Here is a 56,711-nt window from a genome sequence, read left to right on the forward strand (position 1 = left end):
AGTGAGGACCACGTCATGGAACCCCGTTTCAACCTGTTCGACAGCCCGACCTCCGCGAAGGTCGCCAAGCGCTTTTACAACACCTCGCTGGCCCTCGACGACTCGACGCTGCCCAAGTCCCTTCGGGAACTGGTGGAGTTGAGGGTCGGTCAGCTCAACGGGTGCGGCTTCTGCGTCGACATCCACACCAAGGAGGCCGCGGCCGCCGGCGAGACGGCGCTCCGCCTCAACCTGGTCTCCGCCTGGCGCCACACCACCGTGTTCACCGAGGCCGAGCGGGCCGCGCTGGCGCTCGCCGACGAGGGCACCCGGCTCGGCGACCACGGCGTGTCCGACGCGACGTGGGCCGCGGTGCGGGAGCACTTCGACGACGACGAGGTCGGTGCGCTGGTCTGCCTGGTCGCCCTCATCAACGCGGCCACCCGCATGAACGTGATCGTGCACAACCCGGGCGGTTCGTACGAGCCCGGCATGTTCGCCGCGTCCTCCAACTGATCGACAGGCACGCCGCGGGCCCTGCGTTCGGGGAGGTCAGTGCCGCAGTGGATACTGCCTCCCCGAACGCAGGCACGGATGAGGAGCACGGCAGTGACGGACGACAGGCGTGTGGGGCCGCCCCACTTCGGAAGCGAACGCGACATGCTGCGCGCCTTCCTCGACTACCACCGCGCGACCCTCGCCATGAAGTGCGAGGGACTCACCGACGAGGAGCTGAGGCAGCAGTCGATGCCGCCGTCCACGCTGTCGCTGCTCGGCCTGGTGCGGCACATGGCGGAGGTGGAACGCGCCTGGTTCCGCCGCGTGTTCGACGACAACGAGGCACCCATGGTCTGGTCCGACACGATCGATTTCCAGGCTGCCTACGACGCGAGCGCGTCGACGAGGGCCGAGGCGTTCGCGGCCTGGGAGGCCGAGGTGGAGAACTCACGCCGTGTCGAACGGGAGGCCGAGTCCCTGGACCTGTCCGGCATCCAGCCGCGGTGGGGCGAGGAGGTGTCGCTGCGGATGGCCCTGCTCCACGTACTCCTGGAGTACGGCCGCCACAACGGCCACGCGGACTTCCTGCGTGAGGGGGTCGACGGGACGGTGGGGGCCTGAGCGCGGGCGGCGACTCCGGGCCCTCGGGCCGGCTGTTCACATGAGCGGGCATCAGGTTGTTCATGCGGATGCCCTTGCCCGCGGCCTCCCTGTGCGGGGTGTCGCCGGCGAAGCTACCCGGCCCGCGAGCGGGGCACGGCTGTGCTGGTGTCGAAGTGGTGGGAGATCCGCCTCATGGCCTCGTTGATCGTGGCCGGGTCGGCCAGGGTGGAGAGCCTGATGTGGTCGCCGCTCGTGAGGTGGAAGTCGCTGCCAGGGGCGACGAGTACGCCATGGTCGCGCAGCAGGGTGTCGGCCCATGTGCCGCCGTGCGGCGGGGCCGCGGCGGAAGTGACGCGTGGGAAGAGGTAGAAGGCGCCTTCGGGGCGTGCGCAGGTGAGTTCAGGGATACGGGAGAGCGCTTCCCATGCCGTGTCCAGGCGTTGTCGGAGCGGGCCTGCGGGGCCGGTGAGGTCGCTCTGGGTCTGGTGGATGTGTGCGAGCGCGGGTGGAATGGCGTGCTGGGCGGGCACGTTCGGGCACAGGCGCAGGCTGGCGAGCTGGGTGATGGCCTCGGTGTAGGCCCGGGTCGCGGCACGCGGGCCGGAGACGGCCATCCACGCCGACCGGAAACCCGGGACGCAGCAGATCTTGGACAGCCCGCTGAAGGTGACGCAGGGGACGTCGGGGGCGAGGGTGGCCAAGACGGTGTGCTCGGCGTCGTAGGTGATGTGGGAGTAGATCTCGTCGGCCATGAGCAGGAGTTCACGGCTGCGGGCGATGTCGGCCAGGGTGCGGAGCGTGGCGGGGGTCCAGACGGCGCCGGTGGGATTGTGGGGCGTGTTGGTGACCAGTGCCACGGTCCTGGCGGTGATGTGGTCGCGCAGGTGGTCGGGGTCGGGCTGCCATCCCCGGCGCTCGTCACAGCGGTAGTACACGGGTACCGCGCCGGCGAGCTGCACGGAGGCGGCCCACAAGGGGTAGCCCGGCGAGGGAAGGAGGACCTCGTCGCCGGGGTTGAGGAGTGCCTGCAGGGCGAGGGGGACGAGTTCGGAGACGCCGTTGCCCAGGTGGATGTCCGAGGGGCGCAGGGCGAGGCCGTGGTGGTGGTAGTAGGCGGCGACGGCGTCGCGGGCGGCGGCCAGGCCTCGGGTGGCGGTGTAGGCACGGGAACGGTCCAGTGCGTGCGTGACGGCGTCCAGGACGTGTGCGGGTGCGGGCAGGCCGTGGGCGGCGGGGTCACCCAGGTGCAGGCGGATGATGGGACGGCCCTGTCGTTCGAGGGCGTCGGCGAGTTGGGGCAGGGGGCCGCGCAGACCGTAGGAAAGACCGGTCAGGCGTGCGGCGGGCTTGATCATTGGGAGTCCATCGGTGGGCGGGTGCGGGGCCTGCCCGGCGGGAGGGGCCGTCGTCGCCGGTGCCGCCGGGCAGGCGTGCGGAGGTGCGGAGCGGGGTCTATGCCGTGGTGAGGGACCGCAGGCGATCACTGTGGGGGGCGAGGGCGCGGACGGTGTCGAGGGCGGAGCGGACAGCTCCTTGCTGGCTGTCGGCGTCGTGCAGGAAGCTTCCGACGCAGTGGATGCCGTGGTGTCCTTGCTCGGCGGCGATGCGGGCGGCGGCCCTGCGGCCGGGGACGGTGGGCAGGAGTTGCTGGAAGTGGGCCACGGCGACGATGTCGTCGGGCGGGGTGCGGTGGGTGATCCAGCTCTTGAAGAGGTCGGTGCCGAGGTGGGGGCCGAGCCAGCTGGTCGTCTCGGCCCAGTGACCGTCGCTGGTGGTGTTCACACTGGACCAGTGGGCGCGCTCGGCGGGCATGTGCAGGGGATCGCGGTGGAGAGCCACGGTGGTGGGAACGTAGGTGAACTCGCTCAGACGGGCCGCGGTGCGGGCGAGCCGGGAGCACTGCTGCAGGAGCCGGGCCGCCGGGGAGGCGGGCAGGGCCAGGATCACGCTGTCGTAGGGGAGTTGCTGCCCGTCCGCGCCGTGCACGGTGGGCCGACCGGCACGCAGGGAGACGTGCCGGGCGGGAGTGTCGTAGCGGACAGGGGACGTGAGGGAGGCGGCCAGTCGGTGGGCCACCGCGCCGAGTCCTGAGGTGAGGGTGTGCCAGACCGGGGCCGCATCCGCGTGTTCGGGCGGGGTCCGGGTGGCCCAGGCGGCAGCGGCACGTGCGGGCATCCGGGACGCCTGCTCCAGGGTGCAGCCGACGAAGGAGGCGCACCAGGCCAGGACGGCGTGCCGGTACAGGTCGTCGGTCAGGTCGAGGGGTCCTGCGAGGTCGGCGACAGTGACGGTGTCCGGCCCGTCGTCGGCTTCGAGGCGGGCGGCCCGGGCCAGGAAGGCGCCGAGCGCCTCCCAGGCCGGCCCGGTGAGTGGCTTGCGTCCCGAGGTGGCGTCGCCAGGTGTGTGAGGGGTGACCAGGAGCGGTTCGTCCTGCCCGGTGTGCAGGAGAGTCGTGGTCAACGGGACGCGGGTGAGGTCGTCGGCCGTGATGCCCAGGGCGTGGCACAGGGCACTGTGGTCGGCGTAGGCCGTCGGGGAGAGGAACTGGGCGCCCACGTCGATGGGGACGGTGCCGTGTTCGGGGGTGGGAACCCGCACGGTGCGGATGTTGCCGCCCGGCCGGTCGGTGGCTTCGTAGACGGTGACGTCGTGGTCCTCGTCCAGGAGCCAGGCGGCCGTCAGGCCGGCGATGCCCGCCCCGATGATCGCGGTACGCATGGGGATGTGTTCCCTTTCGCTCAGGCCGGTCGGGGTGTGGCGGCGGCGGTGGGCGGCTGGAGGAAGCCGGAGTCGGTGAAGTAGTCGAGGTAGGGGTCGAGCATCGCGGCGTCGACGGGCGGGCAGGTCAGGCCGGAGCCGGCGATGGCGGCTTCGAAGGTGGTGCGCGTGAAGGAGGGGAAGGTGCCGGCGAAGTACATCTCCTTGACGGAGATGTCGGTGTGATGGGCCGGTTCGATGAACATCGGCATGAACGGGGCCATCGGCTGGCTGGGTTCCCTTGCGGTGAGGTCGGCCATGAAGGCGACCCACTCCGCGTAGGGCACGGTGCGCACCGGGTAGCCGCGGGCGCGCAGCCGCTCGGTGAGCAGGGACAGGCGGGCATCGTGCGGGTTGGTGATGTGGTGCACCTGTCCGTGGGCGGTCCGGTGGGCGAGGATGTGGGTGATGGCCTGGGCGGTGTAGTCCACGGGCACGAAGTCCAGGGGGAGTTCGATGTCGGGGGCCAGGCCGGTCTCGGCGATGCTGCGGAACAGCGCGCACATCATGGTGTCGGTGTTCCAGATACCGCCCTGCCGGGTGCCGGTGATCTCGTAGGGACGGTGGACGGCGGCGGCGAGGCCCTGTTGGGCGGCCTGGGCGACGAGACGTTCGGCGACCCACTTGGTCTCCGGGTAGCCCAGTGAGATCCGATCGGCGAAGCGCAGCGGGGTGTCCTCGTCGACATGGCGCACGCCGGCGACACCGAACCCGGCGATGACGGCGATGCTGGACACGTAGTGGAAGGCCTTGGCCGGGCCGGTGCGGGCGAGGTCGAGCATGGTGCGCGTGCCGCCCACGTTGATGGCTTCCAGGGCGGCGTACGGGTAGGCGAAGTTCACGCGTGAGCCGGCGTGCAGCAGTGTGTCGCTGTTCTGGCCCAAGGCGTCGAACGCTGCCGGGGAGAGGCCGAAGCGCGGTGCGCCCAGGTCGCCGGGCACGATGGTGACGTGCTCGTCGACGGCCTGGAGGTCGAGTCCGTAGCGGCGCATCCGGGCCGCGAGACGCTGCCTGCCCTCGGCTTCGCTGCGGGCCCGCACCAGGCAGTACACCTGCGTGGCCCGGTGGTCGCGGATCAGGGAGTCCAGCAGGTAGGTGCCCAGGAAGCCGGTGGCGCCGCTGAGGACCACGCGCCGTCCCGTGGGCGGCAGGTGGGCGGCGGTGGGAAAGACGAGGTCCGCGTCGAGGCGGGAGGCGGCCTCGAAGTCCACCGTCTGCTCCTCGGTGTCCTGGACGGTGGCGGTGGCCAGTTCCTCGATGCGGGCCGCGAAGGTCCTGACGGTGGGGTTGGCCAGCAGGGCGCGGATCAGGTAGCGGCTGTGTTCCGGGGGCAGGTCGAAGCGGGCCCGGCAGCGCGCGGCCAGCCTGGTGGCCTGCAGCGAGTGGCCGCCCAGGGCGAAGAAGTCCCTGTCCCGCCCGATGTGTTCGCCGATGCCCAGGATCTCGCCCCAGAGTTCGGCGACCGCCTTCTCCACCGGAGTCTCGGCCTGCGGCTCGCCGGTGACGGACGCCGTGCCGTGCCGGTCGGCCTCCCGGGCCAGCAGGCCTCGGTCGATCTTGCCGGACCGATTCAGTGGCAGCCGCTCCCGCACCAGGATCGGATTCGGAACCATGAAGACCGGCAGCCGGTCACGCAGGTACTCCCGCAGCCGCCAGCCCAGTTCTGCGGCGTCTGCGCCCGGTTGCGGCGTCACCCAGGCCACCAGCCGGTCGCGCTCGCCGCCCTGGGGTGTGATCACGGCTGCCTCGCGCACCTGTTCATGGGCGCTGAGGTGCACTTCGATCTCGTCCAGTTCGATGCGGTAGCCGCGCACCTTGACCTGCCGGTCCCGCCGTCCCAGGAACTCCAGTACCCCGTCGGGACGCCAGCGGGCCAGGTCCCCCGTCTTGTACAGGGTCTTGGAGGAATCGGGGCCCAGGTGATCGGGTACGAAGCGACGCGCGGTGAGCTCCTCGTCCTCCAGGTAGCCCAACGCCACGCCGTCACCGCCGACCCACAGCTCACCTGTCTGGCCCGGACCGGCCAGCGTGCCGTCCTCACGCACCACGTAGGCCGTGGAATTGGCCACGGGCGTGCCGATGGGCACCGTCTCCGCGTCGTCGGCCAGCTCGGTCATCACGTGCACGGTCGACAGCGAGGAGTTCTCGGTCGGACCGTATCCGTTGACCAGCATCCCGGGCCTGCCGTGGGCCAGTACCCGGCGCACCGCCTCCGGAGAGAGCGCGTCCCCGCCCGCGATCAGGCACCGCAGGTGGGCGAACATCTCCGGCCTGACCTTGGCCATCTGGTGGAACAGCCCCGCGCTGAGCCACATCACGCTCACGTGTTCGGCGCGCAGCACTTCTTCCAGGGCGTCGGCGGCCAGCAGGGTCTCCACCTCGGCCAGCACCAGGCGGGCCCCGTTCAGCAGTGCGGCGAACCACTCGAAGCACGAGACGTCGAAAGTCGGGTTGGTCGTGGCCAACAGGACGTCCTGCGCCGAGAGCAGCAGCCGCTCATCGCCGTGGCAGACCAGCCTCACCGGCCCCCGGTGCGGTACCACCGTCCCTTTGGGCACGCCGGTCGACCCGGACGTGAAGATCACGTATGCCGGATCGTCGGGGCCGACACGCACCTGGCCGGACGCTCCCGTGCGTACAGATCGGTCGGCGATGTCCACCGTCTGGACCTGGCTCTCCACCAACGGCCGGTGGGCGGCCCGGGTGATCACCTTGTGGACGTGGGCGTCCTGGAGGAGCCGCAGCAGATGCTGCGGCGGGTGGGCGGGGTCCAGGGGCAGGTAGGCCGCCCCCGCGCGCATCACCGCGAGTACCGCCGTCACACATTCCACCGAGCGTTCCAGCAGTACGCCGACCACGTCGCCCGGCCTGACCCCCTCGGCGACCAGACGGTCGGCCAACGCGGCCACCTGGTCCTGCAGTTCGCGGTAGGTCCGTTGTTCCGTGCCCTGGCGGACGGCCACCGCGTGGGGGCGCGTTTCGGCCTGACGGGCGAAGAGTTCCGGCACGGTCGCCGTGCGCGGGTAGTTGGTCGAGGTGTCGTTCCACCGGCGCACCCGGGCGCGGTGCTCGTCCGGATGGAGACGGACGTCGTTGACTGCGGTCACCATAGGGCTTGCTCCTTGCGTGTCTACGTGCGGGCGACGGTGTCGCCCGGGGGTGAGAGAGGGGTCGGGGCGTCGCGATGCGGAGGTGCCGGTGGCAGGGCCGCGGCCCAGAAGCCGGCCAGAGTGGGTTCGACCTGGCGCACGGCGTGCTCGATCACGGTCGGGCTCTCGCCGTGGGCCAGCCCGTGGGCGACGACCTCGCGCGCTCCGTCCACGAAGCGGGGCGGCGCCGCCCGGAAGAGGGCCACGTAGTCGAGGACGGGCGCGGGAAGTGCGGGCTCAACTCCGCCGAGGGCTTTGCCCAGTGCTTCGCAGGCCGCGCACCACAGCAGCAGATCCGCGCGGATCGCACAGGCCGCCTCGGCAGGACCCGCCCGCATCGCCAGCCATCCCATCAGCGAGCCGAACGCGCGCATCCCCTGCGGCGGACGCTCGTCCCGCAGTTCCTGCGCGCCGCGCCCGAGGGCCTGTGCGCAGGCCAGCAACGGGGCCTCGCAGTCGAGCACCAGCCGGGCCAGATCCAGGAAGTAGCCGGCCACTGGCTGGTGCGGATGACGAGCGGCCAGTGCGGCGAACGCCGCCACCTCAGCGGTATGAGCGTGAAACTCGCCCAACGTCACCCGCGCCATCTCGGCCGCGCCGGCTTCGCCCGAAGCCATCGCCGCCACCAACCGGTTGGCGCGTACATGCGCCTCGGTGTCAGGCGTCGTCTCTTCCAGAAGCAGATCCACGTCCCACGCCATGCCAACCTCCACGCGGCACTTCACAGCCGGCCCCAAGGCGGGGCTGAGCAGGTTCACTTCGCCGCTTCGGAACGTCTTCCTCGCATTCGCGGGGGCAGACGGGGCGTGCGGGAGCCCTCTGGAGACGCACGGATCACACAAGCCGTGAAAGATGCATGACGCCTTACACCTGCCATGCGAGGCGCCGGAAGCCGTGGCTCACGCGCCCGCGCACCGGCCCGGCCTCGTGCGCCGCACCCCTCGGCGCACGCCCGGCGTCCACACCGTCCGGTCCCGGCCACCGGGCCGTACGCGGCGACCCCGCGTACGTCGGCGCGGCCACGGGCGCGAGCCTGCGCCGCCCGCGGTCCGACAGCGGCCTCCCGTCAGCTCGTGTCCCGCTTCGCCGGCGACGACGCCAAGGCGCACGCGCGCCTGCTCGAACCCACGCGCGAGATCATGCGGGCGCGAGCGAAGAACCCTGTTGCTCCTGCCCCTCGCCCCTGACATGGTCGTCGCCATGCCGACCTTCTCCGCGTACGACGGAACCAAGCTGGCCCACCACGTGCTCGGGGACTCCTCGGGAGCCTCAGGAGCCGGGGGCGTGACTCCCCTGGTGTGCCTGCCCGGTGGGCCCATGCAGGCCTCCGCGTACCTGGGCGACCTCGGCGGCCTGGCCGCGCGGCGGCCTTCGGTCCTCCTCGACCTCCGCGGCACCGGTGAATCCGCGGTGCCCGACGACCCGTCGACGTACCGCTGCGACCGGCTCGTCGACGACGTGGAGGCCCTGCGCGAGCACCTCGGCGTCGGCGCGACGGACCTGCTCGCGCACTCCGGCGGCACGAACCTCGCGGTGCTGTACGCGGCCCGCCACCCGGAGCGCGTCCGCAGGCTCGTCCTCGTCACGCCGAGCACCATGGCCCTCGGTGTCCCCGTGCCCGGGGCCGTCCGCCGGGAGACCGCGCTGTTGCGCGAGGGCGAGCCGTGGTTCCCCGCCGCGTTCGCCGCTCTGGAGGAGATCGTGGCCGGACGGGCGACGGCCGACTCCTGGGCGGCCATGGCCCCCTTCGCGTACGGCCGTTGGGACGCGCGGGCGCGGGCTCATCGCGCCGCGGAGGACGGGCAGCGCAACGACGAGGCCGCCGCCGCGTACGGCACGGGAGGGGCCTACGACCCCGCCGCCACCCGTGCCGCGCTCGCCCGGCTCACGGCGCCGGTGCTGCTGCTCGCCGGCGAGGTCGACCTCAACTCGCCGCCGCCCGCGGTGGCCGAGCTCGCCGGGCTGTTCCCGAACGCCGAGTTCGTCGTGCAGCCCGGCGCGGCGCACTTCCCCTGGCTCGACGATCCGGAGTGGTTCACCGACGCCGTCGCGGCGTTCCTGACCGGCTGACGGGGCCCGGGTCAGGAACACCGGGGGATTCACCAGATCCGTACGCGCTCCGCCCGGTCCAGCCACAGACCGTCGCCCTCCACCGTGCCGAACGCCTCGTGGAACTCGTCGAGGTTGCGGACGATGTTGGCGCGGAACTCCGGCGGCGAGTGCGGGTCGATCGTGAGGTACTGCTGCTCCTGCTCCTTGCGGCGCTTGGTGCGCCAGCAGTACGCCCAGTTCATGAAGAGCCGCTGCGAGCCGGTCGTGCCGTCCTCGCTCACCGGCACCGGCGCGCCGTCGAGCGCGATGAGGTAGGCGGTGTGCCCGATGGTCAGGCCGCCGAGGTCGCCGATGTTCTCGCCGACCGTGAGCGAGCCGTTGACGAACTCGCCGGGGAGGTTGCGGGGCGAGAAGCCGTCGTACTGCTTGATCAGGGCCTTCGACTTGGCCTCGAACGCGGACTTGTCGTCGGCGGTCCACCAGTCGTTGAGGTTGCCCGCGCCGTCGTACTGCGCGCCCTGGTCGTCGAAGCCGTGGCCGATCTCGTGGCCGATGACGGCGCCGATGCCGCCGTAGTTCTCCGCCGGGTCGGCGTCGGGCGAGAAGAACGGCTTCTGCAGGATGCCCGCGGGGAAGCAGATCTCGTTGGTGCCCGGGTTGTAGTAGGCGTTGACGGTCTGCGGCAGCATGAACCACTCGTCGCGGTCGACCGGCGAACCGATCTTGGCGAGCTCCCGGTCGGTCTCGAACGCGGCCGACGCGTGCGCGTTGCCGAGCAGGTCGTCGGCACGGACCCGGAGCGCGGAGTAGTCGCGGAAGGTGTCGGGGTAGCCGATCTTGGGGCGGAACGTGGCGAGCTTGTCGTACGCCCGCTGCTTGGTCTCGTCGGTCATCCAGTCGAGCCGGGCGATCGACTGGCGGTAGGCCTCCAGGAGGTTGGCGACGAGATCGTCCATGATCGCCTTCGACGACGGCGGGAAGTGCCGCGCGACGTACTCCTTGCCGACGGCCTCGCCGATGGCGCCCTCCACGAACGCGACCGCGCGCTTCCAGCGGGCGCGCAGCTCCGGGGTGCCGTTGAGGGTACGGCCGTAGAACTCGAAGTTGTTCCGCACGAACGCGTCCGGGAGGTACGGCGAGCACGCGCGCAGCACGCGCGTCAGCGTCCAGTCCCGCCACTGCTCGATCGGCACCTCGGCGAGGACGGTGGAGAGGTGGGCGAGGTAGGACGGCTGGCGGACGCAGGTCTCCGCGATGGTCGCGTCCGAGCCGCCGAGGCCGGCCGCGTAGCCACGCCAGTCGAACTCCGGCGCCAGTGCGGTCAGTTCGTCCAGGGTGGTGAGGTTGTAGGTCTTCAGGACGTCCCGGGTCTCGGCCCGCTCCCAGTGGCCCGCGGCCAGCTTCGTCTCCAGGTCGAGCACGGTCCGCGCGGCGGCCGCCGGGTCGGCGTGCTCGCCGAGGGTGAGGAGCTCGGTGAGGTAACCGACGTACTTCTCGCGGACCTCGGCGAACTTCTCCTCGCGGTAGTACGACTCGTCGGGCAGGCCGAGGCCGCCCTGCAGCACGTTGAAGAGGTAGCGGTCGGAGTCACGATCGTCCGAGTCGATGTACGAACCGAAGAGCCCGGAGCCGCCGACGCGCTCGAAGCGGCCGAGGAAGGCCGCGAGCTGCTTGGTGTCCCGCAGGCCCGCGACCTCGTCGAGCAGGGGCCGGGCGGGGGCGAGCCCGCGCGCGGCGATGGTCTCCTCGTCCATGAAGGACGCGTACAGGGCGGCGATCTTCCGGTTGTCCTCGGAGCCCTCGCCCGCCTCGGCGGAGGCCTCCGAGGCCAGCTCCTGGATGATCGTCTTCACCTGCTGCTCGGCGGTGTCGGCCAGCTGCACGAAGGGGCCCCAGCTGGAGCGGTCCTCGGGGATCTTCTCGGTGTCCAGCCAGTGGCCGTTGACGTGTCCGAAGAGGTCGTCCTGCGGCCGGATCTCGGGGTTCATGCCCGGACGGGCGTCATCCAGAATGCTCATCCGCGCAGCCTATGCGAGCGATCTGCCCGGTACGACAGGGTATCGCTGGACGCCTCCGCTCCGCTCCCCCGGCGATCAGGCCACGGACGGGTGATGTGCGCGTCAACTCACGCACAAAACATCCCAATAGGAGCGATAAAGTAGCGCGTCAACCTTCGTACCCCTGTGACACCCAGGAGAACATCCGTGACCGTAGCCATCGCACCGTCCGAGGATGTCGCCGGCCCCCAGGACGCGCCCGCCGACGCTCCGGACGCCGACGCGGCGAGCCTGGTGGCCGAGGACGCCCGCGACTTCGGTGCCTACGCCCGCACCGGCGGCTGGGCCTTCGGCCTCAAGGTCGCCCGCAGCGTGCGCCCCGGCGGGCAGAGCGCCGGTGAGACGCCGAAGGTCTCGGCGAAGGAGTTCGCCGAGATGGCGGGCTGCTCGGCCGACCGCGTCATGCGCTACTACAAGGCCTGGGACAAGGCTGCCGACGACGGGATGGTGCCGCACTTCGAGGCGCTCCGGCCCGGCATGGACGTCGAACTCCCGGACGCCGACGTCTGGTTGTCGTACTACACCTCCCGCTCCAGCGCGCTCACCCAGCGCGGCGAGGCGATCACCGAGGCCGCCGAGGCCGAGGGCATCCGCCCCACCAAGGCCCTGGAGGTCGCGGAGAACCCCACCGCGCTGCGCGCCGCGATCCTCGCCGACCCCGGCACCGCCGAGGCCGCGCGCAAGGCGCTGATGGACCGCCTGGAGGAGGATCCGGCGCTGCGCACCGAGCTGGTCCGCGACATCGCCCGCGCCGACGACCTGAAGAAGGCCGTGGCCGCCGAGTCCAAGGCGGGCGACCGCGTCGACTACGTCCGCCAGATCGTGGAGAAGGGCCAGGTCAAGACGCCCGCGGGCCAGATGATCGACGCCCCGTCCGAGCTGCGCGAGGAGGCCGAGCGCCACCTCTCCCTCATCGACGAGCTGGACGACGGCGAGGAGTCCGGCGAGTGGGCGCGCGAGGCCTACGACACGGTGCGCGACATGGTGGCGCAGACCGTCCAGAGCAACCCGGAGCTGCGCGTGCAGGAGCGGCGCGCGAAGTTCTACAGCAGCCTGCAGAAGGCCACGAAGGTCTTCGAGGAGCTGACGTTCGACGACGTCGAGGACATCGACGACATCTACGAGGACGACATGGTGCGGCGCCTCGAAGATCTGCAGCAGGCGATCGGCGCGTGCATCACGACGCTCCGTGCGGCGACCGCCCAGGGCCCTGCCGAGGCCAAGGCCCCGGCTTCGGCCCCGGCTCCGGCTCCGGTTGCCTCTCCCGCTTCCGGTTCTGCCCCCGAGCCGAGCCCCGTCGGCGAGGCCGACGAGAACGAGTGGGACGCCTCCTGAGGGAGGCTTCCCCTTCGGTTCCCGTCCCGGCCCCCTGATCGTCCCGTACGACCCGAGGTTGATCATGGCCTTCGTCGTAGCACTCGAGTCGTACGCGATGACCCCTATCGGGACGGATTCGCGACCCCCTGCCCGGCTCGTAGCTTCTTGATCACGTCACTTCCATGACCGATCGAGAGGCCTCGGATCCATGTACGTCAAGGCATTCGCCCCGGAGTACCAGGGCGAGCTGGGCTCGGAGTTGACCGTGAACTCCTCCTACGAGGAAGTGCGCGCGACCGCGGGCCGCGCGCTCTCCCGGGCGGGCGGCGCGGCCGAGCGGGCCCGCGCCGCCCTCGCCCTCGCCGAGTCGTGCAGACGGCTCGGCCGGGTCGAGGACGCGGGCGCCGCCTGGCGGCAGAGCTACCGCAGCGCCCGTGCCGCGCAGGACGCCGGTGCGATGGCCTGGGCGCTGTGGAGCGGCGGCACCCTGGCCCGGCAGTGCGGGGCCCTGCCGCTCGCCCGGCGGCTGCTCGCCCACTCCGTCGACCTCGCCGCGGGCAGCGGCGACCGCCTCGCCCACGGCTACGCGCTCGCGGGCCTGGCCGAGACCGGCCGCATCCAGGGCGACTACGCCGCTGTCGCCGCGCTCCACGAGGAACTGCTCGAACAGGGGCGCAAGCACGGCGAGGCGCGGCACATGGTGTGGGCGATGACCGGCATAGCGCAGATGCACCGCAACCGCGGCGATCACGCCAAGGCCCTTGAACTGTTCGAGGAGTCGGTGCGCATCGCCACCGACGCGGACGACGCGCGGGGGCGCGCCTGGTCGCTGCGGGGCGTGGCCGACGTGCTGTCCCTGCGGGGCGATCCCGACCGGGCGCTCGCGCTGCTGTCGGAGGCGGAGGACGTCTGCCGGGCGATGGACCTCGCGAGCGCGCTCGCCTACAACCACAAGATGCGGGGCAACGTCCTGTACCGCGCGGGGCGTTACGCGGCGGCCAGCGAGACGTACGCCGTCGCGCTGGCGGAGTTCACCGCGATGAGCGAGCCGCGCGGCACCGCGCTCTCCCGGCTCGGCCTCGCCAAGTGCCGGGCGCGGCTCGGGTGCGACCGCGAGGCGACACTCGCCGAACTGGCCGTACTGGAGGCCGACTTCGACCGCATGGGGCTGCGGCACGCGCGCGACATGGTCGTCGCCTTCCGCGCGGAGACGATGCGCGCCCCGCAGCAGGCGGAGACAGCGGGGGCCGCGGCGCCGTCGGTCAGTCCGTGAGCGTGATGCGGATCCCGACCGTGCCCTTCAGGCCGCGGCGGAGCCTGCTGCCGAGCAACGTGAAGAAGCCGACCACGCGGTACTTGCGCAGGATGAGGCTGCGGTAGCGGGCGGTGACCTCGGGCGTGCAGATCTCGGCGGTGGCGGGCACCTGCTCGCCCGTCGGCCTGCCGCGCAGGTCGCACGGTCCGACCATGACGTCCGCGCGCCTGCGGATCCGCTTCACCTTCCACGAGTCGCCGGCCGTCCAGATGCCGAGCGCGTCGCCGTCCCGGACGACCCAGACGGGGCTCGGCACCGGGGTGCCGTCCTTCCGATAGCTGCTGACCAGCAGGTACTTTCCGTCGCCGAGCCGCTTCAGCGGGGTGTCGTCCATGAGGGGAGTCTAGGGCGCGCGGAGGTGCCGCCGGAGCCCCTCCCCGTAACCCCTTATGTTGGTTACATGGCATCGCCCAGGTCGTCTTCCCCTTCCCCTTCCCTCTCCCCCTCCCCCGGCATTCAGATGCGCTCCTACAGCGGGGCCACCTACCGGTTCGATCCCGGCGCGCTCTGTCTGGAGCTGCTCACGACCGGCGGCCCCGGCGAGTTCCGGCGGTACGAGGTGCTGCACGCCCCCGCCGACCTGGCCGCCTGGGCCGAGCGGTCCCGGCTGGCACCGACGCCGTCCCTGCGAGTGTCGGAGGCCGAGGTCGCGGACGCCCGGCGGCTGCGCGACGCGCTGTTCCGCGTCACGACCGCCCGCGCCCTGGCCGAGCCGCCCGACCCGGCCGACATCGCCACGGTCAACACTGCCGCCGCCCACCCGCCGCTGACCCCCGCCATCGGGCCGGACGGCGAGCGCGCCTGGGCCGACGGCGCGGACGGGACCGAGCTGCTCGCCACGGTCGCGCGCGACGCCGTCGACCTGCTGACCGGACCCTTCGCACACCGCATCCGCATGTGCGAGGCCGGCGACTGCTTCCTGATCTACGTCGACACCTCACGCCCCGGCCGTCGCCGCTGGTGCTCGATGGAGCACTGCGGAAACCGCCACAAGGTACGGACGCTGCGGGCGCGCCGCGCGGAGGAGGACTGACCGTCGGCGATCGACACGGATTCGCATGGCAGGACCGCGGATCACGGGGTACCCATGGAAGGGCAAGGTCCGACTCCCATCGGAATGAGGCGATCACCGTGCCCAGGGCACAGATCAAGGACGAGAAGACCTACCAGGCGCTGCGTCGCGAGGGAGCCAGCAAGGAGAAGGCGGCGCGCATCGCCAACGACTCCGGCGGATCCCGCTCGGCGACCGGCCGCAAGGGCGGCAAGGCGGGCGCGTACGAGGACCGCTCCAAGGAGGACCTCTACAGCGAGGCCAAGAAGGTCGGCATCGAGGGCCGCTCGAAGATGAGCAAGTCCCAGCTGATCGACGCGCTGCGCCACCACTGAGCGTCGAAAGCGCAGACCCTACACCCGCGCCGCCCGTCAGGGGAGTTGACAAGATCACAGCGTAGATCGTTTACGGTCCGGGCATCTTGGCAGTGAAGTTGATCAATGAACATGCCAAGCAGCGCGCACGGGCCGGGGGTTCTCGTGCGCACCTCACGAGGAGCGCCTCCATGCCTCAGGACGTCCGGTTCGACATCCCCTTCGACACCCCTGTCAGCGAGCATCTCGACTACGCCAGGAACCACCATCTGCGCTGGGTGCGGGAGATGGGGCTGGTCCGCAGCGAGGGCGGCTTCGAGGAGTACCGGAGCTGGGACCTGCCGCAGGCGGCGATACGCACGTATCCGCACGCCTCGGCACAGGACATGGTGGTCCTGATGAACTGGTTCTCGCTGGCCTTCCTCTTCGACGACCAGTTCGACGCGGCGCGGCCCGACCGCGCGGACCGCGTGGCCGAGGTCGCCCGCGAACTGGTCGCCACTCCCCTGCGCCCGGTCGGCACCACGCCGCGCGTCGTGTGCCCCATCACGGTCGCGTGGGCACAGGTCTGGGAGCAGCTGGCCGACGGCATGTCGCCGGCCTGGCGTACGCGGTTCGCCGCGTCCTGGGGGCGGTTCCTGGTCGCGCACTCCGAGGAGGTCGACCTGGCGGCGCGCGGCGAGCGGCTCGGGCTCGACGCGTACACGGCGTTCCGGCGGCGCACCGTCGGCATCCACCACAGCATCGACGCGGGTGAGCGCAGCCGCCGCTTCGAGGTGCCGGTGCAGGCCCAGGCGCATCCGCTGATGGTGGCGCTGCGCGACGCGGCCGCGGACACCATCGGGTTCATGAACGACATCCACTCCTTCGAACGCGAGAAGCGGCGCGGCGACGGGCACAACCTCATCACCGTCCTGCACCACGACGGCGGGTACGACTGGCAGGACGCCGCCACCGAGGCGATCCGGATGACCGAGGAGCGGCTCGGCGACTATCTGCGCCTGGAGTCCCAGGTGCCCGCCATGTGCGAGGAGTTGGGGCTCGGCGAGGACGAGCGTGCGCGGGTGGGGATGGGCGTGGAGGCCATCCGGCACTGGATCAACGGCAATTACGAGTGGGCCCTGGTCACCGGCCGCTACGCCGCGGTCAAGGACAGCCCCGCCGCGGTCGCCGAGGAGCAGGGGCGCGGATCGCTCGACGACCTGCTGACCGTCTGAGGCGCCGTCGGACCACCGGCCGCGAACGCCGCGTCGGCCGGACCGCGGGTGAGCGGTCCGGCCGACGGGTCGTGCCATCCGTCTGTCCGACGGATCTCTGCCACCCTCCGGTCGACGGGGTCTCAGACCGCCTGGGGCGTGAACCGGACCGGCAGCCGGTCCAGTCGGGTCTCCCAGGTGGAGGCCGTGGAGCTGAGCTCGTCCGGCGCGACGGCCAGGCGCAGCCCGTGCAGGCGGTGCAGCAGCACGTCGACGGCCGTCTCGATGATGGCCTGGCCGATGCCCTGCCCCGGGCACTCGTGCGCCCCGCCGCTGAAGGCGAGGTGCGCCTTGTTGCCGTGCAGGTCCGCCGTGGCGTCGGGGCGGACCTCCGGGTCCACGTTGCCCGCGGCGAGGCCGAGCACGAGCAGGTCGCCGGCCTTCACCTGCTGGCCGCCGAGCTCCAGGTCGGCCGTGGCGAAGCGGCCGGGACACACCGCGAGGGGCGGGGTGTTCCACATGACCTCCTCCACCACCGCCGAGATGTTCAGCTGCCCGCTGACCAGACCGGCCATGTGGGAGGGGTGCGTGAGCACCAGCTGGAGGACGCGGGCCAGCAGGTTGCTGGTGGTGGTGTGCGCGGTGATCAGGACCAGGCGCAGATGGCTGAGGATCTCCTCGTCGTCCAGATCGGCGTGGTGGTGCAGCAGGCCGGTCGTGAAGTCCGAGCCGGGCTCGGCGCGTTTGCGCTCCGCCAGCTCGTCGAGGATCTTCATGATGCGGTCGTTGTGCGCGACCGCGTCCTCGCCGCCCTTGATCACCTGGGCGCAGGACAGGGCCAGTTGGCGCCCTTCGCCCTCGGCCAGGCCGAAGAGCCGGGTGAGGACGAGCATCGGCAGGTGCTCGGCGTACTGGGCCACCAGGTCGGCGCCGCCCTCCGCCGCGAACGCGTCGATCTGCTTGTTCGCGAAGTGCGTGATGTGCCGTCTGATGCCCCGGCCCGCCGCGGCCTGCAGATTGTCGGTGACCGCCGCGCGCAGCCGCCGGTGCGGCTCGCCGTCCTGGGACACGCAGTCGGGGCGCCAGGCCAGCATCGGGACGAGCGGGGACGACTCCTCGATCCGCCCTTCCTTCCAGTCCCGCCAGATCCGTGAGTCACGGGCGAACTGGCGGGGGTTCTCCAGGACACGTCGGTTCTCCCGGTAGCCGAGGACCAGCCAGGCGGGCACGTCGCCTTCCAGCAGGACGGGCGCCACCGGGCCGTGCTTCTCGCGCAGACGCGCGTAGATTCCCTGCGCGTCGCTCGACGCCTGCGCGCCGTACAGCCGGGTCGGGGCGTCCGTCGCGCCGTGCCGTACCGGGCAGCCGCCCGCGGCTTCGATGGCGTCGCCCTGCGGGCCGGGCGGGGTCGGGGCGTTCATCGGGACTCCAAGGCGGCGGTGGAGCGTTCCTTGAGGTGGCGGATCAGGGCGATGAGCACATCGCGGCTCGACGCCTTGTCACGGGCGTCGCAGGCGACGATCGGGGTACTCGGCGGGATGTCCAGGGCCTCGCGTATCTCCTCGACCGGGTGCTCCTTGGAGTCGGGGAAGACGTTCAGGGCGATGACGAAGGGGACGTTCTGCCGCTCCATCTCCTCGATGGCGCGGAAGCTGGAGGCCAGGCGGCGGGTGTCGACGAGGACGACCGCGCCGAGGGCGCCCTTGAACAGCCCGTTCCACAGGAACCAGAAGCGTTCCTGTCCGGGGGTGCCGAACAGGTAGAGGACCAGCTGCTCGTTCAGCCCGATCCGGCCGAAGTCCAGGCTGACCGTGGTCTCCTGTTTGTCCGCGACACCGATCAGGTGGTCGACGTCGATGCTGGCCTGGGTCAGCGTCTCCTCGGTGGTGAGCGGTTTGATGTCGCTCACCGAGCGGACCATGGTCGTCTTTCCGGTGCCGAAGCCTCCGGCGATCATCACTTTGACCGAGCGGCTTTCGGCGGCCAGTGCGCCGGTCGACGGCTGGTCGGGTCGGTCAAAGCCTTTGAAGTCCACTGAGAACCTCCTCAAGGAGCTCGAGGTCCGGCCCGCGGCCGGAGGGGGAAGAAGCCGGGATGGGGTCACGGGCCTCCACCCGGCCCGCTTCCAGCAGGTCGGTCACCAGCACCGCGAGAATGTTGAACGGCAGTCCGAGATGGGCGCCCAGCTCGGCCACCGACAGCGGGTCGCGGCACCAGCGCACGATCTCCTCGTGCTCGTGCTGCATGCCCGGGACGGGCGCCGTGCGGGAGTCACAGGTGATGACGAGCGTCGCCACGTCGAGCCCGGCGGCGGGCCCGCCCGGTCCGCTGCGCCCGCCCGTGAGGACGTAGTAGCGCTCCAGACCGGACGGGTCCGTGGGCCGGTGGGGGCCACTCATCCAGGCTGCTCCTCCCGGCGCGGAGTGGTGCCGAGCAGCTCACCCATCCGCCGGGCCAGGTCTCTCATCTGGTGGCCGAGCAGCCCCTGGTCGAGCCCTTCCTTGGCGAGGACTCCGAGGTAGGTCTCCACACCCGCCCGCACCACGAAGAGGTGCCCGCCGTCGACCTCGATCATCGCGAGGCGCAACTGCCCGCCGTACTTGGGGAACTGCGCGGCGACCGGCTGGGCGAGCGCCTGCAGGCCCGCGACCACGGCGGCGAACCGGTCCACGTCGTCGGGGTCGTCCGCCCCGTACGACGTGATGGCCTTGCCGTCGCTGGACGCCACCAGGGCGAAGCGGATCTCCTGGATGGACTCGGTCAGGTCACGGAGCGCCCAGCTCACGTCGGTCTCGTGCTGCGTCATCGCTGGTCGCTCTCTTCGGTCCGGGGCTCATCGGTCTCTCTTCCGGCGGTGGCGAAGGCCGCCAGGCCGGTGAAGGACGTGTCCGGCGGCACGACGGACGGGGCCGGGGCCGCCGCCGGGGTGCCGGCCGCGTCCTGCGCGTCGGCGCGCGGCTTGCTCCTGCGCCGCTTCGGCAGACCACCGGGGGTGGTGTCCGCCTCGGGCGCGGCGACGGCCTCGGGGGCCGGTGCCTCGGCGGGGAGCGGTACGGCGTCCGTCTCGGCCCGGGGGGCGGGGACCGAGGGCTGGGCCGGGGCCGCGGTGGCCGGGAGCTGGCTGAAGTACTTGTGCGGGACGACCACGACGACGGAGGTGCCGAGCCAGGGGGAGTCCGCGAAGGTGACCCGGATCCCGTACTTGCGGCCGAGAGTTCCCACGACGCGCAGGCCGAGGTGGGCGTCCTCCGAGAGGCCGCCGAGGCCGGGGCCCGCGGCGACGCCTTCGAGGGAGTCGAGCGCCTGCTGCTTCTTCTCCTCGCTCAGGCCCTTGCCCGCGTCCTGGATCTCGATGCCCACGCCGTTGGGCACCTCCTTGCCCGACACGATCACGGGCTCGGTGGGCGGCGAGTAGCGGGCCGCGTTGTCCAGGAGGTGGGCGAAGATCAGCGTGAGGTGGTCCACCAGGCCGCCGTCCACGCCCAGTTCGGGCAGGTGGCGCACCTGCACGCGGTCGAAGTCCTTGATGCGGCCGATGCCGCCGCGGACCACGCTGAGCAGGCGCTGCGGTTCCTGCCACTGCCGTCCCGGCCGGTCGGTGCCGCCGAGGACGCCGATGCTGGCGGCGAGGCAGTCGGCGGGGCCGATCGCCTGGTCCAGCTCCATCAGGCCCTGGGCGACGGCGGGGGAACGGCCGTGCTCGCCCTGCATCTCGTGGAGTCGGCCACGGATCTTGCCGGTGAGGACGTGCAGTCGGCTGCCGATGCTGATGACGGCCTGTTCGGCGGCGGTGCTGCGGTTGAACTCCTCCTCGACCGCGATCAGTCCGGTCCGCAGGACCTTGCGGACCTCCTGCCGGAACTCGGGGGACACGTCGGTCTCCTGGGCGAGCGGCGGCAGGACGTCGTCGATGGCCTCGCCTGAGCGCAGGCCCTTCAGGCCGGTGGGGAGGAAGTCGTCGCCGAGGCGGGCGAGCAGTTCCTGCTGCCGGTCCACGCGCCACTGCCAGGCCGTGACCTCCTCGGTCAGGCGGGCTTCCAGGGCGGCGCGTTCGGCCGCGTACTCGTGCTCCAAAGAGGCGCGCTCGGTCGCGTACTTGTGCTCGAGGGAGGCCACGTGGTGCTGCCACTGCCGCGAGTGGCTGACCCGGTCGGCCTGGACCTGGTCGGCCAGGCGGCGCAGCTCGCTTCTCGTGCGCAACAGGATCCGTACGCAGAAGGTGGCCGCCGCGGTGGCGCCAAGTCCCGCGAGCACCAGGGATATTCGGGCCTCTTCGGGCCCGCCCACGGCGCCGACGACAGTGCCCGCGCCTAAGCCGAGCGGCAACAGCCACCAGGCGTGCCAGGCCCTTGGCTCTCGGGCCGCCGCCGGTGGCGGAGTGGCAAGTTCCATCTGCATCCTCAAACCAACGCGAACGAACATGGGGACAACCACTGACTCAAGGCCGCCCGGGGACGGCAGCACAGCAGGGTGCGACGGATCGCGATCACGTCAACACGGCGCGCCACCAGGGAGCTTATAGGGTTGAGGGGGATGTGGATCAACCCGGTCCGTTACCCAGTACGTGGCAGTAGCTATCTTTTCCGTCAAGATCATCCACTCTTTCGGCGAGCGACCGCTTCCGCGGGTAACCTTCGTGACCGGTGGCGGAACAGCGCCGCGGAAGAGGTCGCCGATGAACCGTCAGGACGCGCTGGAGGAAACGGGATCCGGGCCGCTCCGCCCGGTCGACCTGGCGCGTGCGGCCGGCGTGTCGACCCAGCAGATCCGCAACTACGCCGACGCCGGGATCCTGCCGCCCGCCCCGCGCTCCCCCGCCGGGTACCGCAGGTTCGACGCCGGGCACCGGCAGGCCCTGCTCACCTACCGCGCCCTGGTCCGCGGCCACGGCCCCGCCGCGGCCCAGCAGATCATGCGCGCCGTGCACGCGGGAGACGTGCCGCGTGCGCTCGCCCTGGTCGACGCCGGGCACGCCGCGCTGCACGAGCAGCGCGGCTCCTTGCGGACGACGGGCGAAGCGCTGGCGGCGCTCGCGGAGGAGGGGGACGACGCTCCGGCCCCGCCCCGTTCGCGTCTGCGCATCGGAGAGGTGGCCGCCCATCTGGGCGTGCGCACCTCGGCGCTGCGCGTCTGGGAGGCGGCCGGGCTCCTGACCCCGTCGCGCGACCCGGTCACGCACTACCGCTCCTACCTCCCCGCCGACGTCCGCGACGCGCGCATCGTCCAGATGCTCCGGCAGAGCCACTACCTCCTGCCGCAGATCCGTCCGGTCCTCGACGACCTGCGCCGCAGCGGTGGCGTCGGCGCGCTCCGTTCCGCCCTGGAACAGCGCGGAGCCTCGCTGGACCAGCGGGCGCGGGCCATGCTGGAGGGCGCGGCCCATCTGCAGGGCTACCTGGGACGGTACGGGGCCGAAGGTCACGCCCGGCCGTGAAACCGGGGGTTCCCGGCGGAGATCCGTGTACGCTCCACGGGCCGTTGACGCGGCCGGTCACGAGAGGAGCGGAACATGCGGTCCATGAGCGAGAGCGAGTGGCGGTCCTTCGTCCTGGAGGGGACACGGACGGGGAAACTGGCGACGAATCGTGCCGACGGGCGGCCGCACGTCACGCCGGTGTGGTTCCTGCTCGACGAGGACGTCCTGGTGTTCACCACCTGGCACGAGTCCCTCAAGTACAAGGCGCTGCGCCGCGAGCCCCGTTTCTCCCTCTGCGTGGACGACCAGCAACCGCCCTTCTCGTACGTGATGTTGGAGTGCACCGCCGACTTCACCGACGACCCCGACGTCCTGCGCGACTGGGCGACGCGGATCGGCGGCCGCTACATGGGGGCCGAGCAGGCGCAGGCGTACGGGAAGCGGAACTCCGTGCCAGGCGAGTACCTGGTACGGGCCCGCATCGACCGCGCCATCGCCTTCGGGGGCATCGCCGACTGACCGGCCGCCGGACGGCACAGGACGGTGTGCGGCGCGTGGACGGCCGGGGCGGGCCGTCCCTCCGGAGCGGACGAATCCCCCGGGACGGGCAGCGACCGCCCACCCGCGCGGCCGAACGCGCGACGTCAACGCGGGGAATCGGCCGGGCGGCGGCCTAGCCTGCGGCAACGGATCTCCCCACACCTCTGGAGGCGTCCTTTGCCGTCGAGCCGTGTCCTGCGCCGTCTCGCCCTCACCGCCCTGCTCACCGCGTCACTGGTCTCCGCGGCGCCGTCACCACCCGCGGCCCCCTCCGCCGCCCCGGGCCATGTCCGGGACCGGGACCGGGCCCCGGACCAGGCCCGTGCCCGGGGGACCAATCTCCTCGTCGTCGGCCTCGACCGCCGCACCGGCATGACGCGACGGGACATCCAGCGGCTGCACGTCGGCGGCAAGGAGTGCGACTGCACCGACGTGATGATGCTGGTCCACATCGCCCCCGGCGGGCGACGGGTCAGCGTCGTGTCCATCCCCCGCGACTCGTACGTGCCGTTCGCCGAGCACGGCCACCCCGCGCACAGCGGCAAGATCAACGGTGCCTTCGCGGAGGGCGGCGCGGACCTCGCGGTGCGCACGGTCGAACGGGCCACGGGCGTCCGCGTCGACCACTACCTGGAGGCCGACTTCCTCGGCTTCGTCGAGGCCGTGGACCGGCTCGGCGGCGCCGAGGTCTGCACCGACACCCCGCTCAGGGACCTCAACTCCGGCCTGAAGCTGGCCCCGGGCACGCACGCCATCAACGGTGCGCGGGCGCTGCGCTACGTGCGGGCCCGCAAGCTCTCCCCGCCCGGCGACCTCGGCCGGGTCCGCCGCCAGCAGCGCCTCCTCCTCGGCATGCTGGGCCGGCTCTCCGAAGCGGGCGCCTTCTCGAACCCGGCGGCCACGGCCCGCACCGCCTACGCGCTGGCGAAGACCCTGCGCACGGACGAGCACACGAGCTGGCGGACGCTCTACGACCTGGGCCGTTCCCTGAACGGGCTCGACCTGGCGCACACCGAGTTCGCGACCGTCCCGATGTCCGACTTCGACCACCGGGTGCCGGACTGGGGATCGACCCTGCTGTGGGACGCGCCGCGCGCCAAGGCACTGTTCGACGCGGTGCGCGAGGACCGGCCGCTGGTCGTCCGCCGCGCGGCGGACGCCGTCCCGGTGGACATGCGCCCGGAGACCGTACGCGTGCGGATCGACGACACCGCGACCGCCGAGGGTCTGCGTGCCAACGGCTTCGACGTGTCGGCCGTCGCGCGGACCGGTGCCCGGACCGCGGGCCCGACCGTCATCACCTACGACCCGCTCCAGGCCCGGTACGTCGACACCCTGGCGGCCGCGCTGCCCGGCGCGAAGCTGCGCGCCGTCGCCGGACACGGCCCGGTCTTCCACGTCAGCGTGGGCGCCGCGAAGCAGCGGGTGCAGGCCGTGACGTACGACCGGAGCAGCGTGGAGGGCGCGCCCGTGTCCGGGGACCGGCTGCGCTGCGGGTGATTCCCGGGTGATCCCCGGGTGAGGGGGCCCGGGATGGGGGGAACTGGGATGGGGGCCCGGGACGGGAGGGAGCTGGGATGGAGGGCCCGGGGCGGGAGGGACCCGGGGCGGGAGGGAGCCGGGGCGGGAGGGAGCCGGGGCGGGAGGGAGTTGAGGCGGGAGGGAGCTGGGATGAGGGGCCCGGGACGGGGGCCCGGGACCGGAGGGGCCCGGAACCAGAGGGGCCCGGAACCGGAGGGTGAGGACTCGGGCTCAGCCGCCCTGCGCCTCCTCCAGCGCTTCCGCCAACACGGCGTAGAACAGCGTGTGTTGGCGTGCGCTGGGCGGCAGCTCGGGGTTCCAGGGCAGGGTCGTGACGCCCTGCCCCAGGGCGTCGCCCAGCGCGGAGGCGTTGGACCGCACGTCCGTGAGGACGAGGTCGGGCTCCAGCGCCGCCGCCTCTTCCCAGGTCGTCGTGGACCAGTTGGCGCCCTGCCCCGGCGCGGGGTCCACGAGGCCCACGCCGAGCCCGGCGAGCGCGGCGAGGTCCGGCCACGCGTACGGCCGGGCCAGGTGGACGGAGTCGGGCCCCGCAGGCGAGAGGGCGAGCACGCGGGAGCGTGCGGTACCGGTGGCGGCTTCGGCCAACCGGCGCTCCGCCGCGGCGAGTCCGGCGTCCGCCGCGAGCCGCGCGGTGGCGCCGAGGCTGTGCGCGAGAGCGGTGAGACGGTCCCTGATCCCCGCGAGGTCGCGGCCGCCGCCGACGTCGAGCACCACGAGCGGGAGCTGCTGCTCCAGATGCTTGGCGGCCTCCGAATCGATGCCGTAGACCTGCCCGCCGCCGTAGGTGAGCGCGACGACGAGGTCGGGCCGCGCGGCGAGGAGGGCGTCCAGGTCGAGGGCCGATCCGGCGCCGAAGTAGGCGAGGTCCTCCAGGGGCAGGCCGCCCGACTTCGCCGGGTCGGGCACGGCCGGGTCGTCGTGCGCGGAGCCGAAGACACCGGCGGGGCGTATGCCGTGGTCGTGCAGCGCCGCGGCGGTCGGCACGTAGGCGACCACGCGCGACGGGCGGTGCGCGGCCCTCACCAGGTGCCCCCGGTCGTCGGTGAACTCCCAGTCCCTGTCCGTGTCTTGTGCCATGATCTCCGACTCCTCCCGCCGCCGCGCCGCGGCCTGCCCTGCCGTGGCCGTCCCGGTGCTACCTGCCCTCGTCCGCACCGGACTACACGAGGGTGTCCGCCCCGGGACACCGGGGCGGACACCCTGTGCGGCCTCAGACCCGCGTCGGCCGCCCCGCCGCCTGGACCTGCGGCTTCCCCCCGGTCGGCGCCTGCGTGCCCCGCGCCACCAGACGCCCGCCGAGCATCGCGAGGAGCCCGCCGACCTGCAGCACCGCGAGGACCACCACGCCGGTGCGGAAGCCCTTGGCCCCTCCCCCGCCGAGGCCGTACGCGAGCGACGCCACCGCGGGGCCGACCGTGAACGCCAGGGTGCGCACCGTCGCCCCCACGCCACCGCCCGTGCCGATCATGTCCGCCGGGGTGGCGGCCAGCATCGCCGTGTTGTTGGGGGCGCCGAACACGCCCTGCCCGAAGCCGATGAGCGCGAGCCGCCAGGCCAGGTCCGCGAGGCCCGCCCGCCCGTCCAGGGTCAGGGTGGAGAGCAGCCCGGCCAGGGTGAGGGCGCCGCCGAGCGCGGCGATGCGGTGCGGCGGGTGACGGTCCGTCAATCGTCCGCTGAGCGGCGAGCCGACGGCGACGCCGCCCACGAAGAACATCATGGCGAGGCCCATCATCTCGGCCCCCGCGTGCAGCACGTCCGCGACGAAGAACGGCAGCAGGAAGAGCGAGAGCCCGATGAACGTGCCCGTCAACTGCAGGGAGAGCAGCGGCAGTCCGAACGCGGGCCGCCGGACGAGCGCGACGATCGGCTTCGAGGAGCGCAGCCGCGTCCACACCACCGCGAGCCCGACCGCGGCGACGGCGAGGGCTCCGGCCACGTACGCCGAGCCGTTCTCGACCCGGTCGAAGGCGAGCAGCAGCGCGGTGACCGCGCCGCCGAGCACCAGCACATCGGCCAGCAGGGTGCGGTCGGGCAGCGGCAGCCCGCCACGGCCGCGCGGCAGCATCCGCGCGCCGAGCCACACCACCACGAGCAGCACCGGGATCTTGACGAGGAACACCGGCCGCCAGCCGTACGCGTCGGCGACGAAGCCGCCGAGCGAGGATCCGGCCATCGAGCCGAGCGGCATGATCGTGGCGACGTACCCGAGGGCCCGGCCGCGCAGCCGCGTGGGGACGCTCGACGCGACCACCGGGATGTAGACGGCGACGACCATCGCGCCCGTCGCGCCCTGCAGGACCCTCGCCACCAACAGGACCCAGAAGGTGGGCGCGAGGGCCGCGAGGACGCTGGTCAGACCGACGGCGGTGACCGCGCCCAGGAAGACGAGCCGGATGTCGGCGCGGTCCACCCAACGCCCCGCGGGGATCGCGAGCGCGGCGGTGGGCAGGGCGTAGGCGAGGATCACCCACTTCGCCGCGCCGCTCCCCACGTCCAGCTCCTGCCCGATGGACGGCAACGTGACCGCGGACAGGCTCATCTCCAGGGTGACCATCAGCATGGCGAGCGCCATCACGACGACGGGGCCCCAACGCGGGGTGTCGATTGCCTGCTCGGGACGCTTGGTTGCGGCTGTGTTCGTCATGAGGGCGACGGTACGGAGGGGGCACCCGTCACCGCCTCTGTCGGACGACTGGGGTGTCCTCCACCGGTCGGCCTAGTCCCTGCGCAGGTACCGAACCCGGTCGCGCGACAGAGGCGGAGACGGGGCAGGCGTTCGTAGCTTCGTCGGTATCGGAAGCCAACACCGAGCCGAGGAGGCAGACATGAGCAACGCCAAGGACACGACCGTCGGCGAGCGGGTCGCCGGGAGCCGTGCGGACGAGCCCCTGAAGGTGGCCGTCATCGTGGCGAGCACCCGGGAGGGCCGCTTCGCGCCGACCGTCGCCGACTGGTTCACCGCGCAGGCCACGCAGCGCGCCGACCTGGACGTCGACGTGATCGACCTGGCCGACGCGCGTCTGCCGGACGGCCTGACCGGGCAACCCGGCCCGGAAGTCGCCCGGATCACCCCGCGCATCGACGCCGCCGAGGCGTTCGTCGTCATCACGCCCGAGTACAACCACAGCTTTCCCGCCAGCCTGAAGACCGCGATCGACTGGCACTACGCCGAGTGGCGCGCCAAGCCGGTGGGCTTCGTCAGCTACGGCGGGATGGCGGGCGGCCTGCGCGCCGTCGAGCAGTTGCGGCAGGTCTTCGCCGAGCTGCACGCGGTGACGGTGCGCGACACGGTCAGCTTCCACGACGCGTGGGACCGCTTCGACGCGTCCGGCGCCCTGTCCGACCCGTCCGGCCCCACGGCGGCCGCCAAGACGATGCTCGACCAGCTCGCCTGGTGGGGCCACACGCTGCGCGACGGCAAGGCCGTCCGCCCCTACGCGGCCTGAGTCCGCCCACCGCCGCGATCCCCTTCCTCTCACAGGAGTTGACCACCATGACGGCCGCCGCGGGTGGCGTCGGCACGCTCCTCGTGCAGGCCGCCAAGAACGCCGGGGCGACGGTGGTGGGTGCCGCGGGCGGCACGGAGAAGGTCGAGCGGGTGCGGGCCCTGGGCGCGGACGTCGCGGTCGACTACGACGATCCCAAGTGGCCCGAGCTCGTGCGGGACGCCCTGCACGGTCGCGAGGTCACGGTGGCGCTCGACGGCGTGGGCGGCGCGCCGGGGCGCGCGGCGCTCGAACTGATCGGGTCCGGCGGGCGGTTGCTGCTCTTCGGCTGGTCCGCGGGCACGATCACGGAGCTGACCGCGCAGGACCTGTACGACCGGATGCTCCAGGTGACCGTCGCGCTCGGGCCGCGCCTGCTCCGGGTGCCCGGCGGGCTGCGGGGCGCGCAGGACCGGGCCATCGCGGAGGCGGCGGCGGGGCGTCTGGTGCCCGCGGTGACACGCTTCCCGCTGCGGGACGCGGCCGCGGCGCACCGGGCCCTGCAGAGCCGCGGGACGGTCGGCAAGGTCGTCCTGATCCCCTGATCCCGCGACGGTCGGCGGGGGTCGGCGGGGGCCGGACCCTCAACCCCGTGGCCCCGCCTGGCGTCACCCGTCGCAACGTACGAAGGAGTCGTCATGAAGATGATCGCCGCCGCGCTGTCCGCCTACGGTCCGCCCGAGGTGCTGCGGCCGACGGAGCTCGACGTCCCCGAGCCGGGGCCGGGCGAGGTGCTGGTGCGGGTCAGGGCCGCCGGGGTGCAGCCCTTCGACCTGGGGGTGCGGGAGGGCTGGGTGCCGCCGGGGGCCGAGCCGGGGTTCCCCGTCGTGCCCGGCAACGAGTTCGCGGGTGTCGTGGAGCGGATCGGCGTGCGGGTCGCCGACTTCGCGCCGGGCGACGAGGTGCTCGGGTACTCGCTGCTCGGCGGGTACGCGCAGTACGTCGCGGCCCCCGCCGAGCAGCTGGTGCACAAGCCCACCGCGATGCCGTGGACGGTCGCGGGCGGGTTCTCGGGCAACGGCCAGGGCGCCCATCTGGCGCTCTCCCAGCTGCGCGTGGGGCCCGGGGACACCGTCCTGATCGGCGCCGCGGCCGGTGCGCTCGGCACACTCTCCGTACAGCTGGCGCGGGCCTGGGGTGCCACGACCGTCATCGGCACGGCGAGCGAGGCGAACCACGACCACCTGCGGGCGCTCGGGGCGATCCCCGTGACGTACGGCGAGGGGCTCGTCGACCGGATCCGGGCCGTCGCGCCGGACGGCGTCGACGCGGCGCTCGACGCGGCGGGCCCGGAGGGGCTGCGCGCCGCCGTGGCCGTGACCGGGGACCGCAGCCGTGTCGTCACGATGGTCGCCACAGAGGAGGCGGCCCGGCTCGGCCTGCCCGACTGGGGCGGCACCCGGTCCGCGGCCCGCCTCGCCGAACTCACCGCGCTGTATGAGAAGGGGGCGCTGGACGTGCATCTGCGCGCGACGTTCCCGCTGGAGCGCGCGGCCGACGCGCACCGCCTGGTGGCCACCCGCCACGGCCGCGGCAAAGTGGTCCTCAGGGTGGACTGACCGGCTCTTGGGCGGCGCCGCAGATCACGTCGAGGGGGTGCCTGGGCTCGTGCCCGGGTTCGTACATGGGCTCGTGCGCGAGCAGGTGTTCGGCTGCACGTAGGGTCATGACCATGGGGTTGTACGGGAGGGAAGACGAACTCGGCGTCATCGACCGGGTGTTCGCGGGGGCCGGGGAGGGCCGCAGCGCGGCGCTCGTCGTGCGCGGCGAGGCGGGCATCGGCAAGTCCGAGCTCCTCGCGCACGCGGTCGAACGGGCGCGCGCCAAGGGCCTACGGGTACTGCGGGCCACCGGCACCGAATCGGAGAGCGAACTCCCCTTCGCCGGCCTGCACCTGCTGCTCGGCCGAGCATCGAACCGCATCGTCGACCTGCCGGCGCGACAGGCACGGGCGCTCGGGGGTGCGCTGGGGCTGACGGACGGGGTGGGTACGGCGGTTCGGGCTGACTCCGTAGGCTCAATCAGCTCGGCGGTTCGGACTGACTCCACGGGCTCAATCAGCTCGGCGGTCCCGAACGGCGACGCGGGCTCCGTCGACTCGGCGGGCGCCAGCAGCTGGACCGGTTCGAGCGGTTCGGCGAGCTCGACCGGTTCCATGAGCTCGGCGGTCGCCAAGAGTTCCACGGGCTCAACGAACTCGACCGGCTCGGCAGGCTCGACGGTCTCCCCCGGCCCGGCTGACTCCACAAGCCTGGTGCGCTCCCCCAGCACCCCCAGCACCACCGGTGAACCCCACGGCAGTGACCGGTTCCTGATCGGGCTCGGCCTGCTCACGCTCCTCGCCGATCTCGCCGAGGAGCAGCCGCTGTTGTGCGTCATCGACGACGCGCACTGGCTCGACAAGGCGTCCGCCGAGGCGCTGCTCTTTGCCGCGCGGCGGCTCGACGCCGAGGGTGTCGTGATGCTGTTCGCCGCCCGTGACACCTACGCGCCGCAGTTCCCCGCGCCGGGCCTGGACGAGTTGCGCGTCGCCGCGCTGTCCGAGGCGGCGGCGCGGGAGTTGCTCGCCGAGCACGCCGCCGATCTGCCGCAGCACGCGCGCGTGCAGATCCTCGACGAGGCGGCGGGCAACCCTCTGGAACTGCGTGAACTGCCCGTGGCGCAGCGGGAGGGACTGGCCCACGACGCGGCGCCGATCAGCGGGCACGCGCGCGTGCAGCAGACGTTCGCCGACCGCATCGCGGGCCTGCCCGATCCGATGGCGTCGACGGGCCTGACCAACCGCGACATCGGCGCCCAGCTGTTCCTGAGCCCGCGCACGGTGGGCTACCACCTCTACAACGCCTATCCGAAGCCGGGCGTGGCCTCGCGGGGTGAACTGGCGCGCCTGAGCGAGGAGTTGCCCGCCTGAGCGAGGAGCTCCCCGTCCAGGCGCGTTCCGCTTCCGTCGCACTCCGGCCGCCGACCCCCAGGCGCTGGACGACCCCCTTCACCCTGCACTTCGTGTTCCTCTGCACGACTCGGATCCCGCCGCCTTCGCCGACGCGGCCGCACGCGGCACCGACGTGGACGTGTCCCTGGGGCAGGGGCACTTGGCGGCGAGGCTCACCGGGGACGACCGGCCGGGGCTCAGTTGAAGCGGTCGTGGTCCGCCAGGACGGCGTCGACGACGCGGCGGTTGGCCTCCGCCCTCTCCTCGTCCGTGTCGATGTGCTCGGACAGGACGAGCAGCGCCTTCCACAGGGCCCAGCCCCGGGCGCGCGCCCAGGTGCCCGCGTCCTGGTCGACCGCCCGGCGGAACGCCTCGCGGCTCTCGCCGTCGAACATCCCCCACGTGGCCACCAGATCGCAGGCCGGGTCGCCGACGCCCGAGGTGCCGAAGTCGATGACCGCCGTGAGCTTGCCGCCCTCGACCAGCAGGTTGCCGGGCGCGATGTCGCCGTGGAACCACACCGGAGTGCCGTCCCATGCGGCGGCCAGCGCGGCGTCCCACACGGCCGCCGCCCGCCCGGTGTCGACGCGCCCGTCGAGTGCGGCCAGACAGCGACGGGTCTCGTCGTCGTAGTACGCCGGAGACGTTCCCCGGTACCAGCTGTGCTCGCCGGCGAGCGGGCCGCCCTCCGTGTCGCAGCGCTGCAGCGCGTGGAGGAACCCGGCCACCGACACCGCGAACTGCGCCATGTCGTCGATGTGCCCCCGCAAGGCCGTCTCTCCCGCCAGCCAGCCGCGCACGGACCACGGATAGGGGTACCCCTCCCCCGGCTCGCCCTTCGCGAGGACCGGCGGGACCGCGACGGGCAGCGAGGGCGCGAGGCGCGGCAGCCAGTCGTTCTCCTTGGCCACGGCAGGGACGTACCCGGCGGCGGTGGGGAGCCGGACCGTCTTGTCGTCGCCCAGGCGGTAGGTCCGGTTGTCCCAGCCGTCGACCTCCACCGGCGTCACGGACAGCTCGCTCCAGTGCGGGAACTGCGCGGCGAGCAGGCGCCTGACCAGAGCGGCGTCGATCCCGGCACGGCCGTCGGGGCCGCTCCGGCTCTCGGCGTCCGCACGGCTGCCGGGTGCGCTGGGGTCGCCAGCGGCGGAGGTCGAAACCATTCGGCGATCATCGCGCCGGAACCCCCGCCCCGGCAACGGGATTACGGACCTCCCGAGTTACTCGTGCCCGGAGCCGGAGTTGCCGGTACTCAGAGCCCGAGTTGCGCCCGCCCCCTCGCGTCGAGGTCCTCCAGCCGCGCACGCCCGGCCCACGACGCCTCGTAGTCCTCGCGGGCGAAGTCGCTCGGGCTCGCGCCCGCCAGGAAGCGCTCGCCGCACTCGCGGGCGTACGCGGCGTTCTTCTCGCAGTGCGGGCTCACCGGGATGTACATGACGTTGCCCCAGCGCTCCGGATTGCTGCCGTCGGCCACGGAGTGGATGAGGTCGCCGTGCCACCACACGGTGTCGCCGGGCTCCACCGCGGGGATCGCGGTCAGCGCGGGCAGCAGGACCGAGTGGTACTCCTCGGTGACCGGCAGCGCCTGGCCGTTGACCGCGCCGCACAGATCGTCGTCGGCGACGTCGTCCTGCAGGGCGCGCAGCAGCATGTACGCCATCGCCGAGGGGATGGGCACGACGTGCAGGACGCCGTCGGTGGGCCGCATCTCGGACAGCGCGGTCCAGCCCTGGAACGTACGGAAGGCCGAGCACATGACCGTCGAGGGGAACTCGTCGACGTCCGTGCGGTGGGCGCCGTCCCAGGGGTCGTACGCACTCCAGTCGCCGTCGAAGACGTGCCGGAAGACCCGCTGGTAGGCGGGGAGCAGCCAGCGCTCGACGGAGCCGGAGTCGGTGTGCGCGGACAGGCCGAGCGAGGCGGATCCGGGCTCGCGGCGCCGGATGCGGTCGGGGTAGCCGGTGTCACGGTCGGGGTCGAACCAGATCCGCCCCTCGGACTCGTGCTTCCAGAAGGAGTTGAGGAAGGAGCGCACCGCGCTCATGTTCTCGTCCTGGCGGGCCTGCATCTGCGGCCTGGACCAGTAGACGGGGTAGATCTGCGGCGTGCCGGAGGAGAGTCCCGCGAAGACGTCGTCGGCGGGGCCGCGGTAAGTGCGCGCGAAGCCGTTGTCGTCCAGGTAGGCGGCGAGTTCGGCGTCCCAGGCCTCGGCGCGGGCCCGCGGGAAGGTGCCCTTGACGACGGCGCAGCCCCGTCGGCGCACGGCCTCGACGGTCTCGGCGGGCACTGTCCCGGCCGCGACGTCCTCGAAGCGCACCACCGGGAAGACCTCACGGCCCGCCTCTCGGTCGGCGACGACGGAGGCGACCTCGGCGCGCATCGCGGCCTCGACCTCGGCGAGGGCCGCGGCCGGGTCGCCGATCCTGGCGCGCAGTTCGCGCTTGGTGGCGGCGATGGCGGCCGGGACGTCGGCGGGCACCGGAGAGGTCGCCTTGGTGGGCGCGGGCACGCCGCGACTCGCCCCGGGCGTGGCCGCGGACTCCGTCCTGGGCGTGGCCGCGGACTCCGTCCTGGGCGTGGCCGCGGACTCCGTCCCCGGTGTCACCGCGGACGCCGTCCCCGCCTCGGTCGTGGGTGCCATGTGCGTGCCTCCAACTTTTAATAAGGAGCCCTTACTAGAACCATTGATACGCTGCCGAAGCCCTCGCCGCAACCCCCTGGGGACCCCGTTGACCGACGCCGTCGAAGCCGCCGCCCGCCCCGGCGACAAGCCGCTGCCGCGCCTCGCGCTGCTCCGCGAGATGACCGACCGCACGGTCCTCGATCAGGTCTTCGACCAGGGCCGCGTCACCCGTGCCGCCCTCGCGGAGACCACCGGCATCTCCAAGCCGACGATCTCCGAGTCGGTGCGCCGCCTGGAGTCCGCGGGCGTCCTGCGCGCGAGCGGCAGCAACGAGACGGGGCGCCGCGGCCGGGTGGCCACGTACTACACGCTCGCGCCCGACGCGGGGCACGTCCTGGCCGTCGAGGTCAATCAGCACGGCGTCCGCACCCTCTCCGCGGACCTCGCCGGTGCCCCGCGCGGCACGGCACGGCTGACCACGCCGGCGGCCGAGGGCACCGAAGCGCTCGCCGACGCGCTGCGCACGGCGGTCGCGGAGGCGCTCCGGGACCGCGCAGGCGACGGCGCCCTACGCGCCCTCGCCGTGTCCGTGGCGAACCCGGTGGCCCCGCAGACCCGCACCGTCATCGCACTGCCGGACTCGCCGTTCCCCGAGAACACCCTCGACCCGCGCGCCGTCCTCGCCGAAATCGCCCCGGCTCCCTGCCTGGTGGACAACGACGTCAACTTCGCCGCCCTCGCCGAGCGGCGTGCGGGGGCGGCGGCCGATGCGCACAGCTTCCTGTACGCCTACATCGGCGCGGGACTCGGCCTCAGCCTCTACGTCGGCGACCGGCTGATCCGCGGCGCGCACGGCCTGGCGGGCGAGATCGGGTACCTCAACACGGCGGGCACCAACCCCCCGCTCTTCCTCTCCAACTCCCTGGCCCGCCAGGGCTTCGGCCGCCCCGGCAGCCCGGCGCTGGACGTCGGCGCCGTCACCGAGCACCTCTCCCGTGCCGCGTCCGGCGACACGGCGGCCCGCGCGGCCGTCGACTCCCTGGCCAACGCCCTCGGCCAGGCCCTGGCCGCCGCCTGCACCGTCGTCGATCCCGAACTGGTGCTTCTGGGCGGCCCGTTGGGCCGCCTCCCCGAGCTCCTGGAACCGATCCGCGCGACCGTCGCGGGCGCGGCCTTCGTCCCCGTCCGCATCGAGCACGGCACCATCACCGACTCACCCGGGCTCCGGGGCGCGCTCCTCGCCGCCGTGGAGGCGGGGCGCGCCGGGGTCCTCGCGTCCTAGCCCGAGACGGTGATCAGCGACATGCCAAGGGAAACCCGCACGAGTCTCGGCCGCGTCCTCCAGGACCTGGGCCCCACGCTGCTCGACCTCGTGCACGGCACCCCGGAGCCGGCGGTCGACGTCGGCGGCGTCGTCATCCATGACCCCGGGGACGACCTCGCGTACCCGCCGCATGCCGTCGTGCTCGGTGTCGCCGTCTACGGCACGGAGGCGATCACCGACCTCCTGCACGGCCTGCGGGAGCAGGGCGCCGCCGCCCTCGTCGTGCGGGGTCCCGTCGCGCCGGACGAGGCCCTCGCCGAGGCGTCGGCCGCTTCCGGCGTGGCGTTGATCGCCCTGGCGCAGGGCGCTTCCTGGTCCCAACTGACGGCGCTCCTGCGGACGTTGCTCACCGAGGGGGACGTCGGTGACGCGGGCCCCGAGTCGCTGGGCGGGGTCCCGTCCGGTGATCTGTTCGCGCTGGCCAACGCCGTCGCGACGCTGCTCGACGCGCCGGTCACGATCGAGGACCGGCGGCATCGGATCATGGCGTTCTCCGGGCGGCAGGACGAGGCGGACCAGGCGCGCGTCGCCACGGTCCTCGCGCGCCAGGTGCCCGACGGATATCTGCGCGTCCTGGAGGGCCGGGGCGTCTTCGGCGAGCTGTACCGCAGCGACCGTCCGGTGTACATCGCCCCGGCCACGATCGAGGAGGGCGAGACGGCCCTGCCGAGGGTGGCCGTCGCGGTGCGTGCCGGGGACGAGTTCCTGGGGTCGGTGTGGGCCGCGGTGCAGGAGCCGCTGACGCCCGACCGCGAGCAGGCGTTCCAGGACGCGGCCAAGCTCGTCGCCCTGCACCTGCTGCGGCACCGCGCGGGCACGGACGCGCAGAACCGGCTGCGGGCCGACCTGGTGAGTACCGTACTGGAGGGCGGGACAGGGGCTGCCGAGGCCCTGGACCGGCTGGGGCTCGTGCACGAGTCCACGGTGGTGATGGCCATGGGGCTGGCCGCGCGGGACGGGGACCACGCCCAGGTGGCGGCCGAACGGCAGCGGCTTACCAGCGCGTTGGGTATCCACCTCAACGCGGTGCAGCCCCGCTCCGCGCTCGCGCTCCTCGGCGACGTCGCCTACGCCCTCGTGCCCGTGCCCGCGGACCCCGCGGCCGGGCGGGAGCGGGCCGTGCAGATCGCGGCCAACTTCATGGAGCGCGCCGGGCAGCGGGCCCGAGCCGTCATCGGCATCGGCTCGGTGGCGGCCGAGCCCGCGGAGCTCGGCCGCTCGCGGGCCCGGGCCGACCGCGCCCTGCGGGTCCTGCTGAGCGGCCGCACCGGCCGACGGATCGCGTCGATCGGCGACGTGTACATCGACGCGCTGCTGCTGGAGATGCGGGACCTGGCGGCCGTACGCGGGGACGAACTCCTCGCCCCCGTCGCGCGGTTGGTGGAGTACGACGCCAAGCACCAGACACAGTTGGTGCAGACGCTGAGCGCGTGGCTGGACGCCTTCGGCGACGTCGTGGCCGCGTCGGCGAACACGTACGTCCACCCGAACACCTTCCGCTACCGGCTCCGCCGGGTGAGCGAGGTCGGGCGGATCGACCTGCGCGACCCCGCTGTCCGCTTCGCGCTCATGCTCCAACTGAGCCTGATGGGCGACGCCGCGCCCCGGTCCACCGCTACACCTTGATCCACTCCTTGGCCGTGGTCACCTCTTCCAGCACGTCGGCGAGCGGATCGACACCGAGGCCCGCCCCGGCGGGCACGTCGAGGTGACCGTCGGCGAGCTCGAACGGCTCGGTGACGTCCGTGGCGAAGTAGCGGCGCGAGCCGGAGGTGTCGCCGGGCAGGGTGAAGCCGGGCAGGGCGGCCAGCGCGACGTTGGCGGCGCGGCCGAGGCCGGTCTCCAGCATGCCGCCGCACCACACCGGGACGCCGTGGGCCACGCACAGGTCGTGGATGGCCTTGGCCTCCAGGTAGCCGCCCACCCGGCCCGGCTTGATGTTGATGACCGACGCGGCGCCCAGCGTGATGGCCGCGGCGGCGTCCTCGGCGGACTCGATCGACTCGTCCAGGCAGACGGGCGTGCGCAGTTGCCGGGCGAGCGAGGCGTGCTGGACGAGGTCGTCGTCGGCCAGCGGCTGCTCGACGAGGAGCAGGTCGAAGGCGTCCAGCTTGGCCAGCTGCCGGGCGTCGGCCAGGGTGTACGCCGCGTTGGCGTCGACCTGGAGGAGCAGGTCGTCGCCGAACCGCTCCCGCACCGCCCGGACCGGGGCGACGTCCCAGCCCGGCTCGATCTTGAGCTTGATGCGGACGTAGCCCTCGTCGATGAACCCGCCGACGACGTCGAGGAGTTCGGGGATCGAGTCCATGATGCCGACCGACACCCCGCACGCCACCCGCTCGCGCTCGGCGCCGAGGTACGCGCCGAAGGACTGTCCGGCGGCGCGGAGCTGGGCGTCGAGGACGGCGGTCTCCAGCGCGGCCTTGGCCATCTTGTGGCCCTTGAACGGCTTCATGGCGCGCTTGACGCCGTGGGCGTCCGCGTCGGCGGGCAGGGCGGGGACGAGGAAGCGGCGCAGCACGTCGGCCGCTCCGTCGACGTACTCGGAGCAGTAGCGGGGTTCGGACATGGCCACGCACTCGCCCCACCCCTCGCCCTCGGGGGTGACGACGCGTACGAGCAGGACGTCGCGGGCGGTCTCGACGCCGAAGGAGGTTCTGAACGGCGCCCGCAGGGGCATCGCGATCCGGCGCAGTTCGATTCCGGTGATTTTCACGGTGGTTGACTCCTGGGGAACGGGAGGAGACGAGGGGTGGGGGCAAAGGGTGAGGGGGCGAGGGCTATTCGGCGGTGTCGCGTGTGACGACGTAACGGGCGCGGTCGTGGAACCCGGTGACGCGGGCCCCCTCGGCGAGGAGTCCGCCGAGGACCTCGCGCAGGGCGAGGCGCCACGCCTTGGCCGCGCCCGGGTCGGTCCGGCGCAACCCCTCGATGTCGGACGGGACTTCGACCAGCAGCGTGCGGGCGTCACGACGACCGAGGACCGGGAGACCGTCCCGCGCGGACAGGGCGGTCACGGCCTCTGCCGGTACGGACACGGGCGGCGCGGCCGAGGCCGCGGCGGCCGCCACGGCCGGATGGGACAGCTCCCAGGAGACGAGGGCGCGGTCGCTGTCGTCGCCGCCGTTGATCGCGTCGTCCATCGCCCCGTAGAAGCTGGTGAGGTACTCCACCGGGCGCCCGCCGAGCTTGGCCAGGTTGAAGTGGGCGTTGCGCCGCACCAGCGGGTCGTAGGTCCAGGTGACCGCGGAAAGGCCGCGGGCCAGGGCCCAGTCGCGCTGGTGCCACTTGAGGGCCAGGCCCGCGCCGTGGCCGGGCAGCGCCCCGGTGACGTGGGAGTGCAGGGCCTGCCCCACGGGGGCCGCGAAGAAGGCGACGGACGCGCCGACCAGGCGGCCGTCCGCGAAGGCCCCCGCGACGTAGTTGCCGGCGTGGGAGAGCGCCCGCATCTGCTCGACGCCCATCGGGGACGCGCCGGGCGCGGAGCCCCAGATGCGCTCGAACAGCGCGTTGACGCCCTCCAGTTCGCGCAGCTCGTGCACCTCGCGGACTTCGAGGGCGGCATGGACGGCACGGGTGGGGCGGGCGTTCACGGGGCGGGTGTTGTCAGGGCGGGTGTTCACGGGGCCTCCTCCTGCGCCGGAGCGACCAGAGCCACCAGGGCGGCGAGGAGCCGTGCGCGGGGGACCATCTCCGCGACGATCACATGCTCGTGGTCCGCGTGGGCGCCGCCGCCGACGGCGCCCAGGCCGTCCAGGGTCGGGCAGCCGAGCCCCGCCGTGATGTTGCCGTCGGAGGCCCCGCCGACCGCCGCCGAGGAGAGGGCACCCAGGCCCAGATCCCGGGCGAGGACACGGGCCTTCGCGAAGAGTTCGGCGGACGAACTCTCCTCCAGCGGAGGACGGTTGGGCCCGCCGAGCACCTCCAGTCCCGCTCCGGGCACCGTCACCTTCAACGCCCGCATCGCCGCGTCCACGCGCTCCTGCGCCGCGAGGGTCGGCACGCGGACGTCGACGCTGACCCTGGCCTTGGCGGGCACCGTGTTGGTCGCCGAGCCCGCACCGACCACCGTGGGGACCACGGTGGTGCGCCAGTCGTGCCGCGCGCCGGGGTCGACCTCGTCCGCGAGGCCCTCCAGGGCGAGGATCAGGTGCGCGGCCTCGACGGCGGAGTTGATTCCCCTCTCCGGCTCCAGACCGGAGTGGGCGGCCTTGCCGTGCACCACCAACTCGTAGGCGGAGGTGCCCTTTCGGGCGGTCTTCAGGGCGCCGCCGTCCGCCGACGCCTCAAGGACGAAGGTGGCCGCGCACTGCCGCGCGGACTCCTCGATGAGGGCCCGCGACGCCTCCGAGCCGACCTCCTCGTCACCGGTCACCAGTACGCGGATCCCCTCCAGGGAGGGCAGCGAAGCCAGGGCGTGGAACATCTGCACCAGCCCTGCCTTCATGTCGAAGACACCGGGACCGCGCGCCACTCCGTCCCGCACCGACCACGGGTGCGTGGCGAGCGATCCCATGGGCCACACCGTGTCGTGGTGTCCGAGGAGGAGCACCCGGGGCGTGCCGAACGTCCACCGCAGATGCGTGACGCCGTCGACGACGATGCGTTCGGGCGGGGCCCCGAGGTGGCGGGTCCCCTGCGCGGCCACGACGTCCGCGCTGCGGGCCACGGCCTCCAGATCCGCCGAGAAGGACTCGCACACCACGAGCTCCTCCAGATCCGCGAGCATCGCGGCGAGCGACTCCTTACCGCTGTGCAGTTCCTGGGTCACCTTCGACTCCTCCCTCGAGACATGCCGACGACGCTATGGGAAAAAGAAGGGCCTGCGTTCGTGCCCTGCACCCAAGATCAGCGGGCGGCTCCGTACCAGGCGACGAACCCGCGGTGCCGCGCGCGGTGGCCGTGCGCGGTGGCCGTGCGCGGTGCCGTCCGCCGAAGCCTCCCTGCCACCGGCTCCTCTGTGCTGACATGGACGTCCGTGTCCGCGTCCGCGTCCAGGGAGCCCCCGTGTCCAGAACGCCGCAGGAGATCTTCCAGAGCTACGTCCACGCAGGTTCCCTGTCCCGGAACGCCGACGCCCTGGCCGAGCAGTTCACCGAGGACGGGATCTTCGAGGCGCCCCTCGTGCCGGACGGCGCCGTCTTCCCGAGGAGACTGGTGGGACGCGAGGAGATCCGCGCGGCGATGGCCGCTTACTACGAGCGGCAGGCGAAGGACGACGGCCGCGGGCCCAACCTCCAGAAGTCCGGGTACGTGCTGCACACCACCGCCGACCCCGACGTGTTCATCGCCGAGATCGACACGGTCTTCGACGCGGAGGTCGGCAGCGGCAGGGAGGGCGGAGAGGGCGAGGACGTGGTCGTCTCCCTGGTGCAGATCTTCCGCGTCCGGGACGGGAGGATCGCTCGGCTTCGCGACTACTTCGCGCCCGGCGCGGTGGGCTGATCACGGTCCCGGTCGCGTCCGGGACGGCACCCGCATACCGTGTTCGCCAGGGGGCACCCCCCGAGCGAAATGGCAGGCGCACCCGCTAGATGGTCGCGCAGGCGGACGGCGTGACCGCGCCGGCCTGGCGGGCTGAGGGCCGGGGCGGGGGCATGAACAGGTACAGCAGGGACAGGGGGCCGGGACGGGGGCAGGATCAACGCCTCGCCCGCCCCTGCCCCCGCGCCGCGCCCTGAGCTCACCCAACCCTGAGCTCGCCGGACGGACCCTGGCGAACCCGCCCGGTCACTTCTTCTTGCACAGGACGTCGTCGACGAGTTGCTCGGTGCGCTCGTCCCTGTTCTCCGCGGCCAGGTTGGTCGAGCGCATCACGATGACGCCCTTCCTGCCCTTGTCGACGAAGCCGTTGGCGTTCAGATGACCCAGCGTGGTCCCGCCGTGGCCCCAGTAGCCGCCTCCGCAGCTGAGCTTCGTACGGAAGATGCCGAGCCCGTACTCCTCCTTGGTCTCCGTCTGGCCTTCTGCGAGGGCCGGCACCGTCTTCTGCATCTGCGCCAGCTGCTTCGGCTTGAGCAGCTTGCCGCCGAGCAGTCCCTGCCAGAACCGCGCGAGGTCGTTCGGGGTGGTGACGAGGTCGCCCGCCGCGCCGCCCCAGGTCATGCTCACCTCGGTGCTTTCGACGAGCCGCCCTCCGGGCTTGAACTGCTGATAAGCCTTTCCGTGGGGGTGGGGAAGGCCGGTGCGGGTGCCCGCGGAGAAGGTGTGCCTGAGGCCGAGGGGTTCGATGATCCGGGCACGGACCTCGTCGCTCCAGTGACGACCCGTCACCTTCTCGATGATCATCCCGGCGAGTATGTAGCCGGTGTTGGAGTAGCTCCATCCCTTGCCGGGCTCGAAGAGGGGGCGGTTGCGCAGGGCCAGGTCGACCAGTTCGCGCGGCTCGTAGGGGTCGAGGCGGTGCTTCTGGAAGTCCTCCTCGTCCAGTACGGGCAGGCTCTCGTCGTAGTCGGGCAGGCCGCTGGTGTGCTGCAGCAACTGCCGTACGGTGATGCGCTTTCCGTCGTTGCCGTTGTTCTCGACCACGCCGGGCAGCCACCGGTCGACCGTGTCGTCGAGGCGCATGCGGCCTTCGCCGACCAACTGCAGCACGACGGTCGAGACGAAGGTCTTGGTGTTGCTGCCCATACGGAAGTAGCCCTGGCGCGGCATCGGCCGGTCCGTGCCGAGTTCGGCGGTGCCGCTGCGCAGGGAGGTGCGGGCGCGTCCGTTCACCAAGGTGGCCTCGGCGCCGACCACTCCGTCCTCGACGATGTCGTCCAGGCTCCGCTGCACGTCCGCCCGGCTCTGACCGGCTGCTCCGCGGTCGGCCTGGGCCCATGCCGTGGAGATCGGCATCGCGAGCGTCGCCGCGACGGCGACGGCCGTCAGCGATCCCAGGGCGACTCCACGGCGCGCGGAGGCGGACCGGGGGCGGGCGGCCCGGCTGTCACGTGCGGAGTCTCGCAGCTGCGTCATGGTGGTTGCCTCACATCACTGGAAGGGGTGCGGCGGCACGCGACATCCCCGTGGGTGAGGGGTGTTGAGGGTGCCGACCGGCGGCCGGGCGGTGCGCCCGGCCCAAGATCATTCACCCATGGGAGAGCGGCACCCGACCATGACGAAGCCCCCCTGACATGGGGTACGGAGAACCCCACCTCCGCAGGGGGGCTGCCTTGAGGCCCCTGCCGTCAACTCCCTTGACGCGGGCGGCCGGTCCGGAACGGGACGGCCTGCACGCACCGCGGCAGTCGGCACGAACGGAGACAGCCGGCACGGGAACAAGGCGCTGTACCAGCACCTGTCCCGCACCGGCTGCGGCTACGAGGGCGCGCGTCATGGCCGAGCCGGCCACCGAGGACCGGGCCCGACCTGGCTCCGCGAGTTCTACCAGGAGCGGTGGACGGCCCTCACCGCCTCAGCCAGGCGCCCGCGCCCTGGACCCAGGCGGTGAACAGGGCCTCGTCGCCCAGGACTTCGATGCCGTCGGCCGGGGTCGGGGTGCGGCGCCGGTAGAGCAGGAGCAGCAGGTCCGCGAGCGGTCCGCGGACCGCCGCCGTCGCCTTCTTGTGGGCGTGGCTCCAGGTGCTGGGGTTCTCGGAGAGGTCGATGAGCCACTCGCCCTTCCCCTCCGGGGCGTCCGTGGCGTGGAAGTGGATCGAGCGGCCGGGGCCGAGCAGCGCGGCGTACTCGTCCGCGGAGGGGAAGGCCTGCGGCAGGGTGCTGAGCCAGATCCACTCGTCGAGGCCGTCGATCGCGACGTCCGCGTCGAGGGTGTACGTTCCGCCGACCGCGGCGGTGGCGTCGAAGCGGTGGACGACGGTCTCGTACGTCATGCGGCGGGCCCAGAAGGCCGGATTGCCGCCCGGCGCCACGGTCCACACCCGGACGTCCGGATCCGTCGCCCGCAGTGTCTCGGCGAACCGGGCGGCGCCCTCCGTCAACCAGGCGGACAGCGAGTCGATGTCGTCGTCCGCATCCGGCGTGACGTCGTTGACCTGCTCGTCCGGTACGGGCTCGGTGGCCCGGGTCCGCACGATCGTCTCGGCCCAGCGGTGCGTGCCGCCGACGTGGCGCAGCAGGTGGGCGAGGGTCCAGCCGGGGCATCCCGGCACGGGCGCGGCGGCGTCCGCGCCCTTGACCGTGGCGGTCAACCGCGCGGTCTGGTCGACGATTCGGGCGGCATGACGTTCGTGGACGGGGCTCGGGCTCGGATGCGTCATGCCGTCACGGTAGTCCACGGACTGCAGGACGCCGGGCACGAACCAGGGACTGCTGAGGACGGAGGGCACACCCCCACGGCCGGCGCCTCCCTCGCTCGCGCTGCCGGGCGCAGTGCCGGTGCCCGTACCCGTGCTCGCGCCGCAGGGCAGGACGCCTGTGCCCGTGCTCATGCCCGTGCCCGCGCTGCCGGGCGCAATGCCCATGCCCTCGCCCGCGCCGCGCGGCGCGAGGTCGCCCCCCGTGCCGGCGCTACCGGGCACGCCCTCGGCTCCCCCGCCCCTCCCTGCCGCCGCCTCAACGGCGGCCCCTCTGCCCGTAGGTTCCCCGGCGCTCGGCTCCGTGGCGGCCATGTCGTCCCTTGCTGTCGCTGTCGTTGTCTCTGTCGTTGTCTCTGTCGTCGGACCTGCCACGGGACCGGTCCTTGCCGCAAGCCGTGCCCCTCCCCCGCTCGTTCACGCCGACGTCGCCAGGAACTGCGTCGCCGCCAGCTCTCCGTACAGCGGGTCCTCCTCCACCAGTTCCGTGTGCGTGCCCACCGCGCGCACCCTGCCCGCGTCCATCACCACGATCCGGTCCGCCAGCGTCACCGTGGACAGTCGGTGGGCCACCACGAGGACCGTCACCTCACGGGACACCTCGGCCACCACGTCCCGCAGGGCCAGTTCGTTGACCGCGTCCAACTGCGACGTCGCCTCGTCGAGCAGGAGCAGGCGGGGTTTCCTGAGCAGCGCGCGGGCGATCGCCACCCGCTGCCGCTCGCCCCCGGAGAGCTTGGACCCCCGGTGGCCGACCACCGTGTCGAGGCCGTCGGGCAGCCGCTCGACCATGCCGTCGAGCCGGGCGCGTACGAGGACGTCGTGGACCTCGGCGTCGGTGGCGTCCGGCGCCGCGAAGAGGAGGTTCTCGCGCAGGGTGCCCGCGAGGACGGGCGCGTCCTGCTCCACGTACCCGATGGAGGCCCGCAGTTCGGCGAGCGGCCACTCCTGGACGTCCTTGCCGTCGACCAGGACCCGGCCGCCCGTCGCCTCGTAGAACCGCTCGATCAGGCCGAACACGGTCGTCTTGCCCGCGCCGGAGGGACCCACGAACGCCGTCATCCCCGCGCCCGGCACCTCGAAGCTCACGCCGTGGTGGACGTACGGCTGGTCGTCGCGGTAGCGGAAGGTCACGTCGTCGAAGGTGACCGACATGGCGGCGGGCGCAGCGGGCACCGCCACCGGTGCCGCCGGGTCCACGGCCCCGTCCGGCACGGGCCTCTCCGTCTGCTCCGTCTCCAGTCGTTCCGCCTGCACGATCCGCGCGATCGCCGCCGAGCCCACCTGGTACTGCGTCGCCGCGTCGACCAGCCGCGACACCGGGTCGATCAAGTAGAAGAGGAAGAGCAGGTACGTCACCAGCGTCGAGATCGTTATCGCGCCGGACGCGACCCGCGCGCCGCCGATGCCGAGCACCGCGAGGAACGACACCTGCACGGCGAGACCGACCGAACTCCCCGCCACCGACTGCCACTTCGCCGAGCGCACCCCGTGCCGCCACGCCTCCTGCGCCGCGGCCTCCACCGCGGCGGCCTCCCGCTGTTCGGCGCCGGAGGCCTTGACCGTGCGGAAGGCGCCGAACGCCCGCTCCAGCGCGGTGGAGATCGTGCCCACCGCTTCCTGCGAGCGCTGCGTCGCCTGCGCGATCTTCGGCATGAGCAGGGCCACCGCGCCGCCGATGAGCACGATCACCCCGAGCGTGACGCCGAGCAGCACCGCGTCCATCAGCCCCATCAGGATGATCGTCGCGATGAAGGTGAGACCGCCCGAGGCCGCGGACACCACGGACTGGGTGGTCACGGCCCGCAGCAGCGTCGTGTCCGAGGTGATGCGCGACATCAGGTCGCCCGGCTGGGTCCGCTCCACCTCGGGCAGGCGCAGCCGCAGCAGCCGCCCGATCAGGGTGCGCCGGGCCGCGAGCACCACGGACTCGGCGGTGCGCTCCAGGACGTACGCGCCGAAGGCCTCGATCGCGGTGCCGAGGACCACGAGCGCCGTGAGGAGCAGCAGCACGCCGACGATCGAGTCGTCGCCGCCGAGCCGTTCCACGAGCGCCCCGGCCGCCAGCGGCTGGGCAAGCCCCGTCGCCGCGCCGATCAGCGTCAGTACGGCGCCCAGGGCGACGGCGGCGCGGTGCGGACGGAAGTGCTGGTACAGGGCGCGCCAGGTCTCCTTCGCGGGCAGTCGCTCGGCGTCGGTCCCGGCGGGGGGTCCGGCAGCGGTCCCGGCAGCGGTCCTGGCAGCCGTCCCGGCGGAGACGGGGCCGGGCGTGGGGTCCGGCCCGGTGGTAGGTGGTGTTTCGGTCACGTCGGTCACGACTGACAGGACGCGGTACGGAGTGATCCACCTGACTGACGTGCGAAGTGTCGTGGACCGGCGCACCCCGCGTCCCGTTCCCGTACAGGAATGCGAGAAGTCGCTGCCCCGCATGATTCGGTCGGGCCCTTCACTACCCGGGATGACAGTGGGGAGTTAAACGATCTGCCGAAACGGTGCAGAGACGATTCTGCACGGGGACGGTGGCACGGGGCGGGCAGCGGGCTCGCGGCGGTGAGGGACGCGAGCGGAGTGGAGAGGCGTGCGAGAACGGGGTCACGGGAAGAGCGCTGCCCGGCCGGACGGTCCGCGCTCCGGCGGTCTGATCGGACGGGCCGACGAGCTGGGGGCGCTGCGCAGGATGCTGGCGCAGGGCAGGCTGGTCACGGTGGTGGGCGGCGCGGGCGTCGGCAAGAGCCTGCTCGCCGAGCACGCCGCCACCGCGGTGGGCGGTTCGCTGCCGGACGGTGTGGTGCGGGTGCGGTGGTGGGACGGCGGTCAGACGCGCCGCAGGCCGGTCGCCCAGGCGGTGGCCGAGGCGATGGACGACGAGGCGGAGGGGGCGGCCGCGCCGGTCGGGGCCGCGGATCTTGCGGCGCGGCTGCGCGGGCGCCGGATGCTCCTGGTCCTGGACGATGTCGATCCGGTACGGGAGGACTGCGTACGCCTGGTCCGCGAACTCCTCGAAGAGGCCCCGGGGACACGGGTACTGGCCACCGGCCGCCGGCCACTGGGTCTCGGCGACGAAACGGTCCTGCGGCTCGGGCCGCTGGGGGTGGGGGGCGGCGGAGGTCCGGGCGTGAGCGGAGGCGCGGCTCCAGGCCCCGCCGTCGCCCTGTTCCTGGAGCGCGTTCGGGCCGCCCGCCGCGAGGTTCCCGCTGCCTGTCCCTCCCCGCCGCACCCCGGCGAGCTCCGGCTCGCCCACGAGATCTGCCGACGGCTCGAAGGCGTGCCGCTGGCCCTGGAGCTGGCGGCGGCCCAGTCCGCGCAGTATCCGTTGGCGCAGCTCGCCCGGATGCTGGAGCCCTCGCAGGGGTGGCTCGGCGTCGCGGACGCGCCTTTGCGCAGGCACCGGTCGCTGCGGGCCGCCGTGGGCGCGGGGTACGCGCTGTGCGGGACCGCCGAGCGGACCGTGTGGGCCAGGCTGAGCGTGTTCGCCGCGGACTTCGACGAGGACGCGGCCGTGTTCGTGTGCGCGGGCGGCGGCCTCGACGCCCGGGACGTGCCGGTCTCGCTCGCCCGCCTGGTGCTCGCCTCGGTCCTGGAGCCGGTCCGCGATCCCGGCGGGGTCCTCACGCCGCGCTACCGCATGACCGCCGCGGTCCGCGGGTTCGGCGCCGAACGGCTGCAGTCCGCCGGGGAGACGGCGGCCGCCGTCAGCCGCCATCTGTACTGGTACGGCCATGTCGCCTCCACCGCCCACCACTTGTGGAGCACGGGACGGCACGAGCGGGCCGCCGCGCTCGTACGCGACGAGGAGGCAGATCTGCGCGCCGCGCTCCTGCGGCAGCCGAGCGGCGCCGACCAGGCCTCCTCCGCGCTCGCCCTCGCGGTGGACCTGTGGTTCTGGTGGGCGGTCTGCGGTCACGCCGAGGAGGGGCGCGCGGTCCTCGCGCGGCTGCTGCCGCTGGGCCGGTCCGACACCCGGGTCTGCGGGCAGGCCCTGTGGCTCGCCGGATGGCTGACCGCGTGCGCCAACGCCACCGAGGCGGCCGAACTGCTCGGCCAGGCCTGGCGGGTGGCGGTGCTCGCCGGTGACGACGCGACCATCGGGCGCGCCGCGCACGTGCTGGGCGCGCTCGCCCTGGAGGACGGCAGGACGGAGCGGGCCATCGCGCATCTGCGGGAGGCCGCCGACACCATTCCCGCGCACGCGGAGCACGGCCCGCCCGCGGCCGTCAGCTGGGCGCTCCTCGCGGTGGCCCAGGCCAGGGTGAGACCGGCCGACGCGTGGCGCAGCGTCCGGCGCGCCTCCGCGGGACCGCAGCCGCGGCACGACGTGTGGACGCGCTCCATCACGCAGTACGCGCAGGCCCTCGTCGACCACTTACGCGGGCGCCGCAGCCGAGCCTGGCGGCGCGCCCACAAAGCGCTCGCCGGGACCGCCGAGGTCCCGGCCGTCGCCACCATGGCAGGGCCGCCCGGCGCCGCACTCATCCATCAGCTGATCGCGGACATCGAGGCGGGCCGGCCGCCCGCCTGAACCCCGGTGGCATCGCGGCGGCGGCACCGTTCACCGCTCGGTACGCCCCTCGATCACCGTCTGCCAGTCCGGCGCCGTCGCCGCCTCCGCCCCTGCCGTGCGGCGGCGGCCGCCGCGGGCGAAGAAGTCGGCGAGGGGCAGCGTCGCCGCGCCCACCGTGACCGCGTCCGGGCCGAGTTGGCCGAGGTCGACGGCGACGCGGGCCGCGGGGTGGCGCAGGGCGTACGCGGTGGCGTACGCCCGGACGGCGGGCAGCAGGTGCGGGCCGAGCCGCAGGCCGGCCCAGCCGCCGACCAGGACACGTTCGGGCCCGAAGAGGTTGACGAGGTCGGAGATGCCCGCGCCGAGGTACTCGGCGGTCTCGTCGAGCACCGCCGCGGCGACGGGGTCGGGCGCGGTGCCGTCGGCCGGGTGGGCGGCGGCCAGGAGCGCGCTCACCCCGCTCTCCTCGTCGGCCCCCGGCGGCAGTCGGCCCCCCGCCTCCCGCCAGCGCTCCAGCAGGGCCTCGGCCCCTGCGTACGCCTCCAGGCAGCCCCGCGCCCCGCAGCGGCAGCGACGGCCGCGGACGCTGACGGTCAGGTGGCCCCACTCGGCGGGCCCGCCCCGGGCGCCGCCGTGGATGACGCCGCCGGTGACGACGCACGCGCCCACGCCGGAGCCGATCAGGACGATCGCCGCGTCGCGCGCGCCCCGGCCGCCGCCGAACCACATCTCCGCCTGGCCGAGCGCACGGGCGCCGTTGTCGACGAAGCAGGCGGTGCCCGCGGGGAGTTCCACCCCCTCGCGCACCATGGCCTCCAGGGGCACGGCGTCCCAGCCGATCGTCTGGCCGTGCACCACGGTGCCGCCCGAGTCGTCCCGGTCGACGATGCCGGGCACGCCCACACCGACCCCGAGCAGGGGTCCGGGATCGGCCCCGGAGGTGAGGCCCGCCTCGGCGGTCACTTCCGCGACCGCCTCCCGTATGTGACGGACGATCACCTCCACGTCGTACCCGGAGCACGTCAACGGGCGCTCCGCGCGGGCGAGTTCCGTCAGCGCGAGGTCGAAGGCCTCCACGCGCACCCGCGTCTGACCCACGTCGACGCCGATCAGGCGGCCGCTCGACGGCGCGACCCGCAGCAGCGTGCGCGGGCGTCCGCCGTCGGACTCGACGACGCCCGCCTCCTCCAGGAGCCCGTCGGCGGTGAGTTCGGCGACGACGTTGCTGACGGATCCCGAACTCAGCCCGGTCGCGGGGCCGAGGGCCTGACGGCTCATCGGCCCGCCGAAGTACAGCCGTCGCAGCACCGTGGCGCGGTTGCCCACACGCAGGTCGCGCACCGTACGACTGCTCCGCTCGGCCATGTCGCCCCTCTCCGGTCCGCAACATACCGGTGCGCGAGCACTTGTCGGCCCGCGCCCGCGCCGCACCGTCAAGACGAGCGGCCGCCGCTACCCGGACCTCGTCCGCGCTCACCGGCGCAGCATGCGCAGCTCCCCCACCCTCAGCAGCCGGGCGAGCGCGAGGTAGCCCACGATCATCGTCACGCCGCCGGCCGTGAGGGCCAGCGCCGTCGCCGCCGTGCCGGTGAGCGACGTCTCGCCGCCCGCGCGGGCGGCGGCCAGGCCGAGCGCCCCTGCCAGGGCCGAGGCCAGCGTCAACTTCCCGTACGTCCGCACCAGTCGGCGTCCGTCGAGGAGGCCGCCGAGCCGTCGGCGCAGCAGCCGCGCGGTGAGCAGCAGACCGACGACGTACGAGAGGGTGTAGGCCGCGGCCATGCCGGTGACCGCCCAGCGCGCGGGCAGCAGCTGGTGGCAGGCCGTGGCCAGGGCAATGTTCACGCCCGCCACCCAGCACGCCATCCAGAAGGGGGTGCGGGTGTCCTCGTAGGCGTAGAAGCCGCGCAGGAGGAGGTACTGCGCGGAGAACGGGATCAGGCCGAGGCCGAACGCCTGCAGCATGTGGCCGAGCGGCTCGGTGGCGGCGGCGTCCGAGGCGCCGTGGGCGAACAGCAGCTCGGCGGTCCGCGGCCCGAAGGCGAGGAAGAAGAACCCGGCGGGCACGATCACCGTGCCGGTCACGCGCAGGGCTCGGGAGAGCTCGCCGCGCAGGTCGGCGGTGCGGCCCTCCGCGGCGGCCTTGCTCATCCGCGGCAGCAGCGCGGTCACCAGGGAGACGGTGACGATGGACTGGGGCAGGAGCCAGATGGTCTGCGCGTACGAGTACGCGGTGTATCCGGCCCCGGCCTTCGGCAGGCGCTGGTCGGCGATGTTGGCGTAGTTCGTCACGACGGTCAGCGCGACCTGGTTCGCGAGGACGAGCAGCAGCGTCCAGCGGGCGGCCTGGACGCTCTTGCCGAGGCCCGTGCCGCGCCAGTCGAAGCGGGGCCTGAAGCGGACACCGGCGGCGCGTACGAACGGCACGAGCGCCAGGGCCTGCAGGGCGATGCCGACGGTGGTGCCGATGCCGAGCAGTCCGACCTGGTCGGCGGTGATGTCGCCGACGCTGTCGGGCACGGTCATCAGGCCCAGATAGGCGCCGAACATCGCGACGAGCACCACGTTGTTCAGGACCGGGGTCCACATCATCGCGCCGAACTTCTCGCGGGCGTTCAGCACTTGGCCGAGCATGCCGAAGAGACCGTAAAAGAAGATCTGCGGGAGCAGGAACCGGGCGAAGACCACGGTGAGTTCGAACGCCTCGTGGTTGGCGGGGGTGTCCCGCATGTAGAGGCCGACGATCTGCGGGGCGGCCCACACAGCGAGCGCCGTGCCGACGCCGAGGACACAGACAACGAGGGTGATCAAGCGCTGCTCGAAGGCCTTGCCGCCGTCGGGGTCGCTCGCGCGGGCGCGCACCAGCTGGGGCACCAGGACGGCGTTCAGCGCGCCGCCTATCAGGAGGGTGTAGAGACTGGTGGGGACGGTGTTGGCGGTGTTGTACGTGCTGGCGAGGAGGCCGGTGCCCAGGGCCGCGGCCTGGAGGACCTGCCGGATCAGCCCGGTGGCCCGGGAGACCACCGTGCCGAAGGCCATCAGGAGCGAGGAGCGTGCGAGGGTCACGTCAGCGGCACCTCGGTCAGCCGGTCGGGACCACCGCGGAGTTCGAATTCCATGCGCTTGATCCTCGCACGGGCCTTTGACGGCGGACGCCGAGCCCGGCGCGGGGCGCGAGCGCGAGGACGCCGACCTTGCCGGTGTGGCGGTTGGTCTGCACGAGCCGGGCCGCCTCGGCCACGTCGTCCAGGGCGTACGTCACCGACAGCGCGGGCTCGATGTGACCGAGGTCCAACAGGCGGGCCACCGCGGCCTGTTCGCTGAGGTTGGCGCCGTGGCTGCCGATGACGCGCTTGAGCCGCATCCACAGGTGGCGGTTGTCGAACTCGTGGCGGTAGCCCGAGCTGGAGCCGCAGGTGACGACGGTGCCGCCGCGCCGCACCACGAACACGGAGACCCCGAACGTCGCCCGCCCCACGTGCTCGAACACGATGTGCGGGTCCTCCCCCACCAGCTCCCTGACGCGCCTGCCGAGCCGTTTGCCGACCGTCGTCGGGTCCGCGGGGGCGCCGCCGGTCAGGCCGATCTCCTCGCGGTCGACGACGGCGTGACAGCCGAACCGCCTGGCCCGTTCCGCCTTCTCCGGGCTGCTCACGACGCCGACGGCGATCCCTCCGCCGTTGCGCACGAGCTGGGCCGCGTACGCGCCGAGCCCGCCTGCCGCGCCCCAGATCAGCACGACGTCGCCCTGCGTCATGCGGGCGCCCCGGTCGCTCACCAGCATGCGGTAGGCGGTGCCCGCGCACAGCGGACTGCTGGCGGCCTCCTCCCATGTCAAGTGGGGCGACTTCGGCAGGAGTTGACTGGCCCGCGCCACGCAGTAGTGCGCGAGGCCACCGAAGTTGGTCTCGAAGCCCCAGGCCAGCTGGGCGTCGCCCAGCATGCCGTCGGCGTGGGTGGCGGGCTCCTCGTCGTCGACGTAGGCGGGGGTGACGACGACCTCGTCGCCGACCCGCCAGCGGCGCACCCCCGCGCCGGTGCGGACGACCACTCCGGCCGCGTCCGAGCCGACCACGTGGAAGGGCCGGTCGTGCCGCGCCGCCCAGCCGCCCTTCGCGCCGAACTGCCGCAGGAAGGCGAAGGTGGACAGCGGCTCGAACATCGCCGACCACACGGTGTTGTAGTTGATGCCGCTCGCCATGACCGCCACGAGCACCTCGTCGGGCGCGATCTCGGGCATCGGCACCTGCCCCACGTACAGGGTCTTGCGGACGTCCTTGTCGGTGACCCCGGTGAAGCTCCCTGCGTCCTCGGCCCGCAGGTGCGCGGCGGTGAACTCCGCCGGCACCGCGAGCCGCTCCAGGTCGTCCGCGTCGGCTCCCGCGACGACGGCCTCGGCGAGCGCGTCCATGACGGTCCTCCTTCGGGTGTGCATCGAGCCCTGATGTGCGTCGGATGGGTGCGGTGGTTCAGGCCCCCGCATGATGGGTGCGATGGTTCAGGCCCCCGCAAGGCCGAGCCCCGCCGCGAGCGTCGGCCAGGAGGCCTTGAACTCCCGCTGCCAGGACGGCCAGGCGTGCGAGCCGCCTTGGTAGAAGTGGGTCTTCGCGGGGATGCCGAGCCGTTCGAGCTGCCGGGCGAAGCCGCGCGCCTGTCCCCACAACGTTCCCTCCAGGACCGTGCCTTCGAGGTTGCCGAAGTCACTGCTGGGGATGCCGCTCCCCTGCGCGACGTACAGCCGGGTCCCGGCGAGGTGGCGGGCCTGCGCGTACGGGTTGTGGCGGGTCCAGTTGTCGCGGTGCAGGATCGGGCTGCCCCACAGGCCGGAGGGCAGTTGGAGTTCGCGGGCGACGATGGCGTTCATGACGGTGGGCATGCCGAACGCGGTCGTGTCGAGGACTCCGCTGTACGAGGCCGCCGCACCGAAGGAACCGGGACGCCGGGCGGCGAACGCCATGGCGCCGTAGCCGCCGGTGGAGACTCCGGCGACGGCGCGGGTGCCACTCGCCCGGTAGCCCTCGCGCAGGACGCGCATCAGCTCGTCGACCTGAAAGGTCTCGTAGTCGGGAGCGTCGGGGCTGCCGTGGCCCCACCAGTCGGTGGGGATGCCGGTGGGCCCGGACGACGGCATGACGGTGAGGACGTCTTTGTCGGCGAGGAACTCCTCGACGTCCGTCTCGCGCGTCCAGGAGGTGTGGTCGTCGTGCGCGCCCTGCAGCAAGTACAGGACGGGCCAGCGGTGTTCGGGCCTCGCCTCGAAGCCGGCGGGCAGGATCACGCGCACCGGAACCTCCTTGCCGACGGCGGGCGAGTCGACGGTCAGGTCCAAGGTCCGCTCCCCCGCGCGTTCCTCGGCGACGACACGCGCGCCGTCGCCGTCCCCGGACGCTTGGGCGGCCGCTCCCAATGCCGCGGGGGCACCGACGGCGCCACCGGCGGCCAGGAGCGCGGCGGCGGCCAGGGCGACCAGGCGGGTGCGGGGGCTGCGGGCGCGGTGTCCGGGCATGGGCGGTCCTCTTCTCGTACGCGGACGGGGTGGGCCGGTGGTCAGAGCGGGCGCAGGTCGCGGGTGAGGAGCGCCGCGAGGGTGTCGACGTCGGGCGGATCCAGCAGCGACAGGTGGTGTCCCGGCAGGGGGTGGACGGTGAGGTCGGAGCAGTGGGCGTCCCAGCCGAGGGCCGCGTCGTCGCGTTCGTGGCGGGCGTCGCGGACGGTGTGCGGGGCGGGTTCGCTCGCGCGGTAGAGCAGGGTGCGTCCGGCGTAGGGCCCCGGCGTGTGGCGTTCGCCGTCGCGCAGGTCCAGGTAGGAGGCGCGCTGGTGCTCCAGGACGGCGGCGGGCAGGTCGACTGCCTGCTCCAGGAGCTTGATCACCAGGTCGATCTGCCCGGCGTCGTCGAGCGACGCCAACTCCTCGTGGGGCAGCGGTAGACGACTTCCGTACGTGCGCTCCACGTACGCGGCGAAGTCGGTGAAACGGCGGCGCGCCTCGTCGGCGGGGGTGCGGTCGGGCGGCGCGGGGTGCGGCAGGACGGAGTCGAGCAGGACGAGCGCGGCGACGGTGCCGTGCGGGGTGAGCAGGCGGGCGGCTTCCTGGGCGAGCACGCCGCCGTAGGACCAGCCGCCGACCAGCCAGGGCCCCTGAGGGCTGACCTCGCGGACGCGTCGGGCGAACTCCGCCGCGCGGCCTGCCGCTTCGGCGGGGTCCGCCATGCGGTCGAAGCCGAGGACGGGGCGCACTCCGTCCAGGCTCCGGGCGAGCCGCCGGTACACGTCCGACGAGCCGCCGGCCGCGTGCGCGAGGAAGAGGGGCAGACCCGGGCCGGTCCAGGGGAAGGTGCGGAGGCGATCCCGCACAGCAGGCGCCGCGGCGTCCGCCTCGGCCATCGGAGGCTCCGCGCCGGTCACACCCGCCGTGCCCCTGTGCCCCGCGACGTCCGCGCGGTGTTCCGGCAGCAGCGCCGCGACCCCGCGCAGCGTGCCCTGCCGCAGCAGCGCGCCCGGCTCCGGCGCGCTGCCGAACTCCCTTGCCACGGCGGCCCGTACGCGGTTCGCGGAGAGCGAGTCGAGGCCGAGGTCGGTGAGCGGCGCGTCGGGGTCGATGCGGTCGGGGCCGAAGCCCATGACGGCGGCGACGTGGTGGCGCAGCCGGTCCAGGGTGGTCATGTCGCGCGGCGGGGCGGCGGACGGCGGGGCTTCGTCCGTCACCACGTCGGCGGCGCCCGGCCAGTAGCGGCGGTGCCGCCAGCGCGGCGAGGGCACGTCGACGATGCGGGCGTCCGGGTGCAGGCTCTCCCGGGGCGCGGGCGCCGCGACGCCGCGCACCAGCAGCTCGGCGAGGGAGCCGCGGAAGGTCAGGGCGTCGTCGGTGGCACGGCGCAGGGTGGGCAGCACGACCGGGTCGGCGGCGCCCGCGTCCCGGAGGGTGTCGGCCAGGGGGTGCGCCTGGGTGGGGTGCGGGGCGACCTCGACGAAGACGCGGTGGCCGTCGTCGGCGGCGGCGCGCACGGCCTGGCCGAAGCGGACGGGGCGGCGCAGGTTGGCCAGCCAGTAGGGGGCGTCGTAGGGGGCGGGGTCTCGGGGGTCGTCCAGGACGGTGGAGTAGCGCGGGACGCGGGGTGGCGCGTGCCGCAGGGTGCCGAGCTCCCAGGCGAACTCGTCGAGCAGCGGCTCGACTTCGGGCGAGTGGCCCGCTCCGGCGACCGGCAGGGCACGGGCGAAGCCGCCGTCCTGGACGACGTGGGCGATCAGGCCCTCGACGTCCCGGGCCGAGCCGGAGACCACGCACTGGACGGGTGAGGCGTGCACGGCGACGCTGAGCGTGGGAAAGCGGTCCGCGAGCGCGGCGACGGCCTCGGCGGGGCGGTCCACGACGGCCATGGCTCCCCCGTCGAGGCGGGCCAGGAGCCGTGAACGGGTCGCGACGACACGGGCGCCCGTCGCCGGGTCGAGGGCGTCGCAGACCACGGCCGCGGCGACCTCGCCCAGGGAGTGCCCGATGACGGCGGCGGGCTCGAAGCCGTAGGACCGCCACAGCTCGGCGAGGGCGACCTGAAGGCCGAACAGCGCGGGCATGACGACGGCCGGTGAGGACAGGTCGGCGTCCGGCGCGGTGCAGGCGCGCAGCGAGATCCCGGCCCGCTCCCGCAGAACGGGTTCGAGGCGGTCGACCGCGGCGGCGAACACCGGCTCGGCGGCAAGCAGTTGGTGCCCCATGCCGGGCCACTGCGATCCGTACCCGGAGAACACCCATACCGGCCCGGGGTCCCCGTCCTGCGCCCGCGCCCCCGTGACGAGGCGGGGGTCGGGCTCGCCCGCCGCGAACCGGGCCAGCGCGGCGGTGACGTCCTTCCGGCCGTGCGCGACGACGGCGGCGCGGTGGCGGCCGCGCCCTGTCCGGCCCGCGAGGGTGCGGGCCAGGTCGGCGGCGCGGACGGCCCGCGCGGCGGGCGAGCGCAGCCAGTCGGCGAGTTCACCCGCGTAGGCGCGGACGCGGTCCTCGGTGGGTCCGTCGAGGAGGACGACGGCGGGGCGTTCGCTCCGCCCCGGCTTCTGTGTCGCCCGCCTCACCGGCGCCGACTCCTGTGCCGCCTCTCTTGCCGACTCGTCTGCCGCCCGCCTCACCTGCGCCGGCTTCCTTGTCTGCGCCCGGTGTTCGGTGAGGACGACGTGCGCGTTGGTGCCGCCGAAGCCGAACGCCGAGACACCCGCCGTCGCCGTGCCCGAGTAGCGCGGCCAGGGCTCGGCGGCGCCCGCGACGACGCGGAGGCCGAGCGCGTCGAGGTCGGCGTGCGGTCCGGGCGCGGTGAAGTGCAACTGCGGCGGGATCTCGTCGTGGTGCAGGGCCAGGACGGTCTTGATGAGCCCGGCGATCCCGGCCGCCGCCTCCAGATGACCGAGGTTGGTCTTCACGGAGCCGATCAGGAGGGGCTGTTCGGGCGCGCGCCCGCGCCCGGTGCCGAGCGCGGCGCCGAGCGCTCCGGCCTCGACGGGGTCGCCGAGAGGGGTGCCGGTGCCGTGCGCCTCGACGTAGTCCACCGCCGTGGCCCCCGCGGCATGCGCCTGCTCCAGGAGGGCCCGCTGGGCCTGGGCGTTCGGCGCGGTCAGCCCGTTGGAGCGGCCGTCGGAGTTGACGGCCGTGGCGCGGACGACGGCCAGGATCCGGTCGCCGTCGCGCTCGGCGTCCGCCAGGCGCCTGAGTACGACGACGCCGCATCCCTCGCCGCGCACCATGCCGTCCGCCGACGCGTCGAAGGCCTTGCAGCGGCCGTCCGCGGCGAGCGCCCCCGCGCGCTGGAAACCGAGCGTGACCAGCGGCGAGAGCAGCAGGTTCACGCCCGCGGCGAGGGCCGTGTCGCTCTCCCCCTCGGCCAGGCTGCGCACCGCGTGGTGCACGGCGACGAGCGAGGAGGAGCAGGCCGTGTCGACGGCGAGGCTCGGACCGCGCAGGTCGAGCAGGTACGAGAGCCGGTTCGCGGCGATGCTCGACGCGAGTCCCTGCGGCGTCGCGCCGTCCACGGACGCCGGGTCGGCGGCGGCGAGGTGGGCGTACTCGGTGCCGCTGATGCCGACGAAGACGCCGGTGCGGCTCCCGGCCAGCGAGGGCGCGGGCAGCGCGGCGTGGTCGAGTGCCTCGCGGACCACTTCGAGGAGGATGCGCTGCTGGGGGTCCATGGCCCGGGCTTCGTGGGTGCCGATGCCGAAGAACTCGGCGTCGAACAAGGCGACTTGGTCGAATGATGCGCCGGTACCGGCGCGCGCGTCACCGCCGCCGAGGAACGCACCGTGCCTGCTGATGTCCCGCGGCAGCCGTGAGCCGTCCCCCACGAACGCCTCCCACCGTCCCTCCGGAACCGTCCCCACGGCGTCGCGCCCCTGGCAGAGCGCGTCCCAGAACGCGGTGGGCGAGGTGATGCCACCGGGCAGACGACAGCCGACGCCGACGACGGCCACCGCTGAACCACCCGACACCGACGCACTGTTGGGCCTGACCTTCTCGCCCGGAACCTCCTCACCGCGAGCCATCCGCTCCGCAAGCGCGGCCACCGTCGGCGCCTCCCACAGGAGAGTCGGGGGCAGCCGCACGCCCGTCACCTGGCCGAGCCTGGCCACCAGGGTCACGGCGTCGCGCGAGGTGAGGCCGAGCTCGGCCAGCGGCCGGTCATCGGTGACGTCGGCGGGGTCGATGCCGTACCAGGCACCGAGGCACTCGACGATCACGCATCGGATCTCGCGCCTCACCGAGCACCGCCCTCGAAGCCACCGTCCAGATACCGCGCCCGTCCCGCCGCCCTCGCGACCTTCCCGCTGCTGGTGCGCGGCAGCT

Annotated in this window: 47 protein-coding genes (1 of these 47 running past the window's edge); 19 read left to right on the forward strand and 28 right to left on the reverse strand. The window is 73.3% G+C overall.

Annotated elements, in window-relative coordinates; all coding sequences use genetic code 11:
- The first annotated feature begins 15 nt into the window (after positions 1-15).
- Positions 16-495 (forward strand): carboxymuconolactone decarboxylase family protein, encoded by a 480-nt coding sequence (locus ACZ4D5_RS22905; RefSeq protein ID WP_467774235.1) that lies wholly within the window; start codon positions 16-18, stop codon positions 493-495.
- A 93-nt stretch (positions 496-588) separates the two neighbouring features.
- Positions 589-1,098, forward strand: a complete 510-nt coding sequence (locus tag ACZ4D5_RS22910) for a DinB family protein (protein WP_467774236.1) — start codon at positions 589-591, stop codon at positions 1,096-1,098.
- Positions 1,099-1,211: 113 nt separating this feature from the next.
- Here ACZ4D5_RS22910 and ACZ4D5_RS22915 read toward each other — a convergent pair whose 3' ends face one another.
- The 4 genes from ACZ4D5_RS22915 to ACZ4D5_RS22930 all read right to left on the reverse strand — a co-directional run bounded on the left by ACZ4D5_RS22915 (position 1,212) and on the right by ACZ4D5_RS22930 (position 7,687).
- A complete protein-coding gene (locus ACZ4D5_RS22915) occupies positions 1,212-2,435 on the reverse strand; it encodes an aminotransferase class I/II-fold pyridoxal phosphate-dependent enzyme (RefSeq protein ID WP_467774237.1) in 1,224 nt (407 codons plus the stop codon).
- Positions 2,436-2,532: 97 nt separating this feature from the next.
- Positions 2,533-3,798 (reverse strand): protoporphyrinogen/coproporphyrinogen oxidase, encoded by a 1,266-nt coding sequence (locus tag ACZ4D5_RS22920; RefSeq protein ID WP_467774238.1) that lies wholly within the window; start codon positions 3,796-3,798, stop codon positions 2,533-2,535.
- 20 nt (positions 3,799-3,818) lie between these two features.
- Complete coding sequence (locus ACZ4D5_RS22925) at positions 3,819-6,947, reverse strand: amino acid adenylation domain-containing protein (protein WP_467774239.1); 3,129 nt, start codon at positions 6,945-6,947, stop codon at positions 3,819-3,821.
- Positions 6,948-6,967: 20 nt separating this feature from the next.
- Positions 6,968-7,687, reverse strand: a complete 720-nt coding sequence (locus ACZ4D5_RS22930) for a hypothetical protein (RefSeq protein ID WP_467774240.1) — start codon at positions 7,685-7,687, stop codon at positions 6,968-6,970.
- A gap of 499 nt (positions 7,688-8,186) precedes the next feature.
- Here ACZ4D5_RS22930 and ACZ4D5_RS22935 point away from each other — a divergent pair, with 499 nt between their 5' ends.
- Positions 8,187-9,056, forward strand: coding sequence for an alpha/beta fold hydrolase (locus ACZ4D5_RS22935; protein ID WP_467774241.1), 870 nt, complete (start codon positions 8,187-8,189; stop codon positions 9,054-9,056).
- A gap of 29 nt (positions 9,057-9,085) precedes the next feature.
- Here ACZ4D5_RS22935 and ACZ4D5_RS22940 read toward each other — a convergent pair whose 3' ends face one another.
- The gene (locus ACZ4D5_RS22940) at positions 9,086-11,056 is read right to left on the reverse strand and encodes a M13 family metallopeptidase (protein ID WP_467774242.1); all 1,971 of its coding nucleotides are present in this window, start codon (positions 11,054-11,056) and stop codon (positions 9,086-9,088) included.
- Positions 11,057-11,242: 186 nt separating this feature from the next.
- Between ACZ4D5_RS22940 and ACZ4D5_RS22945 the strand changes: the two genes are divergently transcribed.
- Positions 11,243-12,430, forward strand: coding sequence for a hypothetical protein (locus ACZ4D5_RS22945; protein WP_467774243.1), 1,188 nt, complete (start codon positions 11,243-11,245; stop codon positions 12,428-12,430).
- Positions 12,431-12,620: 190 nt separating this feature from the next.
- Positions 12,621-13,685: a tetratricopeptide repeat protein gene (locus tag ACZ4D5_RS22950; protein WP_467774244.1), complete on the forward strand. Its 1,065-nt coding sequence runs from the start codon at positions 12,621-12,623 to the stop codon at positions 13,683-13,685.
- On the opposite strand, the gene ACZ4D5_RS22955 is transcribed toward ACZ4D5_RS22950, so the two are convergent.
- Positions 13,675-14,061, reverse strand: a complete 387-nt coding sequence (locus ACZ4D5_RS22955) for a PPOX class F420-dependent oxidoreductase (protein ID WP_467774245.1) — start codon at positions 14,059-14,061, stop codon at positions 13,675-13,677. The two genes, ACZ4D5_RS22950 and ACZ4D5_RS22955, sit on opposite strands and share 11 nt — an antisense overlap.
- 66 nt (positions 14,062-14,127) lie before the next feature.
- On the opposite strand from ACZ4D5_RS22955, the gene ACZ4D5_RS22960 reads away from it, so the two are divergent.
- The 3 genes from ACZ4D5_RS22960 to ACZ4D5_RS22970 all read left to right on the forward strand — a co-directional run bounded on the left by ACZ4D5_RS22960 (position 14,128) and on the right by ACZ4D5_RS22970 (position 16,309).
- Entirely contained in the window at positions 14,128-14,760 is a 633-nt protein-coding gene (locus ACZ4D5_RS22960) for a CGNR zinc finger domain-containing protein (RefSeq protein ID WP_467774246.1), read from the forward strand.
- Positions 14,761-14,858: 98 nt separating this feature from the next.
- Positions 14,859-15,113, forward strand: a complete 255-nt coding sequence (locus tag ACZ4D5_RS22965) for a DUF7218 family protein (protein WP_467774247.1) — start codon at positions 14,859-14,861, stop codon at positions 15,111-15,113.
- Between the two features lie 170 nt (positions 15,114-15,283).
- The gene (locus tag ACZ4D5_RS22970; protein WP_467774248.1) at positions 15,284-16,309 is read left to right on the forward strand and encodes a 7-epi-alpha-eudesmol synthase; all 1,026 of its coding nucleotides are present in this window, start codon (positions 15,284-15,286) and stop codon (positions 16,307-16,309) included.
- A 122-nt stretch (positions 16,310-16,431) separates the two neighbouring features.
- On the opposite strand, the gene ACZ4D5_RS22975 is transcribed toward ACZ4D5_RS22970, so the two are convergent.
- From ACZ4D5_RS22975 to ACZ4D5_RS22995, 5 genes are read right to left on the reverse strand one after another with little or no spacing between them, the layout of a single operon-like run.
- Complete coding sequence (locus tag ACZ4D5_RS22975; RefSeq protein ID WP_467774249.1) at positions 16,432-17,709, reverse strand: cytochrome P450; 1,278 nt, start codon at positions 17,707-17,709, stop codon at positions 16,432-16,434.
- Positions 17,706-18,323: a GTP-binding protein gene (locus ACZ4D5_RS22980; RefSeq protein ID WP_467774250.1), complete on the reverse strand. Its 618-nt coding sequence runs from the start codon at positions 18,321-18,323 to the stop codon at positions 17,706-17,708. The genes ACZ4D5_RS22975 and ACZ4D5_RS22980 overlap by 4 nt, the downstream gene beginning before the upstream one ends.
- Positions 18,304-18,687 (reverse strand): DUF742 domain-containing protein, encoded by a 384-nt coding sequence (locus tag ACZ4D5_RS22985; RefSeq protein WP_467774251.1) that lies wholly within the window; start codon positions 18,685-18,687, stop codon positions 18,304-18,306. Before ACZ4D5_RS22985 ends, ACZ4D5_RS22980 begins: the two co-directional genes overlap by 20 nt.
- Positions 18,684-19,094 carry a roadblock/LC7 domain-containing protein gene (locus tag ACZ4D5_RS22990; protein WP_362324313.1) on the reverse strand — a complete coding sequence of 137 codons (411 nt, stop codon included), beginning with the start codon at positions 19,092-19,094 and terminating at the stop codon, positions 18,684-18,686. The genes ACZ4D5_RS22985 and ACZ4D5_RS22990 overlap by 4 nt, the downstream gene beginning before the upstream one ends.
- Positions 19,091-20,680 carry a sensor histidine kinase gene (locus ACZ4D5_RS22995; protein ID WP_467774252.1) on the reverse strand — a complete coding sequence of 530 codons (1,590 nt, stop codon included), beginning with the start codon at positions 20,678-20,680 and terminating at the stop codon, positions 19,091-19,093. Before ACZ4D5_RS22995 ends, ACZ4D5_RS22990 begins: the two co-directional genes overlap by 4 nt.
- A 283-nt stretch (positions 20,681-20,963) precedes the next feature.
- On the opposite strand from ACZ4D5_RS22995, the gene ACZ4D5_RS23000 reads away from it, so the two are divergent.
- The 3 genes from ACZ4D5_RS23000 (at position 20,964) to ACZ4D5_RS23010 (ending at position 23,744) form a co-directional block, all read left to right on the forward strand.
- Positions 20,964-21,722: a MerR family transcriptional regulator gene (locus tag ACZ4D5_RS23000; RefSeq protein ID WP_467774253.1), complete on the forward strand. Its 759-nt coding sequence runs from the start codon at positions 20,964-20,966 to the stop codon at positions 21,720-21,722.
- Between the two features lie 84 nt (positions 21,723-21,806).
- Positions 21,807-22,223 carry a PPOX class F420-dependent oxidoreductase gene (locus ACZ4D5_RS23005; protein WP_467774254.1) on the forward strand — a complete coding sequence of 139 codons (417 nt, stop codon included), beginning with the start codon at positions 21,807-21,809 and terminating at the stop codon, positions 22,221-22,223.
- Positions 22,224-22,421: 198 nt separating this feature from the next.
- Positions 22,422-23,744 carry an LCP family protein gene (locus ACZ4D5_RS23010; protein WP_467774255.1) on the forward strand — a complete coding sequence of 441 codons (1,323 nt, stop codon included), beginning with the start codon at positions 22,422-22,424 and terminating at the stop codon, positions 23,742-23,744.
- Between the two features lie 252 nt (positions 23,745-23,996).
- Here the strand turns inward: ACZ4D5_RS23010 and ACZ4D5_RS23015 are convergent, their stop codons facing one another.
- Positions 23,997-24,863, reverse strand: a complete 867-nt coding sequence (locus ACZ4D5_RS23015; protein ID WP_467774256.1) for an ABC transporter substrate-binding protein — start codon at positions 24,861-24,863, stop codon at positions 23,997-23,999.
- Positions 24,864-24,996: 133 nt separating this feature from the next.
- Positions 24,997-26,430: an MFS transporter gene (locus tag ACZ4D5_RS23020; protein ID WP_467774257.1), complete on the reverse strand. Its 1,434-nt coding sequence runs from the start codon at positions 26,428-26,430 to the stop codon at positions 24,997-24,999.
- Between the two features lie 181 nt (positions 26,431-26,611).
- Between ACZ4D5_RS23020 and ACZ4D5_RS23025 the strand changes: the two genes are divergently transcribed.
- The 3 genes from ACZ4D5_RS23025 (at position 26,612) to ACZ4D5_RS23035 (ending at position 28,830) form a co-directional block, all read left to right on the forward strand.
- A complete protein-coding gene (locus tag ACZ4D5_RS23025; RefSeq protein ID WP_467774258.1) occupies positions 26,612-27,232 on the forward strand; it encodes an NADPH-dependent FMN reductase in 621 nt (206 codons plus the stop codon).
- 47 nt (positions 27,233-27,279) lie between these two features.
- Positions 27,280-27,816: a zinc-binding dehydrogenase gene (locus tag ACZ4D5_RS23030; protein ID WP_467774259.1), complete on the forward strand. Its 537-nt coding sequence runs from the start codon at positions 27,280-27,282 to the stop codon at positions 27,814-27,816.
- Between the two features lie 93 nt (positions 27,817-27,909).
- A complete protein-coding gene (locus ACZ4D5_RS23035; RefSeq protein WP_467774260.1) occupies positions 27,910-28,830 on the forward strand; it encodes an NADP-dependent oxidoreductase in 921 nt (306 codons plus the stop codon).
- On the opposite strand, the gene ACZ4D5_RS23040 is transcribed toward ACZ4D5_RS23035, so the two are convergent.
- Entirely contained in the window at positions 28,817-28,939 is a 123-nt protein-coding gene (locus tag ACZ4D5_RS23040) for a hypothetical protein (RefSeq protein ID WP_467774261.1), read from the reverse strand. The two genes, ACZ4D5_RS23035 and ACZ4D5_RS23040, sit on opposite strands and share 14 nt — an antisense overlap.
- A 4-nt stretch (positions 28,940-28,943) precedes the next feature.
- On the opposite strand from ACZ4D5_RS23040, the gene ACZ4D5_RS23045 reads away from it, so the two are divergent.
- Complete coding sequence (locus tag ACZ4D5_RS23045) at positions 28,944-30,182, forward strand: helix-turn-helix transcriptional regulator (protein ID WP_467774262.1); 1,239 nt, start codon at positions 28,944-28,946, stop codon at positions 30,180-30,182.
- Between the two features lie 218 nt (positions 30,183-30,400).
- Here the strand turns inward: ACZ4D5_RS23045 and ACZ4D5_RS23050 are convergent, their stop codons facing one another.
- Together ACZ4D5_RS23050 and ACZ4D5_RS23055 are read right to left on the reverse strand one after the other, a co-directional pair.
- The gene (locus tag ACZ4D5_RS23050; protein WP_467774263.1) at positions 30,401-31,366 is read right to left on the reverse strand and encodes an aminoglycoside phosphotransferase family protein; all 966 of its coding nucleotides are present in this window, start codon (positions 31,364-31,366) and stop codon (positions 30,401-30,403) included.
- A gap of 89 nt (positions 31,367-31,455) precedes the next feature.
- Positions 31,456-32,844: a YbiU family protein gene (locus ACZ4D5_RS23055; RefSeq protein ID WP_467774264.1), complete on the reverse strand. Its 1,389-nt coding sequence runs from the start codon at positions 32,842-32,844 to the stop codon at positions 31,456-31,458.
- Between the two features lie 88 nt (positions 32,845-32,932).
- Here ACZ4D5_RS23055 and ACZ4D5_RS23060 point away from each other — a divergent pair, with 88 nt between their 5' ends.
- Both ACZ4D5_RS23060 and ACZ4D5_RS23065 read left to right on the forward strand, forming a co-directional pair.
- Complete coding sequence (locus ACZ4D5_RS23060; RefSeq protein WP_467774265.1) at positions 32,933-34,108, forward strand: ROK family transcriptional regulator; 1,176 nt, start codon at positions 32,933-32,935, stop codon at positions 34,106-34,108.
- Positions 34,109-34,129: 21 nt separating this feature from the next.
- A complete protein-coding gene (locus ACZ4D5_RS23065; protein ID WP_467774266.1) occupies positions 34,130-35,776 on the forward strand; it encodes a PucR family transcriptional regulator in 1,647 nt (548 codons plus the stop codon).
- Here the strand turns inward: ACZ4D5_RS23065 and menC are convergent.
- From menC to ACZ4D5_RS23080, 3 genes are all read right to left on the reverse strand, one after another.
- Positions 35,766-36,866, reverse strand: coding sequence for an o-succinylbenzoate synthase (gene menC / locus ACZ4D5_RS23070; protein WP_467774267.1), 1,101 nt, complete (start codon positions 36,864-36,866; stop codon positions 35,766-35,768). The genes ACZ4D5_RS23065 and menC overlap by 11 nt on opposite strands.
- Before the next feature lie 64 nt (positions 36,867-36,930).
- A complete protein-coding gene (locus tag ACZ4D5_RS23075; RefSeq protein ID WP_467774268.1) occupies positions 36,931-37,773 on the reverse strand; it encodes a GNAT family N-acetyltransferase in 843 nt (280 codons plus the stop codon).
- The gene (locus ACZ4D5_RS23080) at positions 37,770-38,879 is read right to left on the reverse strand and encodes a M20 family metallopeptidase (protein WP_467774473.1); all 1,110 of its coding nucleotides are present in this window, start codon (positions 38,877-38,879) and stop codon (positions 37,770-37,772) included. The genes ACZ4D5_RS23075 and ACZ4D5_RS23080 overlap by 4 nt, the downstream gene beginning before the upstream one ends.
- Positions 38,880-39,157: 278 nt before the next feature.
- On the opposite strand from ACZ4D5_RS23080, the gene ACZ4D5_RS23085 reads away from it, so the two are divergent.
- Positions 39,158-39,595 (forward strand): nuclear transport factor 2 family protein, encoded by a 438-nt coding sequence (locus ACZ4D5_RS23085; RefSeq protein ID WP_467774269.1) that lies wholly within the window; start codon positions 39,158-39,160, stop codon positions 39,593-39,595.
- A gap of 285 nt (positions 39,596-39,880) precedes the next feature.
- On the opposite strand, the gene ACZ4D5_RS23090 is transcribed toward ACZ4D5_RS23085, so the two are convergent.
- From ACZ4D5_RS23090 to ACZ4D5_RS23100, 3 genes are all read right to left on the reverse strand, one after another.
- Entirely contained in the window at positions 39,881-41,110 is a 1,230-nt protein-coding gene (locus ACZ4D5_RS23090) for a serine hydrolase domain-containing protein (protein WP_467774270.1), read from the reverse strand.
- A 431-nt stretch (positions 41,111-41,541) separates the two neighbouring features.
- Positions 41,542-42,615: a maleylpyruvate isomerase N-terminal domain-containing protein gene (locus ACZ4D5_RS23095; protein ID WP_467774271.1), complete on the reverse strand. Its 1,074-nt coding sequence runs from the start codon at positions 42,613-42,615 to the stop codon at positions 41,542-41,544.
- Positions 42,616-42,807: 192 nt separating this feature from the next.
- Entirely contained in the window at positions 42,808-44,715 is a 1,908-nt protein-coding gene (locus ACZ4D5_RS23100) for an ABC transporter ATP-binding protein (RefSeq protein WP_467774474.1), read from the reverse strand.
- Positions 44,716-44,968: 253 nt separating this feature from the next.
- On the opposite strand from ACZ4D5_RS23100, the gene ACZ4D5_RS23105 reads away from it, so the two are divergent.
- Positions 44,969-46,909, forward strand: coding sequence for an ATP-binding protein (locus ACZ4D5_RS23105; RefSeq protein ID WP_467774272.1), 1,941 nt, complete (start codon positions 44,969-44,971; stop codon positions 46,907-46,909).
- 30 nt (positions 46,910-46,939) lie between these two features.
- On the opposite strand, the gene ACZ4D5_RS23110 is transcribed toward ACZ4D5_RS23105, so the two are convergent.
- The 6 genes from ACZ4D5_RS23110 to ACZ4D5_RS23135 all read right to left on the reverse strand — a co-directional run.
- Positions 46,940-48,256 (reverse strand): ROK family protein, encoded by a 1,317-nt coding sequence (locus tag ACZ4D5_RS23110; protein WP_467774273.1) that lies wholly within the window; start codon positions 48,254-48,256, stop codon positions 46,940-46,942.
- A gap of 108 nt (positions 48,257-48,364) precedes the next feature.
- Positions 48,365-49,927, reverse strand: coding sequence for a murein biosynthesis integral membrane protein MurJ (gene murJ / locus ACZ4D5_RS23115; protein WP_467774475.1), 1,563 nt, complete (start codon positions 49,925-49,927; stop codon positions 48,365-48,367).
- 43 nt (positions 49,928-49,970) lie between these two features.
- Positions 49,971-51,299 carry a crotonyl-CoA carboxylase/reductase gene (gene ccrA, locus ACZ4D5_RS23120; protein WP_467774274.1) on the reverse strand — a complete coding sequence of 443 codons (1,329 nt, stop codon included), beginning with the start codon at positions 51,297-51,299 and terminating at the stop codon, positions 49,971-49,973.
- An 87-nt stretch (positions 51,300-51,386) separates the two neighbouring features.
- On the reverse strand, positions 51,387-52,394 hold the full coding sequence (locus ACZ4D5_RS23125; RefSeq protein ID WP_467774275.1) for an alpha/beta hydrolase: 1,008 nt from the start codon (positions 52,392-52,394) through the stop codon (positions 51,387-51,389).
- A gap of 41 nt (positions 52,395-52,435) precedes the next feature.
- A complete protein-coding gene (locus ACZ4D5_RS23130) occupies positions 52,436-56,605 on the reverse strand; it encodes an acyltransferase domain-containing protein (RefSeq protein WP_467774276.1) in 4,170 nt (1,389 codons plus the stop codon).
- A 17-nt stretch (positions 56,606-56,622) separates the two neighbouring features.
- Positions 56,623-56,711 carry the final stretch of a fatty acyl-AMP ligase gene (locus ACZ4D5_RS23135; RefSeq protein ID WP_467774277.1) on the reverse strand. The gene runs 1,825 nt beyond the window's last position, so 89 of the gene's 1,914 nt are visible here — the last part of the coding sequence; its start codon lies off the right edge, out of view — the gene reads right to left on this strand; its stop codon occupies positions 56,623-56,625.

The sequence above is a fragment of the Streptomyces sp. NPDC025651 genome (assembly GCF_055558735.1).

What these genes read in the sequence shown, in the direction of transcription:
- ACZ4D5_RS22905 (WP_467774235.1), top strand. Translation starts at nt 16, where the DNA reads ATGGAACCCCGTTTCAACCTGTTCGACAGCCCGACCTCCGCGAAGGTC.
- ACZ4D5_RS22915 (WP_467774237.1), bottom strand. Translation starts at nt 2,435, where the DNA reads ATGATCAAGCCCGCCGCACGCCTGACCGGTCTTTCCTACGGTCTGCGC.
- ACZ4D5_RS22920 (WP_467774238.1), bottom strand. Translation starts at nt 3,798, where the DNA reads ATGCGTACCGCGATCATCGGGGCGGGCATCGCCGGCCTGACGGCCGCC.
- ACZ4D5_RS22925 (WP_467774239.1), bottom strand. Translation starts at nt 6,947, where the DNA reads ATGGTGACCGCAGTCAACGACGTCCGTCTCCATCCGGACGAGCACCGC.
- ACZ4D5_RS22930 (WP_467774240.1), bottom strand. Translation starts at nt 7,687, where the DNA reads ATGGCGTGGGACGTGGATCTGCTTCTGGAAGAGACGACGCCTGACACC.
- ACZ4D5_RS22935 (WP_467774241.1), top strand. Translation starts at nt 8,187, where the DNA reads ATGCCGACCTTCTCCGCGTACGACGGAACCAAGCTGGCCCACCACGTG.
- ACZ4D5_RS22940 (WP_467774242.1), bottom strand. Translation starts at nt 11,056, where the DNA reads ATGAGCATTCTGGATGACGCCCGTCCGGGCATGAACCCCGAGATCCGG.
- ACZ4D5_RS22950 (WP_467774244.1), top strand. Translation starts at nt 12,621, where the DNA reads ATGTACGTCAAGGCATTCGCCCCGGAGTACCAGGGCGAGCTGGGCTCG.
- ACZ4D5_RS22955 (WP_467774245.1), bottom strand. Translation starts at nt 14,061, where the DNA reads ATGGACGACACCCCGCTGAAGCGGCTCGGCGACGGAAAGTACCTGCTG.
- ACZ4D5_RS22960 (WP_467774246.1), top strand. Translation starts at nt 14,128, where the DNA reads ATGGCATCGCCCAGGTCGTCTTCCCCTTCCCCTTCCCTCTCCCCCTCC.
- ACZ4D5_RS22970 (WP_467774248.1), top strand. Translation starts at nt 15,284, where the DNA reads ATGCCTCAGGACGTCCGGTTCGACATCCCCTTCGACACCCCTGTCAGC.
- ACZ4D5_RS22975 (WP_467774249.1), bottom strand. Translation starts at nt 17,709, where the DNA reads ATGAACGCCCCGACCCCGCCCGGCCCGCAGGGCGACGCCATCGAAGCC.
- ACZ4D5_RS22985 (WP_467774251.1), bottom strand. Translation starts at nt 18,687, where the DNA reads ATGAGTGGCCCCCACCGGCCCACGGACCCGTCCGGTCTGGAGCGCTAC.
- ACZ4D5_RS22990 (WP_362324313.1), bottom strand. Translation starts at nt 19,094, where the DNA reads ATGACGCAGCACGAGACCGACGTGAGCTGGGCGCTCCGTGACCTGACC.
- ACZ4D5_RS22995 (WP_467774252.1), bottom strand. Translation starts at nt 20,680, where the DNA reads ATGGAACTTGCCACTCCGCCACCGGCGGCGGCCCGAGAGCCAAGGGCC.
- ACZ4D5_RS23000 (WP_467774253.1), top strand. Translation starts at nt 20,964, where the DNA reads ATGAACCGTCAGGACGCGCTGGAGGAAACGGGATCCGGGCCGCTCCGC.
- ACZ4D5_RS23005 (WP_467774254.1), top strand. Translation starts at nt 21,807, where the DNA reads ATGAGCGAGAGCGAGTGGCGGTCCTTCGTCCTGGAGGGGACACGGACG.
- ACZ4D5_RS23015 (WP_467774256.1), bottom strand. Translation starts at nt 24,863, where the DNA reads ATGGCACAAGACACGGACAGGGACTGGGAGTTCACCGACGACCGGGGG.
- ACZ4D5_RS23020 (WP_467774257.1), bottom strand. Translation starts at nt 26,430, where the DNA reads ATGACGAACACAGCCGCAACCAAGCGTCCCGAGCAGGCAATCGACACC.
- ACZ4D5_RS23025 (WP_467774258.1), top strand. Translation starts at nt 26,612, where the DNA reads ATGAGCAACGCCAAGGACACGACCGTCGGCGAGCGGGTCGCCGGGAGC.
- ACZ4D5_RS23030 (WP_467774259.1), top strand. Translation starts at nt 27,280, where the DNA reads ATGACGGCCGCCGCGGGTGGCGTCGGCACGCTCCTCGTGCAGGCCGCC.
- ACZ4D5_RS23035 (WP_467774260.1), top strand. Translation starts at nt 27,910, where the DNA reads ATGAAGATGATCGCCGCCGCGCTGTCCGCCTACGGTCCGCCCGAGGTG.
- ACZ4D5_RS23040 (WP_467774261.1), bottom strand. Translation starts at nt 28,939, where the DNA reads ATGACCCTACGTGCAGCCGAACACCTGCTCGCGCACGAGCCCATGTAC.
- ACZ4D5_RS23045 (WP_467774262.1), top strand. Translation starts at nt 28,944, where the DNA reads ATGGGGTTGTACGGGAGGGAAGACGAACTCGGCGTCATCGACCGGGTG.
- ACZ4D5_RS23050 (WP_467774263.1), bottom strand. Translation starts at nt 31,366, where the DNA reads ATGGTTTCGACCTCCGCCGCTGGCGACCCCAGCGCACCCGGCAGCCGT.
- ACZ4D5_RS23055 (WP_467774264.1), bottom strand. Translation starts at nt 32,844, where the DNA reads ATGGCACCCACGACCGAGGCGGGGACGGCGTCCGCGGTGACACCGGGG.
- ACZ4D5_RS23065 (WP_467774266.1), top strand. Translation starts at nt 34,130, where the DNA reads ATGCCAAGGGAAACCCGCACGAGTCTCGGCCGCGTCCTCCAGGACCTG.
- ACZ4D5_RS23080 (WP_467774473.1), bottom strand. Translation starts at nt 38,879, where the DNA reads ATGCTCGCGGATCTGGAGGAGCTCGTGGTGTGCGAGTCCTTCTCGGCG.
- ACZ4D5_RS23090 (WP_467774270.1), bottom strand. Translation starts at nt 41,110, where the DNA reads ATGACGCAGCTGCGAGACTCCGCACGTGACAGCCGGGCCGCCCGCCCC.
- ACZ4D5_RS23110 (WP_467774273.1), bottom strand. Translation starts at nt 48,256, where the DNA reads ATGGCCGAGCGGAGCAGTCGTACGGTGCGCGACCTGCGTGTGGGCAAC.
- murJ (WP_467774475.1), bottom strand. Translation starts at nt 49,927, where the DNA reads ATGGCCTTCGGCACGGTGGTCTCCCGGGCCACCGGGCTGATCCGGCAG.
- ccrA (WP_467774274.1), bottom strand. Translation starts at nt 51,299, where the DNA reads ATGGACGCGCTCGCCGAGGCCGTCGTCGCGGGAGCCGACGCGGACGAC.
- ACZ4D5_RS23125 (WP_467774275.1), bottom strand. Translation starts at nt 52,394, where the DNA reads ATGCCCGGACACCGCGCCCGCAGCCCCCGCACCCGCCTGGTCGCCCTG.